53 protein-coding genes and 2 pseudogenes (1 of these 55 running past the window's edge) are annotated in these 57,671 nt (G+C 53.5%); 18 read left to right on the plus strand and 37 right to left on the minus strand.

Going from position 1 to position 57,671, the window contains the following annotated elements:
• Positions 1-85: 85 nt before the first annotated feature.
• The 7 genes from ACJJJA_RS16490 to ACJJJA_RS16520 all read right to left on the minus strand — a co-directional run bounded on the left by ACJJJA_RS16490 (position 86) and on the right by ACJJJA_RS16520 (position 7,224).
• Positions 86-481 carry a MerR family transcriptional regulator gene (locus ACJJJA_RS16490; protein ID WP_444884197.1) on the minus strand — a complete coding sequence of 132 codons (396 nt, stop codon included), beginning with the start codon at positions 479-481 and terminating at the stop codon, positions 86-88.
• 37 nt (positions 482-518) lie between these two features.
• Positions 519-968, minus strand: coding sequence for a hypothetical protein (locus ACJJJA_RS16495; protein WP_444884196.1), 450 nt, complete (start codon positions 966-968; stop codon positions 519-521).
• Between the two features lie 33 nt (positions 969-1,001).
• Positions 1,002-1,622 carry a LysE family translocator gene (locus tag ACJJJA_RS16500; protein WP_444902798.1) on the minus strand — a complete coding sequence of 207 codons (621 nt, stop codon included), beginning with the start codon at positions 1,620-1,622 and terminating at the stop codon, positions 1,002-1,004.
• Positions 1,623-1,631: 9 nt separating this feature from the next.
• The gene (locus ACJJJA_RS16505; protein WP_444884194.1) at positions 1,632-2,543 is read right to left on the minus strand and encodes a DMT family transporter; all 912 of its coding nucleotides are present in this window, start codon (positions 2,541-2,543) and stop codon (positions 1,632-1,634) included.
• A gap of 77 nt (positions 2,544-2,620) precedes the next feature.
• Positions 2,621-4,348: a single-stranded-DNA-specific exonuclease RecJ gene (gene recJ / locus ACJJJA_RS16510; protein ID WP_444884193.1), complete on the minus strand. Its 1,728-nt coding sequence runs from the start codon at positions 4,346-4,348 to the stop codon at positions 2,621-2,623.
• Positions 4,349-4,397: 49 nt separating this feature from the next.
• Positions 4,398-5,810 carry a threonine synthase gene (gene thrC / locus ACJJJA_RS16515; protein WP_444900211.1) on the minus strand — a complete coding sequence of 471 codons (1,413 nt, stop codon included), beginning with the start codon at positions 5,808-5,810 and terminating at the stop codon, positions 4,398-4,400.
• Positions 5,811-5,901: 91 nt separating this feature from the next.
• Positions 5,902-7,224 carry a homoserine dehydrogenase gene (locus ACJJJA_RS16520; protein ID WP_444905257.1) on the minus strand — a complete coding sequence of 441 codons (1,323 nt, stop codon included), beginning with the start codon at positions 7,222-7,224 and terminating at the stop codon, positions 5,902-5,904.
• Between the two features lie 384 nt (positions 7,225-7,608).
• On the opposite strand from ACJJJA_RS16520, the gene ACJJJA_RS16525 reads away from it, so the two are divergent.
• The 3 genes from ACJJJA_RS16525 (at position 7,609) to aspA (ending at position 11,185) form a co-directional block, all read left to right on the plus strand.
• Entirely contained in the window at positions 7,609-8,616 is a 1,008-nt protein-coding gene (locus ACJJJA_RS16525) for an asparaginase (protein ID WP_444902799.1), read from the plus strand.
• 161 nt (positions 8,617-8,777) lie between these two features.
• Positions 8,778-9,590 (plus strand): helix-turn-helix domain-containing protein, encoded by an 813-nt coding sequence (locus ACJJJA_RS16530; RefSeq protein WP_252082633.1) that lies wholly within the window; start codon positions 8,778-8,780, stop codon positions 9,588-9,590.
• Between the two features lie 128 nt (positions 9,591-9,718).
• Entirely contained in the window at positions 9,719-11,185 is a 1,467-nt protein-coding gene (gene aspA, locus ACJJJA_RS16535; protein WP_444884190.1) for an aspartate ammonia-lyase, read from the plus strand.
• 45 nt (positions 11,186-11,230) lie between these two features.
• On the opposite strand, the gene ACJJJA_RS16540 is transcribed toward aspA, so the two are convergent.
• From ACJJJA_RS16540 to ffh, 6 genes are all read right to left on the minus strand, one after another.
• A complete protein-coding gene (locus ACJJJA_RS16540; RefSeq protein WP_252082637.1) occupies positions 11,231-11,983 on the minus strand; it encodes a DsbC family protein in 753 nt (250 codons plus the stop codon).
• Between the two features lie 349 nt (positions 11,984-12,332).
• Complete coding sequence (gene rplS / locus ACJJJA_RS16545; RefSeq protein WP_286037023.1) at positions 12,333-12,689, minus strand: 50S ribosomal protein L19; 357 nt, start codon at positions 12,687-12,689, stop codon at positions 12,333-12,335.
• Between the two features lie 74 nt (positions 12,690-12,763).
• Positions 12,764-13,528 carry a tRNA (guanosine(37)-N1)-methyltransferase TrmD gene (gene trmD, locus ACJJJA_RS16550; protein WP_444902800.1) on the minus strand — a complete coding sequence of 255 codons (765 nt, stop codon included), beginning with the start codon at positions 13,526-13,528 and terminating at the stop codon, positions 12,764-12,766.
• Positions 13,529-13,539: 11 nt separating this feature from the next.
• Positions 13,540-14,079 carry a ribosome maturation factor RimM gene (rimM, locus tag ACJJJA_RS16555; protein ID WP_444886821.1) on the minus strand — a complete coding sequence of 180 codons (540 nt, stop codon included), beginning with the start codon at positions 14,077-14,079 and terminating at the stop codon, positions 13,540-13,542.
• A 22-nt stretch (positions 14,080-14,101) separates the two neighbouring features.
• Positions 14,102-14,341 carry a 30S ribosomal protein S16 gene (gene rpsP, locus ACJJJA_RS16560; RefSeq protein WP_226648429.1) on the minus strand — a complete coding sequence of 80 codons (240 nt, stop codon included), beginning with the start codon at positions 14,339-14,341 and terminating at the stop codon, positions 14,102-14,104.
• 155 nt (positions 14,342-14,496) lie between these two features.
• Positions 14,497-15,915, minus strand: coding sequence for a signal recognition particle protein (gene ffh / locus ACJJJA_RS16565; RefSeq protein WP_252082643.1), 1,419 nt, complete (start codon positions 15,913-15,915; stop codon positions 14,497-14,499).
• Positions 15,916-16,120: 205 nt separating this feature from the next.
• On the opposite strand from ffh, the gene ACJJJA_RS16570 reads away from it, so the two are divergent.
• Together ACJJJA_RS16570 and ACJJJA_RS16575 are read left to right on the plus strand one after the other, a co-directional pair.
• Positions 16,121-16,921: a cytochrome C assembly family protein gene (locus ACJJJA_RS16570; protein WP_444884187.1), complete on the plus strand. Its 801-nt coding sequence runs from the start codon at positions 16,121-16,123 to the stop codon at positions 16,919-16,921.
• Positions 16,922-17,140: 219 nt separating this feature from the next.
• On the plus strand, positions 17,141-18,415 hold the full coding sequence (locus ACJJJA_RS16575; RefSeq protein WP_444884186.1) for an HlyC/CorC family transporter: 1,275 nt from the start codon (positions 17,141-17,143) through the stop codon (positions 18,413-18,415).
• 23 nt (positions 18,416-18,438) lie between these two features.
• On the opposite strand, the gene rnhB is transcribed toward ACJJJA_RS16575, so the two are convergent.
• The 16 genes and pseudogenes from rnhB to rpsB form a co-directional block, all read right to left on the minus strand.
• Positions 18,439-19,056: a ribonuclease HII gene (rnhB, locus tag ACJJJA_RS16580; protein WP_444902801.1), complete on the minus strand. Its 618-nt coding sequence runs from the start codon at positions 19,054-19,056 to the stop codon at positions 18,439-18,441.
• A gap of 16 nt (positions 19,057-19,072) precedes the next feature.
• A complete protein-coding gene (lpxB, locus tag ACJJJA_RS16585) occupies positions 19,073-20,221 on the minus strand; it encodes a lipid-A-disaccharide synthase (RefSeq protein WP_444902802.1) in 1,149 nt (382 codons plus the stop codon).
• Between the two features lie 114 nt (positions 20,222-20,335).
• Positions 20,336-21,115: an acyl-ACP--UDP-N-acetylglucosamine O-acyltransferase gene (lpxA, locus tag ACJJJA_RS16590; RefSeq protein WP_444884183.1), complete on the minus strand. Its 780-nt coding sequence runs from the start codon at positions 21,113-21,115 to the stop codon at positions 20,336-20,338.
• A gap of 115 nt (positions 21,116-21,230) precedes the next feature.
• The gene (gene fabZ / locus ACJJJA_RS16595) at positions 21,231-21,668 is read right to left on the minus strand and encodes a 3-hydroxyacyl-ACP dehydratase FabZ (RefSeq protein ID WP_444886822.1); all 438 of its coding nucleotides are present in this window, start codon (positions 21,666-21,668) and stop codon (positions 21,231-21,233) included.
• Between the two features lie 85 nt (positions 21,669-21,753).
• Positions 21,754-22,809 (minus strand): UDP-3-O-(3-hydroxymyristoyl)glucosamine N-acyltransferase, encoded by a 1,056-nt coding sequence (lpxD, locus tag ACJJJA_RS16600; protein WP_444902803.1) that lies wholly within the window; start codon positions 22,807-22,809, stop codon positions 21,754-21,756.
• 12 nt (positions 22,810-22,821) lie between these two features.
• Positions 22,822-23,337 carry an OmpH/Skp family outer membrane protein gene (locus tag ACJJJA_RS16605; protein WP_252082654.1) on the minus strand — a complete coding sequence of 172 codons (516 nt, stop codon included), beginning with the start codon at positions 23,335-23,337 and terminating at the stop codon, positions 22,822-22,824.
• Positions 23,338-23,407: 70 nt separating this feature from the next.
• Positions 23,408-25,960 carry an outer membrane protein assembly factor BamA gene (gene bamA, locus ACJJJA_RS16610; protein ID WP_444886824.1) on the minus strand — a complete coding sequence of 851 codons (2,553 nt, stop codon included), beginning with the start codon at positions 25,958-25,960 and terminating at the stop codon, positions 23,408-23,410.
• A 63-nt stretch (positions 25,961-26,023) separates the two neighbouring features.
• Positions 26,024-27,301 (minus strand): annotated as a pseudogene (gene bamA / locus ACJJJA_RS16615) (outer membrane protein assembly factor BamA); the annotation flags it as partial.
• A gap of 112 nt (positions 27,302-27,413) precedes the next feature.
• Positions 27,414-28,769, minus strand: a complete 1,356-nt coding sequence (gene rseP / locus ACJJJA_RS16620) for an RIP metalloprotease RseP (RefSeq protein ID WP_444884181.1) — start codon at positions 28,767-28,769, stop codon at positions 27,414-27,416.
• Positions 28,770-28,827: 58 nt separating this feature from the next.
• Positions 28,828-30,012: a 1-deoxy-D-xylulose-5-phosphate reductoisomerase gene (gene ispC, locus ACJJJA_RS16625; protein WP_444886825.1), complete on the minus strand. Its 1,185-nt coding sequence runs from the start codon at positions 30,010-30,012 to the stop codon at positions 28,828-28,830.
• Between the two features lie 108 nt (positions 30,013-30,120).
• Positions 30,121-30,966 carry a phosphatidate cytidylyltransferase gene (locus tag ACJJJA_RS16630; RefSeq protein WP_252082663.1) on the minus strand — a complete coding sequence of 282 codons (846 nt, stop codon included), beginning with the start codon at positions 30,964-30,966 and terminating at the stop codon, positions 30,121-30,123.
• 127 nt (positions 30,967-31,093) lie between these two features.
• Positions 31,094-31,849, minus strand: a complete 756-nt coding sequence (gene uppS / locus ACJJJA_RS16635) for a polyprenyl diphosphate synthase (protein ID WP_444886826.1) — start codon at positions 31,847-31,849, stop codon at positions 31,094-31,096.
• On the minus strand, positions 31,849-32,406 hold the full coding sequence (gene frr, locus ACJJJA_RS16640; RefSeq protein WP_444886827.1) for a ribosome recycling factor: 558 nt from the start codon (positions 32,404-32,406) through the stop codon (positions 31,849-31,851). Before frr ends, uppS begins: the two co-directional genes overlap by 1 nt.
• Positions 32,403-33,140, minus strand: coding sequence for a UMP kinase (gene pyrH, locus ACJJJA_RS16645; RefSeq protein ID WP_152452478.1), 738 nt, complete (start codon positions 33,138-33,140; stop codon positions 32,403-32,405). The genes frr and pyrH overlap by 4 nt, the downstream gene beginning before the upstream one ends.
• A 162-nt stretch (positions 33,141-33,302) precedes the next feature.
• Complete coding sequence (gene tsf, locus ACJJJA_RS16650) at positions 33,303-34,166, minus strand: translation elongation factor Ts (RefSeq protein WP_444900197.1); 864 nt, start codon at positions 34,164-34,166, stop codon at positions 33,303-33,305.
• 113 nt (positions 34,167-34,279) lie between these two features.
• Entirely contained in the window at positions 34,280-35,026 is a 747-nt protein-coding gene (gene rpsB / locus ACJJJA_RS16655) for a 30S ribosomal protein S2 (RefSeq protein WP_252082670.1), read from the minus strand.
• A 287-nt stretch (positions 35,027-35,313) separates the two neighbouring features.
• Here rpsB and map point away from each other — a divergent pair, with 287 nt between their 5' ends.
• From map to ACJJJA_RS16700, 9 genes are all read left to right on the plus strand, one after another.
• Positions 35,314-36,084: a type I methionyl aminopeptidase gene (gene map / locus ACJJJA_RS16660; protein ID WP_252082672.1), complete on the plus strand. Its 771-nt coding sequence runs from the start codon at positions 35,314-35,316 to the stop codon at positions 36,082-36,084.
• Between the two features lie 79 nt (positions 36,085-36,163).
• Positions 36,164-38,869 (plus strand): [protein-PII] uridylyltransferase, encoded by a 2,706-nt coding sequence (locus ACJJJA_RS16665; protein ID WP_444902804.1) that lies wholly within the window; start codon positions 36,164-36,166, stop codon positions 38,867-38,869.
• 30 nt (positions 38,870-38,899) lie between these two features.
• Positions 38,900-40,078 carry a succinyldiaminopimelate transaminase gene (dapC, locus tag ACJJJA_RS16670; RefSeq protein WP_444902805.1) on the plus strand — a complete coding sequence of 393 codons (1,179 nt, stop codon included), beginning with the start codon at positions 38,900-38,902 and terminating at the stop codon, positions 40,076-40,078.
• 57 nt (positions 40,079-40,135) lie between these two features.
• The gene (gene nth / locus ACJJJA_RS16675; RefSeq protein WP_252082677.1) at positions 40,136-40,804 is read left to right on the plus strand and encodes an endonuclease III; all 669 of its coding nucleotides are present in this window, start codon (positions 40,136-40,138) and stop codon (positions 40,802-40,804) included.
• Between the two features lie 2 nt (positions 40,805-40,806).
• The gene (locus ACJJJA_RS16680; protein ID WP_444902806.1) at positions 40,807-41,160 is read left to right on the plus strand and encodes an ArsC family reductase; all 354 of its coding nucleotides are present in this window, start codon (positions 40,807-40,809) and stop codon (positions 41,158-41,160) included.
• 9 nt (positions 41,161-41,169) lie between these two features.
• Complete coding sequence (gene dapD, locus ACJJJA_RS16685) at positions 41,170-42,201, plus strand: 2,3,4,5-tetrahydropyridine-2,6-dicarboxylate N-succinyltransferase (RefSeq protein WP_252082679.1); 1,032 nt, start codon at positions 41,170-41,172, stop codon at positions 42,199-42,201.
• A gap of 90 nt (positions 42,202-42,291) precedes the next feature.
• Positions 42,292-43,425, plus strand: a complete 1,134-nt coding sequence (gene dapE / locus ACJJJA_RS16690; protein WP_444902807.1) for a succinyl-diaminopimelate desuccinylase — start codon at positions 42,292-42,294, stop codon at positions 43,423-43,425.
• Between the two features lie 138 nt (positions 43,426-43,563).
• Positions 43,564-45,618, plus strand: coding sequence for an alpha/beta hydrolase family protein (locus ACJJJA_RS16695; RefSeq protein ID WP_444902808.1), 2,055 nt, complete (start codon positions 43,564-43,566; stop codon positions 45,616-45,618).
• A 113-nt stretch (positions 45,619-45,731) separates the two neighbouring features.
• Positions 45,732-47,690: an alpha/beta hydrolase family protein gene (locus ACJJJA_RS16700; protein ID WP_444902809.1), complete on the plus strand. Its 1,959-nt coding sequence runs from the start codon at positions 45,732-45,734 to the stop codon at positions 47,688-47,690.
• 73 nt (positions 47,691-47,763) lie between these two features.
• Here ACJJJA_RS16700 and ACJJJA_RS16705 read toward each other — a convergent pair whose 3' ends face one another.
• From ACJJJA_RS16705 to ACJJJA_RS16715, 3 genes are all read right to left on the minus strand, one after another.
• Positions 47,764-48,141 (minus strand): hypothetical protein, encoded by a 378-nt coding sequence (locus ACJJJA_RS16705; protein WP_444902810.1) that lies wholly within the window; start codon positions 48,139-48,141, stop codon positions 47,764-47,766.
• Positions 48,142-48,147: 6 nt separating this feature from the next.
• The gene (locus ACJJJA_RS16710) at positions 48,148-48,699 is read right to left on the minus strand and encodes a flavodoxin (protein ID WP_444905258.1); all 552 of its coding nucleotides are present in this window, start codon (positions 48,697-48,699) and stop codon (positions 48,148-48,150) included.
• Positions 48,700-48,914: 215 nt separating this feature from the next.
• Positions 48,915-49,382 carry a Spy/CpxP family protein refolding chaperone gene (locus ACJJJA_RS16715; protein ID WP_444902811.1) on the minus strand — a complete coding sequence of 156 codons (468 nt, stop codon included), beginning with the start codon at positions 49,380-49,382 and terminating at the stop codon, positions 48,915-48,917.
• Positions 49,383-49,550: 168 nt separating this feature from the next.
• Between ACJJJA_RS16715 and ACJJJA_RS16720 the strand changes: the two genes are divergently transcribed.
• From ACJJJA_RS16720 to ACJJJA_RS16730, 3 genes are all read left to right on the plus strand, one after another.
• Positions 49,551-50,255, plus strand: coding sequence for a response regulator (locus tag ACJJJA_RS16720; protein WP_444902812.1), 705 nt, complete (start codon positions 49,551-49,553; stop codon positions 50,253-50,255).
• Between the two features lie 11 nt (positions 50,256-50,266).
• Positions 50,267-51,643 (plus strand): ATP-binding protein, encoded by a 1,377-nt coding sequence (locus tag ACJJJA_RS16725; protein WP_444902813.1) that lies wholly within the window; start codon positions 50,267-50,269, stop codon positions 51,641-51,643.
• Positions 51,644-51,733: 90 nt separating this feature from the next.
• Entirely contained in the window at positions 51,734-52,441 is a 708-nt protein-coding gene (locus ACJJJA_RS16730; protein WP_252082693.1) for an SRPBCC family protein, read from the plus strand.
• Positions 52,442-52,511: 70 nt separating this feature from the next.
• Here the strand turns inward: ACJJJA_RS16730 and rluB are convergent, their stop codons facing one another.
• From rluB to ACJJJA_RS16755, 5 genes and pseudogenes are all read right to left on the minus strand, one after another.
• Positions 52,512-53,369, minus strand: a complete 858-nt coding sequence (rluB, locus tag ACJJJA_RS16735; RefSeq protein ID WP_444902814.1) for a 23S rRNA pseudouridine(2605) synthase RluB — start codon at positions 53,367-53,369, stop codon at positions 52,512-52,514.
• Entirely contained in the window at positions 53,366-54,544 is a 1,179-nt protein-coding gene (gene scpB / locus ACJJJA_RS16740) for an SMC-Scp complex subunit ScpB (RefSeq protein WP_444902815.1), read from the minus strand. The genes rluB and scpB overlap by 4 nt, the downstream gene beginning before the upstream one ends.
• A 178-nt stretch (positions 54,545-54,722) precedes the next feature.
• Positions 54,723-55,583: pseudogene (locus tag ACJJJA_RS16745) on the minus strand (segregation and condensation protein A); the annotation flags it as partial.
• Between the two features lie 93 nt (positions 55,584-55,676).
• Positions 55,677-56,300, minus strand: coding sequence for an L-threonylcarbamoyladenylate synthase (locus tag ACJJJA_RS16750; protein ID WP_252082697.1), 624 nt, complete (start codon positions 56,298-56,300; stop codon positions 55,677-55,679).
• Between the two features lie 116 nt (positions 56,301-56,416).
• Complete coding sequence (locus ACJJJA_RS16755; RefSeq protein WP_444902816.1) at positions 56,417-57,391, minus strand: PHP domain-containing protein; 975 nt, start codon at positions 57,389-57,391, stop codon at positions 56,417-56,419.
• A 192-nt stretch (positions 57,392-57,583) separates the two neighbouring features.
• Between ACJJJA_RS16755 and ACJJJA_RS16760 the strand changes: the two genes are divergently transcribed.
• Positions 57,584-57,671, plus strand: partial view of a VC0807 family protein gene (locus ACJJJA_RS16760; protein WP_252082700.1) — the start only. The gene runs 638 nt beyond the window's last position; 88 of the gene's 726 nt are visible here — the first part of the coding sequence; its start codon is at positions 57,584-57,586; the stop codon falls past the right edge of the window.

A 57,671-nucleotide genomic window follows, 5' to 3' on the forward strand; every position in this document is an offset into this window, starting at 1 on the left:
GGACAAAATAAAAAGCGGCGCGCATTCTACCGCAGCGCGCGGGGGTCCTTCCAGTCAGCCAGCCGCTGTAAATTGCGCAAAATCCCTATTTGCAGAACTGACCGGATAACTTCTGCAAAATCGCGCAGTCCGGTGAGTCATCACCGGCACAACTGTCGATAAACGAATGTAGGGTTTCACGCATTGCCAACATATCGCGCAACTGGGTTTCTAGCATGGAGAGTTTTTCGTGCACCAACTGCTTGGTTTCACGGCTGTGTCGCTCGGGATTACCCTTAAGCCCCAACAGAGTGCGTACCTCCTCTATGGAGAAGCCGCAGGCGCGAGCGCGCTGGATAAAGCGCAAGGTCTCCAGATTGTCCTCGGTGTAATGGCGGTAGCCATTGGCCTTGCGCGCGGGAGTCACCAAACCGATCGATTCATAGTGGCGCAGGGCCTTACTACTGAGCCCCGAATGCTGTGCCGCCTGAGAAATATTCACTGCCAACTCCCAACCTATTGACCACTAGAGTTTACCCTTAAGCGCTGTTATCCCGGCACTGGGAAAATTGATACTGCATCTTTTCGGCGGGGTCGTAACCCAGCTCCAGGGCGGCATCCAGAGCATCCATACTGATCAAGTGCAACAATATATCCCCTGTGGGCGCACCACAGACAGCCGGAAACATTCGATCTGTGCGCACACCGCAGCGGGATTCCTGCACCATCAAACCATTTTCCCGTAACTTGGCCTGACTCTGCTGTAAAGTCATGCCACCGCCCTCACACTGCTTGCGGCCACTCTTGCGATAGACCCAAACCAGTTCGCCCGACCTAGTTGCGGGAGGGTTGGACGTCACCTCTGGCTGACTGGAGCCCGGGGTATTCTCTACCTGATTTTCCATAGCCTTTTCCTCCTTGGCTCCACCGCAGGCCGCCATAGCCAGTAAAGTCAGCACCAGCAAAGCAGACAATTTTATTTTCACCATCACACTTCCTCCATAAAGCAATGGCCACCCAGCTTAAGACAGCGCCAGCCAGGCTCCCACCAGTAACATCAAAGTACCGGAAATACGGTTAATTAAACGTACATTTTCAGCGCGTTCCAGCAGGCGACTGAGGGCCTGACCACCCCCAGCGTAAATCAGCAAACACAAGGTTTCCAGCAACAGTATGGTGGCGATCAACATAGAAAGCTGCGGTGCCAAGGGCTTGCTTTGGTTGATAAAGGGCGGCAACAGAGCAATAAAGAAGGCCCACCCCTTAGGATTTGCAACCGCAGTAATAAACCCCTGAACCATCAGCGCTTTTGCGGAGGGCCGGGCGCGCCCCTGTGCCGCATCAAGAGAAGCCAGCTGCCCCCGGGAACGCCACATCTGTATACCCATCCAGGCGAGGTAGGCGCCACCGCAGTATTTAAATAGCTGAAATACAGTGGGATACTGCACCATTAGCACCGCCGCACCGAGCACCGTAGCCAAGGCCACCAGCGCTACTCCTACCAGCTCGCCAACCATCATCCACAGGGTGTGGCGCACCCCCACCGTAATACCAAGGCTTAGGGCCAGCATCATGCACAGTCCCGGGGTTACCGAGGCAAAAAAACTGGCGGGGACAAAAAGCGCGAGTACAGACAATTCCATTGTATTTTCCTAGTGATGGGTACCACTGTGGTTCCCATAATGGCTTACCAGCATCCCAGCCAGCATCAGGCCACAGCCAATCAATTCTGTGGTGTTAAGCATCTCATTAAGGAATAACCAGCCTGCCGCTAGAGCAAACACCGCCTCCAGGCTCATAATCACCGTGGCGTGGGATGGTGCCGCATGGCGCTGAGCCAACAACTGGAAAGTAAATGCCAGCGCAGTGGAGAAAATCATCATGTAGGCGATCGGCCAGGCCGCATCCACAGCGGACTGTATCGTTGCCTGCTCGGTGAAGAGGGATGCCAGGGCCGACAACAGACCACAGACCAGAAACTGGATACAGGCCAGACGCAGTGCATCGTAGCGTTTCACCAAGCGATCCGCAGAGAGCACCTGGATGGCGAAGACAAAAGCACTGGCAAACACCATCAGGTCGCCAACTAACTGAGATTCTTCACTGAAGTCCGCCAGCCAGTAGAGGCCAAATAAAGCCAGACCAATACCGCCCCAAGTCCAGCGATTGGTTTTATGCCCGAGGGACAAACCGATAACCGGCACCAACAGGAGGTAAAACCCGGTGATAAAACCAGCGCGGCCAGCAGTGGTGTAGAGCAGGCTGATCTGTTGCAGCGCCGCACCTAGGAACAACCAAAAACCGAGTAGAGCACCGCCGGGTAAACAGGCTCTCCAGCGGTGGCTAACGGTATGTCCGTTCGCCTCGCCAGGTTGGGCATCTCTGCGCGAAGATAGCCAATAAACGATAGGCACTAAAATAAGGCCGCCGAGGATAAAGCGCCAGGCATTGAACGCCAACGGCTCAATATCTGCCATGGCGATCTTTTGTGGCACAAAGGCGACGCCCCAGAAAAGAGCGGCTAATAACAGCAGGACTTCGGCCTGGACTTGTTTACGTTTCACTACTTTTTACTTCCAACCACTTTTTATTACTGTTGTGAACAAGCTCCAAGCAATTCACAACTTTCCGAAAGGTGCTCCTATATAGCCTCCAGCAGGCTCACCATTAATTGCAGGGATTCGCGCCCACGAAATTCATTGACGTCTAACTTGTAAGCCAGGCGCACTCGCTCGGTGGGCTGCGGCCACTGGTCTGTATCTATATTAAAAGCAATGGCATCAAGGGCCAGCTGTGGCGCCTGCGGCGGAGCGACCACCATTTTCAGGTGCCGCTCGCCGACAATGCGTTGCTGAAGCAATAGAAACTCGCCATCGAAGACCGGCTCGGGAAACGCCTGCCCCCAGGGGGCACAGGCACGCAACAGGGCCGCGGTTTGCAGGGTGTAGTCTGCAATATCCAATTCACCATCGGAATCGATCACGGCCTGCAATTGATTCTCATCCAGGCGCTTGCGCACCACTCGTTCAAACTCCGCCCGGAAAGCATCGAGGTTTTGTGCAGGCAGACTCAACCCTGCGGCCATGGCATGACCGCCGAATTTACTGATCAGCTCAGGATTGGCTGCGGCCACATCGCTCAGGGCATCGCGGATATGCAAGCCGGGTATGGAACGTGCCGAGCCTTTTACCAGGCCGTTATCCCCTTCGGCAAAGGCAATTACCGGGCGGTGGAATTTCTCCTTGATACGACTGGCAAGAATACCCACCACCCCTTGATGCCAATTGGCATCGTAGAGACACAGGCTCCAGGGAATTTCCCCCTCCAGCTGCAGTTCTTCCAACGCCGCTAGAGCTTCCCGCTGCATACCCTGCTCTATGGCCTTGCGGTCCCGGTTGAGCATATCCAGCTCCCCCGCCAACTCACGAGCTTCACTGGGATCGCGGGTCAGGAGGCAGCGGATGCCTGTGCCAATATCATCCAGGCGCCCGGCCGCATTGATACGTGGCCCCAGGATAAAACCAATATCGGTGGTGGAAAGCCTGCGTTGGTCTCGCCCGGCCACCTCTAATAAAGCGGAAATACCGGGTCGGCAGCGCCCGGAACGAATACGGGCGATACCCTGGTGCACCAGAATGCGGTTGTTGTGATCCAGCGGCACCAGGTCAGCGACAGTGCCGAGCGCCACCAAATCGAGATATTCAGCCATATTCGGCGGAGCGATACCGCTCTGCGCAAACCAACCGCATTCCTGCAGGGCACTGCGTAGACGACTCAACAGGTAAAAGATAACTCCCACACCGGCGAGATTCTTACTGGGGAAATCACAGTTCGGCTGGTTCGGGTTCACAATGGCATCGGCATCCGGCAGCTCACTGCCGGGCAGGTGGTGATCGGTTACGATCACTGTCATGCCTGCGGCCTTGGCCGCCGCCACCCCATCAATGCTGCTGATGCCGTTATCCACAGTGATCAGCATATCCGGGGCGTAATCCTTGGCCACCTCTACGATTTCCGGGGTGAGGCCGTAACCAAAATCAAAGCGGTTCGGCACCAGGAAGTCCACGCCCGGCGCACCCATGGCCCCCAGTGCCAGCACGGCGAGCGTGCTGCTGGTGGCACCATCGGCATCGAAGTCACCGACGATCAAGATTTTTTGCTGCGCCCGCACGGCTTCCACCAGCAGTGTCACCGCTGTATCCAGCCCCCGCATCGACTGGGGTTGCTGCAGCTTGGCGAGACTGTGGTCCAGGGCCTCCTCGCTGACGATACCGCGACCTAGCAGTACCCTCTGCAAAATTTTGGGGGTTTCAGAAGCAAAACGGCCAGTGGAAAAATCCACTGGCCGCCGCTGAATTGTTGTATTCATTCTCTCTCAGCTATTTTTAATCCGGCCGCCAAGTCCCTCGCTGCGCCAGCTAGTGCCCTTCGGACAGCATGGTCGCCATATAGTCGTGCACCTGGGACAAGTCGTTGGGCAGCACCTTGAATCGCTCTTCGCGTTGCCAGAGGTCCTGCATATGGGCCGGCAGGGGAATTTCGGTTTGTGGCAGTGCCTGCGCCACAGCATCGGGGAATTTTGCCGGGTGTGCGGTGGATAAGCAAACCATTGGCTGCTCGGCGGAGCGGCGCACCCTTCTTGCGGCCTCGACACCAATAGCGGTATGGGGATCGAGCAAATAGCCGGTCGCCAGGTACTGCTCACGAATCACCTCAATAGTACGCGCATCGTCGACCCTATAGCTGGAAAATGTCTTTTGGGCCTGCGCCAGGGCCGATTCGCTCAAGTGCATAGGTACACTTCGATCTGCCAGCAACTCCGCCACTGCGGCACCATCGCGGCCGTAGAGATCAAACAGCAGGCGCTCAAAATTGCTCGACACCATGATATCCATGCTGGGCGACAGGCTGTGTATCAGCGGTTTGGGCGTGTGATCGTTATCGCTGATGCAGCGGTGCAGGATATCGTTGGCATTGGTAGCGATCACCAACTGGTCGATTGGCAAACCCATCTGCTTTGCCAGGTAACCGGCAAAAATATCGCCAAAATTGCCGGTGGGCACGGAGAAATTTACCGTCTTATCTGGTGCGCCCAGTCGCAAGGCCGCGTAAAAGTAGTAGACAATCTGCGCCATAATGCGCGCCCAATTAATGGAGTTCACCGCCACTAAACGACGCCCATCGGGCAAAAAGGACTGGTTGGCGAAGCTGGCCTTCACCATATTCTGGCAATCGTCAAAATTACCTTCCATGGCGATATTGAACACATTGTCTGACAACACTGTGGTCATCTGCCGGCGCTGTACTTCTGAGACCCGATTGTGGGGATGCAAAATAAAAATATCGATATTGTCGCAGTGGCGGCAGCCTTCAATTGCCGCCGAACCGGTATCCCCCGAAGTCGCCCCCATCACCACCACGCGCTCACCACGCTTTTTCAGCAGGTGGTCGAACAACTGACCGAGAAACTGCAGGGCAAAATCTTTAAAGGCCAGAGTCGGGCCGTGGAAAAGCTCCAGAATCCACTCGTTGGTATCGGTCTGCACCAAAGGCGCTACCGCCCTGTGACGAAACTGCCCCTGCCCCAAACCATAAGAGCGCTCGATAATATTGCGCAGCTCCCGCTCACTAAGATCCTCTCCCACAAACGGCCGGATAATTTCAAAAGCCAACCGCTGGTAATCCATACCTGCCATAGCCGCAATATCCTTGCTGGAAAAGTGCGGCAGTGACTCGGGCACATAGAGACCGCCATCGCTGGCGAGCCCGGTGAGGACAGTATCGGCAAAAGAGAGAGACGGCGCGCGGCCGCGGGTGCTGACAAATTTCACGGTGTTGTTTCGCTCTTGGATCTCGTAGGCAATAAAGAAAACTGGCGCCTATTCATAGAGAAAGGCACCATCTAGCAATAGGGGAGAGGGCTTAACCGAGGCTCTCCACGCGAATACGCACCACTTTCCCTTCAACCGTATCCAGGGCCTCAATTTGTGTAACCGCTTCGCGCAGGCAGGCCTCCCTGGCACGGCTGGTGAGAATCACCACTGGGACCAACTCTTCCCCATCGACCGGCTCGTGCTGGATCAGGGCCTCAATGCTGATGCCCTGATCGCTACAAATAGTTGCCACCTTGGACATAACACCCGGCTTATCATGAGCGGAAATACGCAGGTAATAGCTGGTGACCACCTCTTCCTCCGGCAACACCAGGGTATCGCCCTGCTCTGCCAAGGCCACCCCGGCAGCCGGTACCCGCTGATCCGGCTTGGCATCCAGGGTGCGCGCCACATCGACAATATCGGCAATCACTGCCGAGGCTGTAGCTTCGGCACCGGCGCCTGCGCCGTAATACAGCGTTGGCCCCACCGCATCGCCGTTGACCAACACCGCATTCATCACACCATTTACATTGGCGATCAGGCGACGCTGTGGAATCAGGGTTGGATGTACCCGCAGTTCCACCCCCTGCTCTGTGCGGCGTGCGATGCCCAGATGTTTAATGCGATAGCCGAGTTCATCGGCATAGCGGATATCCTCCGGACAAATGCGGCTGATACCCTCGGTATATACCTTGTCGAAGGCAAGCGGGATAGTGAAAGCCAGGGAGGCCATAATTACCAGCTTGTGCGCAGCATCGATGCCTTCTACATCGAAGGTCGGGTCTGCTTCTGCATATCCCAGAGCCTGTGCCTGAACCAGAGCCTCATCAAAACTGCGCCCCTTCTCGCGCATTTCAGTGAGGATATAATTTCCTGTGCCATTAATAATGCCGGCGAGCCATTCGATGCGGTTGCCCACCAGGCCTTCGCGCAGGGATTTAATAATAGGGATGCCGCCGGCCACGGCCGCTTCATAGGCAATGGTGACGCCCTTTTGTGCGGCCAGTTCAAACAGCTCATTACCGTGCTCGGCGATCAGTGCCTTGTTCGCGGTCACCACATGCTTGCCGTTTTCAATTGCCACCAAGACCAGCTCGCGCGCTACCGTGGTGCCGCCAATCAGCTCCACCAAAATGTCGACATTGGGGTTGTTGGCGACATCGAAGATATCGCGGGTAACATCCAGCCCACTGGTATCGCAATCGGGGTTGTCGCGGCGGGCCCCGACCTGCTCAATCACTACCGAACGGCCACAACGCGCGGCCACTTCGTTTCCATTGCGCGCCAGGACATTGATTGTTCCGCTGCCCACCGTGCCCAAACCGCAAACACCAATACGCACTGCACGCTGCGGCTCTACCGCAGGCATCTGATCCGCCGCCTCTGCGACGTCTTCAATTGTTGCGCTCACAAATTCCCTCCGCGCGTAGGCCCCCGGTAATGCACCCCAACCTAAAATGCCACACCAGGAGAAGACGCAATAAAAACAAATAAAATTAACAAAATATCGACAACCTTACCGAGCTGAAAGCAAAAAAGTCAATAAAATTGCGCCAGCCAAACTCCACCCTCAACGATGGGGTAAACGAAACTTTTGTCACCCAAAAGAACTCCTTGAAATAGGAGCCATCCTCAGTAGATGCTATAAGTGCATCTACTAGCATCAGGTACCAGCAACCTGCGAAATTGCATCCACCGCGCCTTTTCCAAAAAATGGGCGCACTGAAAAACGGACTCAGATAGCGGTCGAGTGATGAAAAAAACCCTTATCCTTTATACTGGCGGAACCCTGGGAATGCGCCGCAGTGAATCCGGCTATGTGCCGGACGCCGATCTTGAAGATGCCCTGCAGCGCCTGCTACAGGATGTGATCGGCCAACTGCCGAGCTATGATTTCCAGGCCCTCGACCCGCTCCTCGACAGCGCCAATATGCAGCCCCAGGACTGGTACCGCATCGCCGCCCTGATACGCGACAACTATAGCCACTACACAGGCTTTGTTGTGCTGCACGGCACCGATACTATGGCTTATACCGCCTCCGCGCTGTCCTTCGCCCTGCAGGGACTGGCCAAACCGGTAGTGGTAACCGGCTCTCAGATCCCCTTGCGGGAAATGCGCAGCGACGCCTATAACAATTTAATCGCCGCCTTGCTATTGAGCGGTTCAGATAGTATCGGTGAGGTCTGCCTCTACTTTAACGGCAAGCTGTTGCGTGGCAACCGTGCGGTAAAAGTTAGCTCCGGCTCACTGGATGCCTTCTCCAGTCCCAATTATCCGAGCCTCGGCGAAGTGGGCATCCAGGTGCATATCGATCCTAATGCTTTATTGATGCACGGAGACACACCGCAGTTTGAAATCCCCGATAACACCGATGGCAGCGTTGTATTAGTGAAACTATTCCCCGGAATTACTCCGCTGTTTCTCAGTAAAGTTATTGAAGCACGCCCACGCGGTATAGTGATTGAAACCTACGGTACCGGCAATGCCCCCACCGACAATCAGGCATTTACCGAGCAGCTTACCAGAGCTACAGAGCTGGGAATTATTTGTGTGGCGGTATCACAATGCCTGGAAAACCATGTGGATCTCGGCAAGTACGCTGCCGGCTCCGCACTACTGCGCGCCGGTGTGATCGGTGGCCTGGATATGACCAGCGAAGCCTGCTATGCCAAATTGAATCACCTGTTAGCCATGAACCACACAAACAGTGAAGTTAAAGACTTAATGGAAACCCCGCTATGCGGGGAATGCACCCCCTAACAAAATCAAACGGGATTTATTGAGCAATGCGCAGAAAAAATTCTGCTAGCTTATCGTTGCAGATATAAATCCCGACGGCTTTTTATCGGGCGACCAAATGTGGCCAGGTATTGGTTTAGAGGAAAATACTGGGCATTTAGACCAGAAGCAGATACTCCTTGATGAGCAATAATTTTTCACAAAACTTACGCCTGCTGTGCAGTTTCTATCGCTCCATCGCCGAAGTGTGTCGGCGCATGGGTGTGAACCGAGCACAATTTAACAAATACCTCAGCGGCAATACTCAGCCCTCACAGTACACTCTCAGTAAAATCTGCCACTTCTTTGGTGTTGAACCCCATGAAATTTTGATGCCCGCCGAACAGTTTGAGCAAATTGTTCGGGTGCGCCGCACCGCTACGACTGTCGAATCCTCCCGCCCCTACTCTATGGATATTGACTTGCTAATGCGGGAGTCACAAGGGCGCGCTGATAAATACCTGGGCTTTTACTTTGAATATCACTACTCGATGACTTTTCCCGATCATATTATTCGCAGCCTGCTGCATATCGAGTCCGATGGGGAAGGATATTACTTCCAGCGCTTCGAGCGCATGCGCTATCCAGATAGGGAGGAGTGGTACAAGTCCCGCTACAAAGGCATGCTGCTTTTTCTCTCTGAGCGTATATTTTTGATTGGCTACGAAGCGCTGACACGCAACGAAATCGCCCAGACAATCCTCTATCCCACCTATAAAAGCCGAGTGAGTTATTTATCCGGCCTCAAGCTGGGCGCCTCTGCCAGTGACCGGCGCGAACCCGTATGTACAAAAGTATTGCTGGAATCTCTCGGACGTAATATCAGCATCAAAAACGCATTAAAACTGTGTGGGGTATTTGGCCCGGATTCCGATGAGATCAATCGCAGTATTCGCGAAAATATCCGAGCCTCAAACACTGAAGGTCCACAGAGTTTTTTTGCCACTCCACTTTAAGCATGAATTTCTATTAAAGGCCCAACCAAGAGGCCCAAATGATAACAACCACGGGCACCCCGTAACCCAGGTTAATTCTGGTTATTGGTGCACTTGCCCTTATGCAGATGAAGAGAAAGCAGAAGTCCATGACAAACGATTTCCACACCCTAAAACCCATGCCGGTATTCACTACCAGTAGTGAATACCGCACCGAAAAAGACTTGCTCGGAGAGCGCGAAGTACCGGCCGATGTCTATTTTGGCATTCAAACCCTGCGCGCCCTGGAAAACTTCCAAATTACTGGTATCACCCTCAACCACTTCCCTAATTTGGTCAAAGCGCTGGCCATGGTGAAGAAGGCTGCGGCTCATGCCAACTGCGAACTCGGCTACCTGGAAAAGAACCTGGAAGCGGCAATTGCCAAAGCCTGCGATGAAATTATTGAAGGCAAGCTGCACGATCAATTCCTGGTAGACATGATTCAAGGCGGTGCCGGCACCTCCACCAATATGAACGCCAATGAAGTAATTGCCAATCGCGCGCTGGAATTGCTCGGCCACAATAAGGGTGAATACAAAAACGCTCACCCCAACAACCATGTAAACCTATCGCAATCCACCAACGATGTTTACCCCTCCTCCATCAACCTAGCAGTCCTGCTCAGCTACAACGACCTGGTGCAGTCTATGGAGGAGCTGTGTATCGAATTTGATGGCAAAGCCAAGGAATTTGCACAGGTTATTAAAATGGGCCGCACCCAGCTACAGGATGCAGTACCCATGACCCTGGGGCAGGAGTTTGCCGCTTTTGCTGCAACCATTCGTGAAGATGTCGCTCGGGTTAAAGAGCTAGTAGCCCTGTTTAAAGAAATCAATATGGGCGGCACCGCAATCGGTACAGGTATTAATACCGACCCGCAATATCGTCAACTGGTTGTATCGGCACTGTCTGAAATTTCCAGCATCGACTTTGTCTGCGCGGAAAATCTAGTAGAGGCCACTTCTGATATGGGTGCCTTCGTCATGTTTTCCGGGGTAATGAAACGTATCGCAGTAAAAATTTCAAAGATCTGCAGCGACCTACGCCTTCTCTCCAGCGGCCCTCGCGCAGGTCTCAATGAAATCAATCTGCCACCGATGCAGCCAGGCTCCTCCATTATGCCTGGTAAGGTAAATCCAGTAATTCCCGAGGTGGTCAACCAGGTGGCCTACCAAGTAATCGGTAACGACCTGACAATCACCTTGGCAGCGGAATCGGGCCAGCTGCAGTTAAATGTCATGGAACCAGTTATCGCCTTCAACTTGCTACAGTCTATGCGCTTAATGACCCAAGCTATGCATACCTTGGCTCAACGCTGTGTCAATGGCATCAGCGCGAATGAAGAGCATTGCCGGCAGTTGGTAGAAAACAGTATCGGCCTGATCACCGCGGTAAATCCGTTTATCGGCTACGAAAATGCCACTCGTATTGCCCAGCAAGCATTGATGACGGGCGCGAGCGTCAAGCAGTTGATTTTGGATGAGGGGTTACTAAGTGAGGAAGAGTTAAATGATATTCTCGCTCCAGAGAATATGACTCAGCCACGTAAAGTAGCATTGAAGAGCCCGACTTAGATAAAAAAGCGGCCGCTTTAGAGAGGCCGCTTTCTTCCGCTGATCTTAAATACCCAGCTCTTTAATTAGAGTGGCTGGAGGCAGATAACCGGGCACAACCCTGCCATCCTCCATCACAATAGTGGGCGTGCCGCGTACATCGATCACCTCGTTACCCAATTTATATTGGGCGGCAACCGGGTTGTTATTGCAGACCTGCAAAGGCACGTTTTCGCGGTTCTTCAATGCGGTGAGCGTTTTATTGGTGTCATCGGCACACCAGGCAGTAGCGAGCTTGCGATAACCCAGAGATTGCAGGCCTCCGCGCGGGAATGCCAAATATCTTACTTCGATCCCGCGCTTGTTCAGCTCAGGAACATCCTGGTGCAACTTGCGGCAATAGCCACAGTCGACATCGGTGAAAACATAGATACGCGCTTTGGTCTCGCCTTTGGGCGAGAAGACGATCATATCGTCGATGCTTTGGGTTTCCATCACCTTGGCCCGGCGAGTTGCTCGGCGCCCCTCAGAGAGGTTCGCAAAGCCTCCGCCAGTCTTAGCCTGGAACAGGTCCCCCAGAATAAAATGGTTGCCATCGGCTGAGACAAACAGAGTACTGCTACCACCGTCAAGCTCTACTTCGTAGAGCCCCTCGATCGGGGTCTCACGCACTTCACCATAAGTAGGCTTGGGGTTACTTGCCTCAAGGCGGGCTTTGATTGTCTTCGCAACGTTTGCGTCGACCTCTGCAAGGGCCGCTGGGCCAAGCAGACCGAGCAGCACTCCAGCGAGCGCCAGCGGCTTCTTGATAAGCATCATTACCGATTGCTCCTTAAATTCTCAATGAGGTTCGACTCAAACGTCGGCCTTCAGTTCCAGCCAGTATGGCAGCTATATGCCATTTCAGATCCACATGGCGCGTTTTAACATATTCAGGCACTGGACACTACGTACAAACTCCCAAGTTGTGCGCTGATCTAAAGGATACAGGGGTAGATAGCGTAGCTGTCGGGGACAAAGGGAGAAGCGTGAGGCCAGAAGTTCAAATGCACTTCCATGGCAATTCAGCCTTTCGGGCTTGGCACATGACTGGCCATAAAGGGAAGACTACGGATACAAAAAAGCCGGAGAATAACCCCGGCTTTTCTGCGAGCTGTATGAGAGGTGCTTAGTTAAGCTTCTCTTTAATACGTGCGGCTTTACCAGTCAGGCTGCGCAGGTAGTAGAGTTTAGCCTGGCGTACGTCACCACGACGCTTAACCTTGATGCTGTCAACCAGCGGGCTGTGAGTCTGGAAAGTACGCTCAACACCAACACCGTGGGAGATTTTACGCACGGTAAAGGAGGAGTTCAGGCCGCGGTTGCGCTTGCCGATTACCACACCTTCGAACGCCTGCAGACGCTCGCGGTTACCTTCTTTTACTTTCACTTGAACGATTACAGTGTCGCCCGGCGCGAAGGGAGGTACTTCGCTCTTCAGCTGTTCCTGCTCCAGCTGCTGGATAATTTTGTTAGTCATTTGGATTTGCTCCCAAATAGAGTTTATGTAGCTTCTCAGCTAGTTCACCGAACTACTCCCGCCTCCCGGCGAATCCGGCATCAAGTTTTATCGGATTTCCGCTCCTGTTGAATTTCTTCCAACAGTTGCTTCTGCTCCTTGTTCAGCTCCAGCCCATCCAAAAGGTCGGGTCGACGCTGCTGTGTGCGCGCCAGTGCCTGCTTCAGGCGCCAGCGGCGTATTCTTTCGTGGTTGCCCGAGAGCAACACTTCCGGTACCGCCACACCCCGGTACTGTTCGGGCCGGGTATAGTGGGGACAGTCGAGCAAACCCGAGGAGAATGAATCCTCAACCGCCGACTGGTCGTGCCCTAGCGCGCCGGGAATCAGCCGTGTAATGGTATCCACCAACACCATAGCAGCCAGTTCACCACCACTTAGGACATAGTCACCAATGGACCACTCCTCGTCGATCACTGATTCGACGATACGCTCATCTACCCCTTCGTAGCGCCCGGCCAGCAAAACCAGATTGCCAGCGCCAGAGAGGTTTTCGACCCCGCGCTGATCCAGTTGCTGTCCCTGCGGAGACAGGTAGATAGTGCGTACAGCTTCGCCCTCTTCCCCAGCCCAGGCGCGCGCGGCCTGCAGGGACTGATAAAGGGGTTCAGCCATCATCACCATTCCGGGACCACCGCCATAAGGGCGATCATCCACAGTGCGATGCTTGTCACTGGTGAAATCCCGAGGGTTCCAGCAGCGCACTTCCAACAGGCCATCTTTGACGGCCCGACCGCTGACACCATACTCGGTCAATGCAGCAAACATCTCCGGAAAAATGCTTACCAGAGCGATTTTTTTAGTCATCGCTCAGCGCCTTAAAAAGCTGGGTCCCAGTCGACGGTTATTACACCGGCTTCCAGGTCAATATTGGTTATAAACTGATCCGGCAGATAGGGAATCAAGCGCTCGCGCTTATCCGCTCCACCGCGCACCACCATTACATCGTTGGCGCCAGTTTCCATCATGCGGGCGACGATACCAAAGTCGTGATCTTCGCCATCGAAATGGCTGACAACCTTTAATCCCTCGAGCTGGTGCCAGTAATACTCACCCCGCTCAAGCTCAGGCATCAGTTCACGAGCTACAGCTATATCGCGCTGGCAAAGTCGAGCCGCCAAATCGCGGTCATCAATGCCTTTCACATGTACTATTAAGCCCTTACCGTGACGCTTACCAGCGTCAATTTCGAGAGCTTCCCAACCTTTCGGCCCCTGCAAGCGCCAATTAGGGAACTGCAGGATGTTGTCCATCGGCTCGGTATAGGAGTGAACCTTGACCCAGCCGCGCACACCATAAACGGTAGTAACGCGCCCAACCGTGACCAACTCTTCGGAAGGTTTTCCGTTATCTGTCACAGGAGCACCACTTACGCGCAAATTAAGCAGATTCTTTCAGCAGCTTGCTGACGCGATCAGAAACCTGAGCACCGTGACCCAGCCAGTAGTCAACACGCTCACGATCAATGCGCAGACGCTCTTCCTGGCCACGGGCAACCGGGTTGAAGAAGCCAACACGCTCAATGAATCGACCGTCGCGAGACTTGCGGCTGTCGGTTACGGTCAGGTGATAGAACGGGCGTTTTTTAGCACCGCCACGAGCCAAACGAATGGTTACCATGTAACTTTCCTGTATTTTTTAACACTTGGCGACAGCAATAAGCTGTCACCCAAACATCTCTGCCGGCAGCTCACCCGGCTGAAAGGCGGCGTATTCTAATGTACCGCCAGAGATTTGTATAGCGATTCCTAGGGCCCTCAGAGCCCCGAAAACCCTTACTTTTTCTTGAATCCGGGGGGCAGGCCACCGGGCATACCGCCCATTCCGCCGAGACCTCCGGGCAGACCACCACCCCCGGTCATTCCACCGAGGCCGCGCATCATCTTGCCCATACCGCCGCCCTTGAGCTTTTTCATCATCTTGCCCATCTGCTTATGCTGTTTAAGCAAGCGATTGAGATCTTGCAGCTGGGTGCCGGAGCCGGCGACGATACGGCGCTTGCGCGAACCGTTAAGAAGGTCAGGATTGCGGCGTTCGGCCGGCGTCATGGAGGAAATCAGGGCGTCCATACGCTTAAATTCTTTACCCATGTCGGCCTGTTGTGCGGCCTGCGCCACACCACCCATGCCGGGCATTTTCTCCAGCAGGGAGCCAAAGCCACCCATGTTTTGCATTTGCTGCAACTGGTCGCGCAAGTCTTCCAGGTCAAAGCCTTTACCTTTCTGGACCTTCTTAACCAGCTTTTCGGCTTTCTCTTTATCGATCTTCTGCTCTGCTTCTTCAATCAGAGACAGAATGTCGCCCATACCCAGGATACGGGAGGCGATACGGTCCGGGTGGAAGGTTTCCAGGGCGTCGGTCTTTTCACCAACACCGATAAACTTGATCGGCTTGCCAGTAACATGGCGCACAGAGAGTGCCGCACCACCGCGTGCATCACCATCTGCCTTAGTCAGAATAACCCCGGTCAGTGGCAGGGCCTCATTGAAGGCGCTGGCGGTATTTACCGCATCCTGACCGATCATTGCGTCGATAACAAACAGGGTTTCTGCGGGATCCAACTCACTGTGCAGCTCGCGGATTTCATCCATCAGCTGACTGTCGATATGCAGACGACCCGCGGTATCGACAATCAGTACATCGGCAAATTGCTTGCGCGCCGCATCCACTGCACCCTTGGCAATATCCAGGGGCTTCTGATCAGGAGTTGAAGCATGAAACAGCGCGCCCACTTCACCTGCCAGAGTTTCCAGCTGCTTGATGGCTGCAGGGCGATACACGTCCGCACTCACCACCATAACTTTCTTCTTTTCCCGCTCCTGCAGGTACTTGGCTAGCTTGGCAACACTGGTGGTTTTACCGGCCCCCTGAAGGCCCGCCATCAAAATCACAGCGGGAGGCTGAACTGCAAGATTGAGCGGCTCTGCAGCAGCACCCATCACCTTAACCAGCTCATCCTGAACAATCTTGACGAACTGCTGCCCCGGGTTCAGGGCCTTGCTAACCTTCTGCCCAACAGCGGCTGTGCGCACTTGCTGCACAAAGGCCTTCACGACTGGCAGAGCGACATCCGCCTCAAGCAGCGCTTTGCGCACTTCACGCAGGGTATCGCGGATATTGTCATCGGTCAGACGGGCCTTGCCGGTGACTTTTTTTAGGGCCGCCGATAAGCGGTCACTCAGGTTATCGAACATAAATTCGTCTCGATTTCTCCGATTGCGGACAGGACCCCGGTGCGGAGGGCCGCGAAATTTTTTTGGGGAGTATATCCAACTCCCACTCTGAGGCGCGGCAGTATAGCTCAGGTCCCGTCACAGCCGAAATATCACCAGATCTTCCCTGTTAAAGCGTGCTGTGACACACTCCTCCTCCACTGCTTAGAAGATACGGATCTAACCAATGGCGGCATTCGCCCACTGGACGGCCATCGCGCTATATATAGCTACCACCATTGTCGCGGCCAGGGCCCTTGCCCGCGCCCAACAGCCCGATCGTAAACTGCTCCTGGGCCTGCTCGCCGGAGCCCTGGCCACCCACGCAATATCCCTTGCGCAGACACTGTTTTCCTCAGCAGGCTATCGCTTTGATCTGTTAGCAATGCTGTCATTAATCACCTGGGTGGTGAACTTATTGCTGCTTATCCTAGCGGTGAATCGACCACTAACCTTGTTGATACTGATTTTTGCCCCGTTAGGAGCACTCACCGAACTGACCGCGTCCCACACCTGGGGAGGCGTTGCACCACACCAACAGTTATCTTCTGGGATTGCCATACACGCGCTGCTATCAATCTCCGCCTACTCCCTACTTACTCTTGCAACCCTACAGGCCATCTACCTTTATTACCTGAACCAGCAGCTACACAACCATCGGCCAGTGGGTGCCATGCGCCTGCTCCCCCCCCTGCAAAGCATGGAGTCATTACTCTTTGGGTTAATTGCTTTCGGCCAATTACTGTTAACTGCCTCCCTGATTACCGGATTTATCTTTGTGGGTAACCTTTTTGAGCAGGGCCCCCTACACAAGACAGTGCTCTCCCTGCTCGCCTGGGTGCTTTACAGTATTCTTCTTTGGGGGCATTGGCAGTGGGGTTGGCGCGGTAACACTGCCGTGCGTTGGACTCTGTGTGCCTTTGCTGCACTAATGCTGGCCTACTTTGGTAGTAAGTTGGTTATTGAGGTTATCCTTCAGCGCGGCTAAGAATACTAAAGAGGAGCCGTTTAAAGTCGAGTATAAGCAAACGGCACTGACATTCGCTCACAGGTGCCATTTTCAGGGTGGAGACCAAACACCCCTTGATCTCCTCAACCGCCCCTATAGCCTTTACCGGGTTTATTTAGGTTTATAAGTGACCGGAAAACTTGCGGAGGTAGCCGTTCTGTTTCAATATCTCCGCTCAGAAATAAAAAGAGTTCTCCCTTGAACGAGATGCCCCCGGGCCTGCTGTTTAGCCTGCTTGCCCTGCTGATTGTGATATCGGCTTTCTTTTCCAGCTCCGAAACCAGCATGATGGCGCTGAACCGCTACCGCCTGCGCCACCAGGCCAAGAGCGGTCACCGCGGCGCCAAGCGGGCCATGGAACTGCTTGCCCGGCCGGACAAGCTGATCGGCGTTATCCTGATTGGCAATAATCTGGTCAATATCCTGGCCTCAGTAATTGCCGGTGCTGTCTTTACTCAACTGTACGGCGATGCCGGCCTCTTCTACGCTACCGGCGCTCTCACAATCGTTATTCTTATTTTTGCGGAAGTCACCCCAAAAACCATTGCCGCTCTTCACCCGGAGAGAGTGGCATTTCCTGCATCGCTAATTTTACGCCCACTGCAATGGCTTCTGACACCGTTTGTATTACTCGTCGGTAGCATATCCAATGGACTTGCGCGCCTGGTAGGCGTTGAAGCAACTGCTGGCAACGAGGCAGAACACCTAGCGCCCGAGGAACTTAGAACAGTGGTGTTCGAATCTGGCGCCCTGCTTCCCAGCAAGCACAAAGGCATGCTTCTCAATGTGCTGGACCTGGACCAGGCCACAGTGGAAGACATTATGATCCCGCGCAACGAGGTCATGGGAATCGACCTGGAAAACAGCGCCGATCAGATTCTCCAACAACTGGCAGAGAGTACTTACACCCGCCTGCCGGTATACCGGGGAGATATCAATCAGGTAGTGGGTATTTTGCACCTGCGTCGCGCCGCACAGATACTGCGAGACGGCCCAGACAAACTCACAGCTGAACGTCTCAAGTCCTTTACCGGTGAACCTTACTTTGTACCCGAGGCCACCCCACTGCCCACCCTGCTAATGAACTTCCAGAAAACCAAGCGCCGCATGGGCTTGGTTGTGGATGAATATGGGGAGGTGATGGGGATAGTAACTCTAGAAGATCTACTGGAGGAAATTGTCGGCGACTTCACCGCGAGCCCAGTTCCCAGCGACGATGAGGAAATTGTCGCCATGGAAAGCGGCTGGTATATGATCGAGGGTGGAACCTCTATCCGGGATATCAACCGCACGCTAAATTGGGACCTAACCACCGACGGACCAAAGACCTTCAACGGTCTCCTTATGGAGCACCTTGAAAGCATCCCAGATGGCAATATCAGTTTATTTATCCTCAATAATTACCAAGTGGAAATTGAAGAGGTTTCCGACAAAATGATTATCAGAGCCAGGATCAAAAAAATTGAGCGCTAGTCAAGCGCTCTACAACCTTGAGCTTAAGCAATATCCTCTAAGAGTTTCCTTACCGGGGTAAAACTCACCCGATGCAGAGCGCTGGGACCCAATTCTTCCAAGGCCTGCATATGAGCTTTAGTGGGGTAACCTTTGTGGCCGGCCAGTCCATAACCTGGATAGCGTGCATCCAACTCCACCATCTCTCGATCACGGGTCACTTTGGCCAAAATTGAGGCCGCAGCAATGGCGGCAACGCGACCATCCCCCTTAATCACAGTATCGCAGGGATAAGACCAGTCCGGTCTTTTATTACCATCTACTAACACAAACTCAGGCTGTAGTGGCAACTGCTCCACTGCACGGCGCATTGCCAATAAACTCGCCTGCAGAATATTGATCTGATCAATTTCTTCGACGGTTGCACGGGCAATAGAAAAACTCAACGCACGCTCACAAATCTCCTCAAAGAGCGACTCTCGTTTTTTCTCACTAAGTTTTTTGGAGTCGGCCAGCCCCAAAATGGGCTCTGCTGGATCGAGAATTACTGCAGCCGCCACTACATCTCCAGCCAGTGGGCCACGGCCAACTTCATCGACTCCAGCGAGAAGATCACCTTTATAAGGACAGATGTACGGAGGTAATTCTTTTTTAACACTCATGGTTTATAAAACCCGATTACTTCAAAAGAGCACAGATAGCATCGGCTGCCCGCTCAGAGGCATTCCGACGCAATTGCTGGTGAAGATCATCAAATTCGCGCTGCAGCTGATCACCCAGTAGTGGATCTTCAAAATAGCGCATCAACGCCGCTCCGAGATTCTCCGGGGTCGCATCACTCTGCAGGATTTCCGGCACCAACTCCCTTTGTGCCAGCAAGTTGGGCAGAGAAACCCAGGGCGTGTGCAGCATACGAGAGACGATAGCGTAAGTAATTTTGCCCAGTTTATAGGCAACCACCATAGGCTTTTTCAGTAGCATGGTTTCTAACGTTGCCGTTCCTGAAGCAATTAACACAGCATCCGACACACTGAGCGCCTTGTGTGAATCTCCCTCTAATATCGTGACAGGCAGTTCCGGAAAATCCTTTAGCTGCTCCCGCAATTCGGCTAAACGCTGCTCATTTGCTGCCGGCAATACAAATTTGAGATCGGGATGGCGCTGGTAACACCAGCGAGCCGTCTGCAAAAATAGTGGCCCAAGCAAACGCACTTCCCCACCTCGGCTACCCGGTAACAGCGCAATAACACGGTCATCAACTGTGAGACCCAGCTCTTTGCGCTCTGCAACACTGCTAACCTGCAAAGGAATATCATCCGCTAACGGATGCCCCACAAAAGTCACCGGCACGTGGTTTTCACGATAAAAAGCAGCCTCAAAAGGCAGCAAGGTGAGCATATGGTCAATAGCACGAGCAATCTTTTTTATTCGCCCCTGCCGCCACGCCCACACTGAAGGGCTGACATAATGCACAGTGCGAACCCCTTCGGCCTTGAGGGACTCCTCCAAAGACAAGTTAAAATCTGGTGAGTCGATACCGATAAAAAGGTCCGGCGGATTTTCAGTGAAGTGCTCGCGCAGAGTGCGGCGAATTTTTAATAATTCTGGCAGTCGTTTTAGCGGCTCAACCAATCCCATCACCGAGAGGCGCTCCATTGGAAAAAGGGATTTCGCCCCCAAAGCCTGCATACGCGGACCAGCAATCCCTTCAAACTGAATTCCCGGGAGGCGCTTTTGCAGGGAGTCAATAAGACCTGCACCGAGGATATCTCCAGAGGCCTCACCGACAACAATACCAATACGAACCGGCTTATTATTTTCTGACACGCCTAACAATTCCCCCAAAGTGGAAATGGCTCAATTTTCATAGATACCGATTAAGATATGAAAAGACTAAATTAGGAAGTGCACAATAACAGCACTTCCCGCAAATGGCTGTGCTTAGCGGACAATTCCGCGAGAGGAGGTCTGCAGGGAATCAATCCAAGGCTGAATTACAGGGGACTGCTCTCGCAGTTCCGTAAGGGCCTGGACAGCCTCTTGCAGAGTAAGGCCACGCCGGTAGACCGTTTTGTATGCCTTGTTGATTAGAGAGATGTCCTCGCGGGAAAAACCTCTACGACGCAACCCCTCCGCATTAATAGTCTTGGCCTCTGCCGGATTCCCAGCCACCATGACATAAGCTGGCACATCTTTGCCGATCGCTGCGCCCATCCCTAGGAAAGCGTGCTCACCAATGGTGCAATGCTGATGTACAAGACTGTACCCGCTGAGGATTGCCCAATCTTTTACTATTACGTGGCCGGCGAGCCCCACATTATTAACGAGAATGGTGTGATTACCGACAACACTATCATGACCGATATGGGCATAGGCCATAATCAGGTTATCACTGCCGATAGTGGTTTCCCCACGATCCTGCACAGTGCCCCGGTGGATGGTTACGCCCTCACGAATAACATTGTTATCGCCAATTACCAGGGTGGTCTGCTCGCCTTGATATTTTTTGTCCGGCGTATCTTGACCTATCGAGGCAAACTGGTAAATACGGTTATTTTTTCCGAGCTTAGTGGGCCCACTCAATACAACATGTGAAGCAATTTCACAGCCATCACCGAGTTCCACATCGGCGCCAACTATGGAATAGGCTCCGATACTCACCCCGGAACCGATAACCGCCGTCGGATCGATAATAGCTGTGGGGTGGATATTTGTCTGCATTCTGGAATCTACTCCTCAGGTAGCGACACTTCGGACACTACAACTTCAAATAAACAACAACTGGAAGAGTTATCAAAAGCACCTTAGCAGCCACGTCAAGTGACGAATAAGCGCATTAAACCTGCTTCACCGCACACAGAAGATCTGCAGAGGCCGCAAGCTCACCATCGACACTCGCTTTACAGGAAAACTTCCAGATATTACGGCGCACTGAAACTGCTTCGGACATCAGGTCCAGCCTGTCCCCAGGGACCACCTGACGCTTAAAACGCGCCTTGTCGACACCGCCAAACAGGTACAGGTAGCCATCCTCGGGCTTCTTGCCAAATGTTTTGAAGCCAAGAATTCCTGAAACCTGGGCCATAGCCTCAACGATCATAACACCGGGGAAAATCGGCATCTGTGGAAAGTGACCGTTAAACAGCTCCTCATTAATAGAGATATTTTTATACCCCTTAATAAACTTCCCTTCCTCGAGTTCAACGACACGATCGACCAATAAAAACGGATAGCGATGTGGCAGGTACTCGCGAATCTCAGTTACATCCATCATTCCAAATGCCCCCAGAAACCACTTCGGGGCGTTAAACGCCCCGAAAACATCAAATCAAAATTGTTTTTCTTAAAGCAGCTGTGAGCTATTTATCCCGATCGAGGGACAGGGCTTTAAGTTGCTTCTCCAAATCTTTCACCCTTCGTGCCACCTTATCCAACTGCCCGAAGCGCACCGCGTTGCGACGCCAGGACTGACTATCGGCAAAGGGTAAAGCGCCGGAGTAAATTCCCGGCTTGTCGATGGATTTGGTCACAAAAGTATTAGCGGTAACTTGGCAGCCATCGGCAATGGTTACATGCCCGGCAATACGGGAGCTGCCACCCAAAGCACAGTGCTTACCGATTACTGCGCTGCCCGCAATTCCTGTGCATGCAGCAATGGCTGAGTAGTCACCAATCTGCACATTGTGCGCGATTTGGACCAAATTGTCGATCTTGACACCACGACCAATCACAGTGTCACCAAGTGCCCCACGATCCACACAAGTATTGGCGCCTATTTCAACCTCGTCGCCAACCTGCACGCCACCCAGCTGGTAAATCTTAATCCATTCACGCTGATGCAGCGCAAAACCAAAGCCGTCTGCACCAATAACCGCATGACTGTGGATGATAACATCGCGCCCGACCTGACAACCGTGATGCAGTATTGCACCCGCATAAAGGCAGCTCCCTTCTCCAAGGGTACTGCCCTCTCCCACAAAGCAGTTGGCGCCAACCGATGCCCGAGGTCCAATTTTCGCAAACGCCTCTATCACCGCACCAGCTGCAATAGAGGCACTAGAGGCCACTTCTGCGTCTGGATGAACTACAGCGCTCGGGTGAATACCCGCCTCAATCGTTGGAGCCGTATTGAACAAAGCACTCGCCCTGGCAAAAGCCAAGTAAGGGTTATCCACACAAAGTGCGCTAACAGGTGTCTCCTCAACAAACTCGGCAGTCACCAATACAGCGCCCGCTGACGTGGTCTTGAGGAAGCGGCGATAATTAGGGTTTGCCAGGAAGGTCAACTGCTCGGGCCCAGCATCTTGCAAAGTGCTAAGACCAGAAATTACATATTCTGCGTCTACCCCGGGGGCCAGACGCAGCTCAGCACCCAGAGCATTTGCAAGCTGGGTTAACGACAAATTGTCACTCATACAGACTATCGATTACTTATCAGCATTCATACGCTTTACGACAGCCTCAGTCAGATTGACCGAAGGATTTGCAAAGTAAGCGGTAGAGGCATCCAACACTAAGTCCAGGTTTTGCTCTTTAATGATCGCTTCCAGCGCTGTTTTAGCCTTGGGCCCCAGAGAAGTTTGAATTTCCTGGCCTACCTGGGCCTCCATTGCGCGCAGTTTTTTAACAGTAGTTTCAAAGTCTGAACGCTTGAAGTTCATCTTACGCTGATATTCTGTTTTCTGCTCATCGGACCAGGTAACGCTGTTTTTCTGCGCATCTTCTGCCATTTTTTGCAATTCTGAACGAATAGACTCGGCACTACTTTGCAGCTTGGAGTACTCGGAACTGGTCTTCAATGAATTGACCTTGGTCTTGGCCACATCGGTGCTCATAATCGCAGCCTGCAGGTTAAATACCGCAACCTTGGTCTGCGCCATGGCGGCGCCAGACAGGGTTATACCAGCCAGCAGGATTGCGAAAATCTTTACATTCTTAAGCACTTTAGTCTCTCCAATTGGTTTTATTTTTTATGCGCAGCAGCTGCACTCAATCCATTTATATTCGATAAAGTTAAAAGCTATTACCCAGGGTAAACTGGAACACTTCCGTCTCATCATCCTCGTTTTCCTTCAAGGCTTTAGCCAAACTGAAAGTCAATGGTCCAAAACCGGTAACCCATGTCAAGCCAATGCCCGCGGAAACATTCATTTTACCGAAGTCCACATCGTAACAGTTGATCTGGGTTTCATCACAACTAGTATCAAAGACGTTACCTGCATCAACAAAGAAGGCAGACTGCAGAGAGCGCTGATCTTTGATAAACGGCAGCGGGAAAATAACCTCGGCACTACCTTCTACTAAGATATTGCCACCAAAGGGGTCGGCATCCCCATTCTGACGGATATCCAGGTTTCCATTTTCATCTGTCTGATAACAGTACTCCGTGATGATCTCACCATCAGTCGCACAGGGGAGACGAGTATAAAACTCGGCCGGAGTTGAACGGGGACCCAGTGTATTACGCTTGAAACCGCGCACAGAGCCAAAACCACCGGCATAGAAATTTTCAAAGAAAGGCAGTTGATCGAGATCGCCGTAGCCATCCCCGTAACCCAGGCGCGTACGCAGACGTAGCGTCAAGCTCTTCGTTAGGGGGCGGAAATACTGACCAGTATAAATAAATTTGTAGTATTCAAGATCACTGCCGGGCACGGTAAATTCCGCGGAGAAATTCTGGGATGCCCCGCGAGTCGCCAATATACCGCGGTTCAAAGTGGAGCGGGCATAAGAAGCAGTCAAAGCCAAGTTATTAAACGCATCACCGTAACGATCGATAAAACCATCTGCTGAAGTATTAAACTGATTCTGATCAATCATCATTGCAAGATCATTGGCCACTCCATCATTGAGATCTGCAACAATCGTCTCAGCATTAGTGAGTGTCACCCCCTCAAGAGAGGTGTCATCCAAAAGAGATGGGCTGGATTGGATTTCCTGTACAGAACCACTCGAGGCCGAGAGCTCCAAATGACTGAAATTAACATTCAGCCCCACACGGGAAATTTCTGAAACCGGGTAGCCGAAGCTAACACCACCACCATAACTAGTCGTGTTGTAGTCCGACAGGTTGACCTCAGAGTAGTCATTTTCCCTATAAAAAACGTTAAACCCGCGGCTCACACCGTCAGGCGTAAAGTAAGGGTCAAGATAGGAAAAGTTCAGTGCGGTCTGGTAGGTAGACACGTTTAAACCAATACCTACCTGCTTGCCGGTACCCAGCCAGTTATTTTCCTGGATATTACCGCCGAGTACCAAGCCGCTACTCTGTGCCCAGCCGATAGTGCCACCAATAGAGCCTGAAGGTTGCTCCTCTACGGTATATTCCACATCGATCTGGTCGGAAGTACCAGGCACCTCTGCAGTTTCTACTTCCACCTCTTTAAAGTAACCAAGGCGTTCCAGGCGCACCTTGGATTGCTCAATTCTTGCGGAGGAGGCCGAGGCAGATTCCATCTGACGCATTTCACGACGCAACACCTCATCGGCAGTACGAGTGTTACCACGGAAATTGATTCGGCGCACATAGGCGCGCTTACCCGGGTTGATAAAGAAGGTAATTTTTACCGTATTCTCTTCTTTATCGGGTTCGGGAATGCCATTCACCTCGGCAAAGGTATAACCTTCATTGCCCAGACGCTTGGTAATATAGTCAGACGTGGTGGTCATCCGAATCTGGGAGAAAGTCTGCCCTTCACGCACCAACAGTAAGCGCTTGATTTCCTCTTCCGAAACCACCGGGTCGCCGGCGAGATCCACCTCACTGACGGTGTAAACATTCCCCTCTCTCACATTGACTGTGATAAAAACACTCTGCTTGTCTGGGCTCAGGGAAACCTGAGTGGATTCTATTTGAAAATCCAGATAGCCGCGGTCGAGATAGTAGGACTCTAGGCGCTCCAGGTCACCAGTGAGTTTCTCACGGGAATATTTGTCATCGCTGCGCAGCCAGGACAACCAACCTGTGGTCTGCAGCTCGAAAATTTCTGCCAATTCTTCGTCGGAAAATGCCTCGTTACCCACAACATTGATGTGCTTGATAGCCGCAACCGAGCCCTCGTCGACGATAACCCGCAGCTCGACCTGGTTGCGTGGCAATTCTTTCACTTCGGTCTTAACACTTGCACCATAGCGCCCCTGTGCCACATATTGGCGCTCAAGCTCCTGGGCGAGCCCCTCCAGAGTTGCACGTTTAAAGATCTGCCCCTCGGATAAACCGTTATCCTTCATACCCTTGAGCAAATCTTCGGTGGCGATGGCCTTATTACCGCTGATCTCAATCTTGGAAATTGCTGGACGCTCGCGAACAGTGACCACCAGAACACCATTTTCACGGCCGATTTGGATATCTTCAAAGTAGCCGGTGCGGAACAGTGCCCGGGTAGCGCTCTGGATTTCCACGGATTCAATTTCATCACCCACTCGCACGGGAAGGGCAGAGAAGACTGTACCGGCAGAGACGCGTTGCAATCCTTCCACGCGAATATCATTGACCACGAACGACTGCGCTATTGCACTTAAAGGCAACATCAGGCCGAGGGAGGCCGCTTTGAGGAAATCTTTCATCTACTAATTCCGAGTGTTTTTATTCGCAATCCAGGAGTTACAGCGCTTTATTCAGCGCCCAGCTCCCCCGGAACCTGAGGGTTGCCCCTCTACCTTGTAATCGACATCAACCCGTTCTGAGTTCCCGGGTACCTTGACCGTTTCAACTTTCACCACCTTCAAGTAACCAAGTCGCTCAAGGCGAACTTTAGATTGCTCAATAAGAGCCGAAGAAGCTAAAGCGGACTCCATTTGGCGCAACTCTCGCCGCAAAACTTCATCTGCCGTGCGAGTGTTTCCACGAAAAGTAATACGCCTAACGTAGGTGCGCTTGCCAGGGTCAATAAAGAAAGTGATTTTTACCGTGTTCTCTTCTTTATTGGCTTCTGGAATACCGTTTACTTCGGCAAAAGCGTAACCCTTATTGCCCAAACGCTTGGAAATATAGTCTGAAGTCGTTGTCATCCTGACCTGGGAGAACGTCTGCCCTTCACGCACTAGCAGCAAGCGCTTAATTTCTTCCTCTGGAACGACTGGGTCTCCAGCAAGTTCTACTTCACTAACAGTGTAAACATCACCCTCAATCACGTTAACAGTGATGAAAACACTCTTCTTGTCCGGCCCAAGAGATACTTGGGTAGAGTCGATCTGGAAGTCGAGATATCCGCGATCGAGATAATAAGATTCAAGACGCTCCAGGTCACCAGTGAGCTTCTCACGGGAGTACTTATCATCACTGCGCAACCAAGAGAGCCAGCCAGTGGTTTTAAGCTCAAAAATTTCTCCGAGCTCTTGATCTGAAAAGACGCGATTCCCTACGATGTTGATATGTTTAATCGCAGCAACGGTCCCTTCCTCGACAATAACCTTCAATTCAACCTGATTGCGTGGTAACTCTTTAACTTCTGCTTGGACGCTAGCGCCATAGCGCCCCTGTGCCACATACTGGCGCTCAAACTCCTGGGTCAACCCTTTGAGGGTCGAGCGCTTTAAAATCTGTCCCTCGGCCAGACCGTAATCCTTCAGCGCCTTTAGCAGATCTTCCGAGGCAATCGCCTTGTTTCCTGATATATCTATCTTAGATATGGCTGGCCGCTCTCTCACGTTAACAACTAGAACGCTACTTTCACGACCGATCTGAATATCCTCAAAATAACCGGTTTGAAACAGTTCTCGGGTCGCCCCCTGAATATCCGCAAGCTCAATTTCATCGCCAACACGCACCGGAAGAGCTGAAAAAACGGTGCCTGCAGAAACACGCTGCAAACCTTCTACACGAATATCGCTGAGAACGAATGACTGAGCTAAAGCGCTGAGAGGCAGCACCAAGCCCAGGGATATCGCTAACAGCCAATATTTCATACTAATTCCGAACCGCTTCTGATAAGAGCAGAGGTTCCCAAGGTAACCGGCACCATGCTCACTCTAAAAATCTATTCACTCCAAACGCCATAGGAAAATGCACTCCAGGAGGCTACAAACGTAAAATATCGTTATAAAGAGCCAACCCCATAATACAAAGCACTAAGGCCATACCTACTTGTAAACCGATCACCTGCACTCTCTCAGACACAGGAGAACCCTTGACCGCCTCAATACCGTAGTAGAGAAGGTGACCACCATCGAGTACCGGAATGGGTAACAGATTGAGTACACCGAGACTGATACTAAGCAGAGCTAAAAGCGACAGGAAAGACTGCCACCCCCTCTCTGCGGAAGTACCCGCCACTTTAGCAATGGTGATGGGGCCACTCAAGTTTTTGGTCGAAAGTTGACCAAAAATCAATTTCTTCAAGCTGTTCAGAGTGAACAGTGTTTTGTCCCAAGTCTCTTGCACCCCCTGAGAAAGAGCGCCAGCTACACCGTAGTGGAAAACTCGTACGCGATCCTCGGGCCAGCGCTCGGTGACGGGCTGTACGCCGATCTGGCCGACACGCTCACCACTGTCGAGCGTCACCTGCGCCGGCGTAACCGGCAGGGTCAACCGTTGCCCCTGTCGTTCAACTTCCACCTGAAGGGGCTCGCCTGCACGAGCGCGCACATACTGACTCCACTCTTCCCAACCGGAAAAAATTCGCCCGTCGGTAGCCACAATCTTATCGCCCGCACGCAGCCCCGCTGCACTAGCAGCGCTACCCTCCACAACCTTATGCAACGTCATACTAATGGGCGGCGTCCAGAGACCGAGGCCAATCTCCCCCAATGGGTCAGGGACTTCCTGGCCTGCGAGCCAACGGTCGATATCAGCCGCCATATGATATTCGAGGTTAGAGTCCGGGTAGCGCACTGAGAATTCTATAGAGCCACTGTCCCCCAAACGGTTAGCCAAGCGCCAGTTGAGGGCTTGCCAAGTGGGTGTAGCTTCGCCATCCACCGCGATAATTTCCTGCCCGGACTCCAATCCCGCAGCTTCAGCAATACTTCCAGGCTTGACGGAATCTACGACAGGCACCGGACCCGCCGTGCCCCCCATAAAGACAATCCAAAACAGTACAATTGCCAACAGGAAGTTAGCTGCGGGACCCGCTGCAGCAATCGCCATACGCGCCCAAACACTCTTTCGGTTAAATGCCTGATTCAGCTCGTGAGCGGCGACAGGCCCCTCCCGCTCATCTAGCATTTTTACATAGCCACCAAGGGGAATTGCTGAGATAGCAAACTCAGTGCCGTGCCGGTCATAGCGAGAGAAAAGGCGGCGGCCAAAGCCGACAGAAAAGCGCAGCACCTTGACCCCACAGAGCCGCGCTACGAGAAAGTGTCCAAACTCGTGGAAGGAAACCAGTATACCGAGGGCTACCAAGGCCCAGATTACCGTCTGAATCAGATCCATACTCAGTTACAGTCTCTTTTCATGCGCAAACACCGGCATTATATGCCCAGCAGCAAAATTAAAGGGCCCCAACAGCTTGTTGGGCCAGCTCCCGCGCATTGAGATCAATGGCTTCGACTACGTCCAGCCCTGTCAGTTCAACGGTGGGAGTGCTATTCATTACTTTTTCTATAGCCGCAGCAATACTAGTAAATGCCAACCGTCCTTGTAAAAACGCCTCTACAGCCACCTCATTGGCCGCATTCAATACCGTGGGAGCACTGCCGCCGGCATTCATAGCTTCGCGTGCCAGACGCAGGCAGGGGAATCGCTGATAATTTGGCGCTTCAAAATCCAGGCGGCCCTGCGCTATCAGGTCGAGTGCAGGAACCCCAGCATCTATGCGGATGGGAAAGGCCAGTGCGTGAGCGATGGGGGTGCGCATATCTGGATTACCCATCTGTGCCAACAGGGAGCCATCCCGATATTGCACCATGGAATGCACAATACTCTGTGGGTGCACGACCACTTCTATTTGCTCTGGGCTGGCGCTGAACAAATAACAGGCCTCAATAAACTCCAACCCCTTATTCATCATGGTGGCCGAATCTACTGAAATTTTCCGTCCCATCGACCAATTGGGGTGTGCGCAAGCTTCCTCGGGGGTCACTCGATGTAAATCACCGGCTAGGCGTGTGCGGAAAGGGCCGCCGGAACCGGTTAGCAAGATTTTTTCCACTCCCGCCCCCTCCAAGCTGCCAAACGGCTGGGGCAGACACTGGAAAATGGCATTGTGCTCGCTGTCAATTGGCAGTAATTGGGCACCTCCTGCCCGCAAAGCTTGCAGGAAAACTGGGCCGGCCATCACCAGAGCCTCTTTATTCGCAAGCAACACTTTCTTCCCAGCTTCAACTGCTGCTAAAGTTGGACGCAGCCCAGCTGCACCGACAATTGCCGCCATAACCACATCCACTTCATTCGCAGAAGCAACTTGGCATAGCCCTTCCAAACCCCAAAGGACTTCAGTAGAAACTTCCTCCCCCAGCATACTGCGCAATTGATCGGCCCCCTCTTCACCAGCCACCACCGCAAAGCGAGGGTTATATTGACGACACTGCTGGGCCAGCTCAGCGATACGCTCGCGAGCTGTCAGGGCATAGATGGTATAGCGCTGGGGGTGGCGGGAAAGCACATCGAGTGTGCTTACACCAATAGAGCCCGTAGAACCTAGGACAGTGACGACTTGTGGAGATTGCCTTTGCATAAGTGCTCGACTTACCTACGAAACTTCTTGTAACTCGACCAAAGCACCGACAGACAATAGCGGCGCAGGTCACAAGTACTGGATATAAATTGAAGTGTGGCGTACCCGTTATAAGTACTTAGGCAGCTCACTAGCGAGGGCCGCCATGGTGAAAACCGGTAAAGCCGCAGTGAGACTATCCAGCCGATCCATAACACCGCCATGCCCTGGCAGAATATGACTACTGTCTTTGATACCCCGGTGCCGCTTGAACATACTCTCCAGCAGGTCGCCAATGACTGAGGCAAGCGCAGTTACCAGTACACCAAAAGAGAACAGCACAGTATTTTTCAGAGGAAGATCAAACAGATAGGAAGTAACCAGTGCGAGTATCAAGCAGGCTCCCAAACCGCCAAAAAAACCCTCCCAGGATTTGCCGGGACTCACTTCGCGGGCCAACTTGCGCTTTCCGAACTTGCGCCCGACAAAATAAGCGCCCACATCGGCAGCGACAACAATAGCGACGACATACAATACCAGCCAGGCCCCGTGATCGAGCCCACGCAAAACCACCAGCGACAACCAGCTGGGCACCAGAACCACTAGCCCAATCAGTCCACGTACCCAACGATTGCCCCACAGCGAGGCACTGGCGGGGTAGCTCTGGACCCAGTGAAAAGCAAGCGCCCACCAACCGCAGGCTACTGCCAGGATTTGACGGGCCCGATCAATATCCGGGGATCCGAAATCCATGGAAAAAACATATTCCGCGGTGAATACCAGGGTTCCGCCCAGTGCGGCGAGAAAGACAAAACGCAGTGCGCGATTGAGGTTGGAAAGATTGGCCCACTCCCAACCACCGAGCAAAATCACGGCTACGAAAATCAGTGTGTACCATTGAATTGGTAGCAGGAACAAAACTCCAGCGAAAAGTACCAGCAATACCAGCGCAGTAATTATTCTTTGTTTAAGCACCGAAAACCCCTTTCATCTGGACCTACACTCAGCCTACTATCGCACAGCAAGCCTGAACGCCCCGGTGTAATATTCCTAAAAATTATTCGCGGACAAAAAAATGGCCGCGCATTTGGCCCGATCCCCGTCAGGCCTGCACAGCCGTGCCATCACCTTCAGCGCGCCCACCGAATCGCCGGTCGCGCTGTTGAAATGCTTTTATCGCCTCATCAAGGGCGCTTTCATCAAAATCCGGCCAGAGCGTATCGGTAAAAAATAACTCGCTATAGGCGGCCTGCCAGAGAATAAAGTTACTAATACGCTGCTCGCCACTGGATCTTATCAATAGATCCACCGATGGCAAATCCGCGAGCTGTATATGGCTTTCAACCGCATCCTCATCAATGGAGTCGAGGGACCGCTGGCCATTGACCACCTCTTCGGCAAGCTGCTTTGCCGCCTGGGCAATATCCCAGCGACCGCCATAGTCCGCAGCAATAACCAGGTCGCCCTGAGTACAGCCTCGGGTAATCTCTTCCGCTTCCGCAATGGCGCGCTGCAAGCGAGGCGAAAAACGATCCCTGCGCCCTACCACTCTCAGGCGCACGCCTTCATCACGCATACGCCTAGCTTCTTTGCGCAGATAGGAGTGAAACAGCGTCATTAGCAGCTCCACTTCCTTAGGAGGGCGCTGCCAATTTTCGCTGGAAAAAGCGAACAATGTCAGCACCTCTACACCGCGACTCCTACACGCAGACAGGAGATCGCGTATGCGCTCAACTCCAGCCTTGTGCCCAGCCGAGGGCGAGAGCCCTCTGCGGGCGGCCCAGCGCCCATTACCATCCATAATAATGGCGATATGTCGGGGGACTGGGGAGCTCAAGCTGGTACCACTATTACCCATTAAATTTCCATCAGATCTTTTTCTTTAGCTGTGAGCGCCTTATCGACATCCGCTACAAACTGATCTGTAATTTTCTGAACATCATCACCTGCACGACGCTCATCGTCCTCGGAGATCTCCTTATCCTTGACCAAAGATTTCACCTCAGCCAGCGCATCGCGACGAATATTTCGGATAGACACACGCGCAGTCTCAGCCTCACCGCGAGCCTGACGAATAAAGTTCTTGCGAGTCTCTTCGGTCAGCATAGGCATCGGTATACGAATAACCGCACCCGCTGTGCTTGGGTTGAGGCCCAGATCCGATTTCATAATCGCCTTTTCGATGTCTGGAACCAGGTTTTTCTCCCAGGGAGTCACCGATAAGGTGCGCGCATCCTCAACTGTGACATTGGCAACCTGAGATAGTGGAGTATCTGAACCGTAATAGGAAACATGAATACCGTCGAGAATACTCGGATGCGCACGGCCGGTGCGAATTTTATTGAAATTATTGGCCAGTGCGTCGAGCGCCTTGCTCATGCGAGTCTTAGCGTCTTTTTTGATATCTTCAATCACGATTTCACTTCCTCTTCGATTAGCGTGCCTTCCTCGCCGCCCACGACAATATTGAGCAGCGCACCGGTTTTATCCATACGGAACACCCGAACGGGCATATTGTGCTCGCGGCAGAGGCAGATCGCAGTCAAATCCATCACGCCAAGTTTTTTATCGAGCACTTCGTCATAAGTCAGCTGGTCATAGCGGGTTGCGGTAGGGTCCAGTACCGGATCAGCCGAGTAAACACCGTCTACCTTGGTGGCTTTTAGCACCAACTCAGCCTCAATTTCAATACCGCGCAGGCAGGCTGCAGAATCTGTGGTAAAAAATGGGTTGCCGGTACCCGCAGCAAAAATCAGTACCTCACCGCGCTCCAAGTAGCGAATGGCCGCGCGGCGGTCATAGTGGTCCACAATTCCGCTCATCTGAATAGAGGACATGACCCGCGAGGAGATATTGGACCTTTCCAGCGCATCTCGCAGGGCCAGGGCATTCATTACCGTAGCCAGCATTCCCATATGATCGCCGGTCACGCGATCGAGTCCAGCTGCACTCAGGGCCGCGCCGCGAAACAAATTGCCGCCGCCCACAACTAATCCAACCTGAACGCCGATACCTACCAGCTGGCCAATCTCCAGGGCCATTTTGTCCAGCACTTTAGGGCTGATACCAAAACCCTGATCACCCATCAGCTCTTCGCCGCTGAGTTTCAACAGAATTCTTTTATATTTGCGGTCTTTAATACCGGGCATTCTTCGGTCCTCTCAAATGTACCTGTTTAGTGGCCAAGTATTGCCGCCGAACATTACAACACTTTCAGTCATTTACACAGAGGGGTGCCCCGCTGTAAGCACATAGGCTCCAGCGAAGGCACCCCACCGCGAGTGAGCGCACAGGGCACCCACTATTATCAATTAAGAAGAGGACTTAACCTGTGCGGCCACTTCTGCAGCGAAGTCCACCTCTTCTTTCTCGATACCTTCGCCCACTTCAAAACGAACGAAAGAAGTTACGTCAGCGCCGGCATCTTTAACCAGCTTGCCAATGCTCACGTCAGGATTCTTAACGAAAGGCTGCTCGACCAAGCTGTTCTCTTTCAGGAACTTCTTGATACGGCCACCCATCATTTTCTCAACGATCTCAGCGGGCTTGCCTTCCATATCCGGCTGCGCCTTGATGATGTCCTTCTCTTTTTCCAGAACATCAGCAGGCATATCTTCAGGCTTATTCACCTGGGGATTTACCGCGGTTACGTGCATAGCAACGTCTTTCGCCAGCTCAACCTCACCAGCGCTCAGAGCTACCAGGGCGGCGATACGATTATTGGAGTGTACGTAGGCACCTACAACCGGAGCCTCAACCAGCTGGATTCGACGCACGCCGATGTTCTCACCGATTTTCTGAACCAGTGCTTCGCGAGCAGTTTCCAGATCACCTTCCATCAGGGCGGCTACGTCCTGCTGTCGCTCAGCAAATGCCTTATCGACAACCTTGGCAACAAAAGCCTGGAAGTTTTCATCGCGGGCAACGAAGTCAGTCTCAGAGTTCACTTCAACCAACACACCGTAGCTGCCGTCCTCGGCTACTTTTGCAGCGACAACGCCGTCTGCAGCGGTGCGGCCAGCTTTTTTAGCAGCCTTCAGGCCGGAGGCTTTGCGCAGGTCTTCGATCGCTTTCTCGATATCGCCATCCGCTGCGGTAAGTGCTTTCTTACACTCCATCATCGGCAGGCCAGTACGCTCGCGCAGTTCTTTTACCATTGACGCGGTAATCGCCATGATTTTTTCCTCGGGGTTCTGTCACTAAAAATTAGAAAAAAGGGGCCGTAATTCGGGCCCCTTTTTAAGTTCGCAATGTAACGCTACTCCGTCACACCACTTAGCCCTGCAAATTACTCTGCAGCAGCTTCGTCATCGCTAGCTTCGACGTACTCGTCTTTGTTCACCGCGCTGCCAGCTTCCGCTGCACCGGCGAGCACCGCGTCAGCTGCAACAGTGGTGTACAGCTTGATTGCACGGATAGCGTCGTCGTTACCGGGAATTACATAGTCAACACCAGCGGGATCGCTATTGGTATCGACAACACCGATTACCGGAATACCAAGCTTGTTAGCTTCCTGGATGGCGATGCGCTCGTGCTCAACGTCGATTACGAAAATCGCGTCGGGCAGGCCGCCCATGTCTTTGATACCACCGATGGAGCGGTCAAGCTTTTCCATCATACGGGTGCGCATCAGAGCTTCTTTTTTGGTCAGCTTTTCGAAAGTGCCATCTTGAGACTGGGCTTCCAGCTCACGGAAACGCTTGATGGACGCGCGGATGGTTTTGTAGTTGGTGAGCATACCGCCCAGCCAGCGATTGCTGACGAAGGGCTGGCCACAGCGCTCAGCCTGCTCTTTGATAGATTTCTGTGCAGCACGCTTGGTGCCAACGAACAGAATCTTTTTCTTTTGAGCAGCCATCCCCTTGATCACCTGCAGGGCTTCGTTGAAGGCCGGTACAGTGTGCTCCAGGTTGATGATGTGAATCTTGTTGCGGGCACCAAAGATGAATTGACCCATCTTCGGGTTCCAGTAGCGGGTCTGGTGGCCAAAGTGAACACCAGCCTGCAGCATATCGCGCATGCTTACTTGCGGCATAATAAACCTCTATATATACGGGTTAGTCCTCCACACATCCCATGCGTCAACCCCTATCGAGGCACCCAGACACATGTGTCGATGCGTGTGCGGCATTTTTACCCCGGAAGCATTCCGGAGCGGCGCGCTTTATACCACAATCGCACAGCTGAGTGAAGGACACGGACAAATATGGTGCGAATGAGTGCGCCGATTCGCTCGCTGAATAGTGTCAAGCCCTGACGCTATGCCCCACCACCGGCAATCCGCTACAATGCCCGCCTTCACAGATAGACTTAAGGACACGCATGACCTCAGCCATAAAGACGCCGGAACAAATTGCCAAAATGCGCACCGCGGGCCGCCTCGCCGCAGAGGTCCTGGAAATGATTGGCGAATATGTGGTCCCTGGTGTCACAACGGAAGAACTGGACCGCCGCTGCCACGACCATATTGTCAATGTGCAGAAAGCCATTCCCGCCTGCCTCGGCTATCGAGGCTTCCCAAAGTCCATTTGCACCTCGGTCAATGAAGTGGTCTGCCACGGAATACCCTCTGAAAGCAAAGTCCTCAAAAAGGGCGACATCATTAATATTGACGTCACCGTGATCAAGGATGGATGGTACGGCGACACCAGCAAGATGTTCTTTGTCGGCAAGCCCGCTGCACACGCCGAGCGACTGGTGCGCGTAACCCAAGAATGCATGTACAAGGCTATTGAGATAGTGCGCCCGGGTACCAGCCTCGGTGATATTGGCCATGTGATCCAGCAGCATGCCGAAAAGAATTACTACTCCGTCGTACGCGACTTCTGCGGTCACGGTATCGGCGATGTCTTCCACGAAGAACCTCAGATATTGCACTACGGCCAGCCCGGAACTGGCGAAGTTTTGCAGGAGGGCATGACCTTCACTATTGAGCCGATGATCAATGCCGGCAAAGCCGCAACCCGCGTTCTCGGCGACGGCTGGACGGCAGTCACCAAGGACCGCCGTCTATCGGCGCAGTGGGAGCACACCATGGTGGTCACCAGCAACGGGGTTGAGGTACTGACCGCACGCGGTGAGGAAAAGTTTTAATCGCAAACTCTCCCCGCTCCAATTAAAGATGCACAGTCCCGCTGCCGCGCGGCGGGACACCTCCAAACGGACTTCTGTCATGCAGCCGGCCAATATCCCTTACTTCGAGCGCCCCCTGTTCTTCTTCGATCAAACCCGCTTTCGCCGGGACTTGGCTTCCCGTGAAAAACCGCCCTTGCAAGTATTTAAAGATGCGATTGGCGCTGCCGAGCACCAGATGGCTGAACGTTTTCGCGAAGGGGAAGATGTGGCCACCCTCGTGCATGAGCGCGCCTTATTCATCGACTGCCTGTTGCACTACGCCTGGCATCAGTACAGCTGGAGACCGGGCGCCAGCTTGCTGGCCGTCGGAGGCTATGGGCGCGGGGAGCTACACCCCCATTCCGATATCGACCTGCTGATCCTCACCGAAGAACGGGCCGATGATGAAACAGTCGACAACATAGAGCGCCTCATTACTTTCCTCTGGGATTTGGGCTTGGAGATCGGTCACTCAGTGCGCAACGTAAAAGAGTGCCTGGCGCTGGCCGCCGAGGACATCACCGTCATCACCAATCTCACCGAGTCCCGTACTGTGGTGGGTGATAGCAAACCCGGCGAACGGCTTGCGGCCGGGATGGAGGGGGGCAAGCTCTGGTCCACCGAGGACTTCTTCAAAGCCAAGCTGGCGGAACAGGATGAGCGCCACAACCGCCAGCAGGCGGCAGAGTACATTCTCGAACCCAATATCAAAAACGCACCCGGCGGGCTGCGCGATATCCAGACTATCTCTTGGGTAGCGAAGTACTTCTTCCGGGTGCGCACACTCAGACAGTTGCAGGGCAAAGCCTTTTTCACTGAGGAAGAATTCGCCATCCTGCAGTCCGGCGAAAGCTTCCTTTGGCGTGTGCGCTACGGCCTTCACCTGCTTGCCGGACGCGCCGAGGAGCGACTGCTGTTCGACTACCAGAGGGAGCTAGCCAAACAATTTGGCTATGAAGACAGCGACACCCAACTGGCAGTTGAGCAATTTATGCACAACTACTATCGCATCGTAATGGCCCTACGCGAGCTTAACGATGTACTGCTGCAGTATTTGGGCGAGGTGATCCAACAAGGGGGTGAACAGGCTATCACCCCCATCAATGAGCGCTTCCAACTGCGCGGCGGCGCGATTGAAGCCGCCTATCCGCAGGTGTTTAATCAGCACCCCTCTGCGCTATTGGAAATCTTTGTATTGATGGCCAGGCACCCGCAGATTACCCGGGTGCGTGCCTCAACTATCCGCCTGATCCGGGAACACCGCCACTTGATCGATGAGCGCTTTCGCGCGGACTCCGCCAACAGCGAGCTGTTTATGGAACTGCTGCTTTCTGCGCGCGGACTCTCCACACAGCTGTCGCGCATGACCCGCTACGGTATTCTCGGGCGCTACCTGCCAGAATTCGGCCGCGTTACCGGGCAAATGCAGCACGATCTCTTCCATATCTACACTGTGGACGCCCACACCCTGCAGGTGGTACGCAATATGCGCAGTTTTCGCGGCCCCGAAGCACGGGAGAAATTCCCGATCGCCGCGGAGATCCTCGAGCGGTTGCGCCAGCCGGAGCTGCTGTATATTGCCGGTCTCTACCACGATATCGCAAAAGGTCGCGGCGGCGACCACTCGAAGCTGGGCGTGGTGGACGCCGCCGAATTCTGCCAGCGCCACCAACTGCCGGCACGCGACCGCCGCCTGGTGTGCTGGCTGGTGGAAAAGCATCTATTGATGAGCCAGGTATCTCAAAAACAGGACATCAGCGACCCGGAGGTGGTGCATGCCTTCGCCCGCGAGGTGGGCGACCGCGAACACCTGGATTACCTCTACGCCCTCACAGTAGCCGATATCAACGCCACCAACCCAGAGCTTTGGAACAGCTGGCGCGCCAGCCTGATGCGCCAACTCTACCAGGCCACCCAACACGCCCTGCGCCGCGGTTTGGAGAATCCCGTCGATCGGGAGGAAATCATCGAGGAGACCCGCAGCCTGGCACTGGAAAAGCTGAACACCCTCGGTCTACCAGAGGCCTCCATAGAAAATATCTGGGCGCAAATGGGCGAGGACTACTTTGTACGCGAGAGCGCCGACAACATCGTTTGGCACACCGCGGCCATCCATGAGCTGCACAGCAACAGCCCGCTGCTGCCGAGCGACACCCTGGTACTAACGCGCAACTCGGGCCCCGGTGAGCACGATGGCGCCACCCAGGTTTTCGTCTATACCCCCGACCGCGCCAATGTGTTCGCCGCCGCAGTCACCGGACTCGATATGCTCAACCTGAACGTGCACGACGCGCGCCTTTACAGTTCGGCTTCAGGTTACACCCTGGATACTTTTTATGTACTGGATGAATCTGGACAGCCCCTGCTCGACGAACCCCAGCGCCTGCAGCAAATTCGCGAAACCCTACAAGAGGAGCTGGAACTGGTGGAGGATTACTCCAAGGTGATCCAACGTCGCACCCCGAGGCGCCTAAAGATGTTTTCACTGGAGAGCCGCGCGCACCTATCCACAGAACCGGGAGATCAGTACAGCACGCTGGAAATCACCAGTGCTGATAGACCGGGCCTGCTGGCCCTGATTGCACGCACCTTTGTCACACACGATCTGCGCCTGCACAATGCCAAGATCTCCACTCTCGGGGAGCGCGTGGAGGATATTTTCCATATCACCGACGCCGAGGGGCGCGCGCTCTGCAATGCCGAGACCAACCACGCTTTGGAGCAGGCCATTTGCCGGGAGCTGGATGACCACACAGCGCCGTAATATCACCAATGACGAGCAGATAAGAACGCCATGAATCCAAACCTGGACAAGCTGCAGCCCTACCCTTTTTCCAAGTTACAAGCACTGAAAGCGGGCCTGCAGCCGGCGAACAAACCCCATATCGCCCTCTCCATCGGCGAACCGAAACACGAGCCGCCCAAATTCGTACAGAGAGCGCTAGTCGCGCACCTGGATAAAATCTCCGCCTACCCGCTCACCATAGGCCTTGAACCCCTGCGCCAGGCAATTGCCGATTGGCTGTGCGCCCGTTACCAACTCAAACAGGTGAGTGCCAATTCCCAGGTGCTGCCAGTAAACGGCACCCGCGAAGCGTTATTCGCCTTCGCACAGGCCACGGTCACGCCGGGTAGTAAAGTACTGATGCCCAACCCCTTCTACCAGATTTACGAGGGAGCGGCCCTGCTCGCCGGCGCCGAGCCGCACTTTATCAACTGCCTCGCTGACAATAGTTTCAAACCGGACTTCAACTCAGTGCCCGAATCGGTATGGCAGCAGTGTGAACTGCTCTACCTGTGTTCACCGGGCAATCCCACCGGTGCCCTGCTAGAGATTGACGATTTGCAATTACTCATCGAACTTGCAGACCGCTACGACTTCACCATCGCCTCGGATGAGTGCTACTCGGAACTCTATTTCGATGAGAGCGCGCCGCCGGCCGGGCTGCTGCAAGCCTGCGAGCAAATGGGCCGCAGCGACTATCGCCGCTGTGTGGTTTTTCACAGCCTGTCGAAGCGCTCCAATTTGGCCGGGCTGCGCTCCGGGTTTGTTGCCGGCGACGCTCAGCTGCTGGAGAAATTCCTGCTCTATCGCACCTACCACGGCTGCGCAATGCCACTGCCCAACCAATACGCCTCTATTACCGCCTGGCAAGATGAAGAGCACGTACACGAAAATCGCGCACTCTACCGACAAAAGTTCGACGCGGTGCTCGATATTCTCGACGGCTGCTTAGAAGTACAAAAACCACAGGCCAGCTTTTACCTGTGGCCGCGAGTCGGCAACGGGGAGGAGTTCGCCAGAGAGCTATACCGCCAGCAAAATATCACGGTTTTGCCAGGCTCTTTCCTCGCCCGCAATAGCGAGGGAGTAAATCCAGGCAGCGAGTATGTACGCATGGCCCTGGTGGCCACATTGGAAGAATGCATAGAGGCTGCAGAGCGCATCAAGGAATTTTGCCGGCAAACCTGACAGACGAACTAATCCAACAGACACCGTAACCCAGGAGCCCCCCAGGCACAGACGAGAATGGCAGTAAAAAATTTACTCAAGCAAGAGCGCGTGGATTTTATTCTACAGCGCCTGGAAGAACTCTATCCGCAGACCCCGATTCCGCTCGATCACAAAGACTCCTACACCTTGTTAGTCGCCGTACTACTCTCGGCGCAGTGTACCGATGAGCGCGTAAACCAGATCACCCCCGCCCTCTGGCAGTTGGCCGACAACCCGGAGGATATGGCTCTAGTACCCGTGGAGGATATTCAAGCGGTTATCCGCCCCTGCGGTTTATCACCGCAAAAATCCAAAGCCATCAGCAAGCTGTCACAAATTCTCGTCAACGAATACCACAGTAAAGTGCCGGAAAATATGGCCGCCCTGGAAACCCTGCCCGGCGTCGGCCACAAGACCGCAAGTGTGGTAATGTCCCAGGCATTTGGTCACCCGGCCTTCCCTGTGGACACCCATATTCACCGCCTGGCGCAGCGCTGGGGACTCACCAGCGGTAAAAATGTCACCCAGACCGAGAAAGATCTAAAAAGGCTATTCCCCAGAGAAAAGTGGAATAAATTGCACCTGCAGATTATTTTTTATGGCCGCGAGTACTGCTCGGCACGCGGCTGCGACGGCACAGTCTGCGAAATCTGCACCACCTGCTATCCCAACCGCAAAAACCCCAAGAAAACCAAAAAGGCGTAACTGTGATTACTCTGTACGGCATTAAAAACTGCGACACCGTAAAAAAAGCCCGCAAATGGCTGGAAAAGAATGGGGTCGACTATCAGTTTCACGATTTCCGTGAAGACGGCATGGACAATGTGCCCCTAAAAGCCTGGCTGAATAAATTTGGCTGGCAGGAAGTGCTGAATCGCCGCTCCACCAGTTGGCGCGCCCTGAGCGAAGCACAGAAAAACGCAATGGACAACGCCAGCGCTTTGACCCTGGCCATCGAGACCCCCACCCTGATCAAGCGTCCAGTGACCACCTCAGACGGCACTACTCGCTTTGGCTTTAAAGAGCAAGAATTCGCCGCGCTTACCGGCCAAGCTAACTAGGAGAAAAATATGAGCGATATCTACAGCATTGGATTCGGCGTTGGCACCTGTAATAGCAAGGGCGACTGGCTTGAAGTCTTCTATCCAAAACCGCTGTTCAAACCCAGTGCAGAAATAGCCAAAGCGGTGACCGAGACCCTACATATCGAAAGCGGCAACCACAGCCTGCCTCTCGACGCGACCCTGCTCCACAGCCTCACTGAAAAACTGCACAGTGCCGGGGCGGGCGAACAGGCGGAGATCCTACAGCAGTTCGCCAACAGCCACCGACCTCTGGTAGTGGCCGTACTTTCCAGCGACGAGGCGCCACAGACAGTACCTGAAGCCTATTTAAAATTACATTTGCTTTCCCACCGGCTGGTGAAACCTCACGAAACGAATCTCGAAGGTATCTTCGGCAAACTGGTCAATGTGGCCTGGACCAATCAGGGCGCGATCGACCTGGAAGAACTGCCACAGCGCCAACTGGAAGCGCGCCTGAACGGAGAGCACTTGGAAGTTGCCTGTGTCGACAAATTTCCCAAGATGACCAACTACGTGGTGCCCACGGGCGTGCGTATCGCCCACACCGCGCGTGTGCGTCTCGGCGCCTATCTCGGTGAGGGCACCACGATCATGCATGAGGGCTTCGTCAACTTTAACGCGGGCACCGAGGGACCGGGCATGATCGAAGGCCGCATCTCGGCCGGCGTTTTTGTCGGTGCTGGCTCCGATCTGGGTGGCAGCAGCTCCACCATGGGTACTCTCTCCGGCGGCGGAAACATAGTGATTTCCGTGGGCGACAACTGCCTGCTAGGTGCCAACGCCGGTATCGGCATCCCCCTGGGGGATCGCTGCACCGTGGAAGCGGGTTTATATATCACCGCTGGGACCAAAGTGGCCCTACTGGACGACAGCGGCAAACTGGTCGAATACATCAAAGCACGCGAATTGGCCGGAAAGTCCGACCTCCTGTTCCGCAGAAATTCCACCAATGGCGCCGTTGAATGTTTAACGAATAAGAGTGCCATTGAGTTGAATGCAGCTCTGCACAGCAATTAAAACCTGACCCTGCGGGGCCCCGGCCCCGCCCGCTCTCCATCTGCATAAATTCCGATAACAACGCACCTGATCAACTAAAAGGATTATTCCGTGACCCCCACACTGCAACTGGCCTTTGAGCTTATCCGCCGTCGCTCCGTAACCCCCGAGGACGCAGGCTGTATGGATCAGATGATTGAGCGGCTGGAAAAAATTGGGTTCAAGGTGACAAAGTTGCGCCGTGGCGATACCGATAATTTTTGGGCGGTGCGCAACGGGCAAAGCAAAGGCCCTCTACTTGCCTTTGCCGGTCACACCGATGTCGTGCCGAGCGGGCCGGAGGAAAACTGGAGCAGCCCCCCCTTCGAACCCGAAATCCGCGATGGCTTTCTGTATGGTCGCGGCGCGGCCGATATGAAGGGTTCACTGGCAGCAATGGTGGTGGCCTGCGAGGAGTTTATCCAGCAACACTCTGATCACAGAGGTCGCATCGCCTTTTTGATCACCAGCGACGAAGAGGGGCCGGCAATCAACGGCACAGTCAAAGTCGTTGAGTGGCTTGAGGAGCAGGGAGAAAAAATAGACTGCTGTATTGTCGGTGAGCCCTCCAGCAGCGAGCGCGTCGGCGATATTATCAAGAATGGAAGACGCGGCTCCCTGGGCCTTGAATTAAAAGTCTTCGGTGTACAGGGACATGTGGCCTATCCACATCTGGCGGAAAACCCAATTCATAATTTGGCCCCAGCTCTCGCTGAACTGGCCGCAGAAGAGTGGGATCAGGGCAACCAATTTTTCCCAGCCACCAGCTTCCAAGTTTCCAACATCAACGGAGGTACAGGAGCAACCAATGTGATTCCCGGTGAGATGGATCTGCTCTGTAACTGGCGCTTTTCTACAGAATCCACCGCCGAAGAACTGGAGGCCCGTGCCCGAGCAATCCTGGATAAGTACAACTTAAAATATGAAGCGAACTTTAATTTGTCCGGGCACCCCTTCCTCACTGCCGAGGGTCCACTGGTCCACGCTGCAGAGCAAGCGATTCAAAAAATCACAGGAAAGGAAACAGAATTATCGACGGCCGGAGGCACTTCCGATGGCCGCTTTATCGCTCCAACAGGAGCGCAGGTAGTGGAACTGGGGCCGGTCAATGCCACTATTCACAAAGTTAATGAGAGAGTCAAAGCCGACGATTTGGATATACTTCAGGAAATCTATCGGGAAGTACTTAGGGAGCTTCTAACCTGAGCTTACTGCCTCAGACGATAATTATTTATTAATTGCACGGACTATCCCACTAAATACACGGATCGGCTTATTCGCCTCCTAACCAACTGCCTCTGCGGTATGCTCCTTCCGATAACAAAATGGAGGAGCCCGCAGATCATGAACAGACTATTGAAAATAGCCGCGGCGATATTAATCGCCAGTCCTGCCCTCGCTGAAGAGCAACCCACTAACTTCAGCTATGAGGATGTATTCAATCTCGAGTATGCCAGCGACCCTCAGTTCAGTAACGACGGAAAGAGTATTTACTACGTCCGCAACTCCATGAACAAAATGGCGGACAACAAGCGGGCAAACCTGTGGCGCATCAGTGCCGACGGCAAGGACCACCGCCCACTGACCTCAGGAGATTACTCTGATTATTCGCCGCGCCTATCCCCGGACGGTAAAACAATTGCCTTTATCAGTTCCCGCAGCGGCAGCCCCCAGATACACCTATTGTGGCTCGACAACGGCCAAAATCTGCAGATCTCCCACCTGCCAAAATCCCCTTCAAATATTCAGTGGTCACGAGACAGCAAACAAATTGCCTTCACCATGTTTGTGCCCGAGAGCAAACCGCTCCCGGTTGAACTACCCGGTGCCCCCGAGGGCGCCGAGTGGGCAAAACCACCCCAGTTTATCGACCGCAGTATTTATCGAGCGGACGGCATGGGTTATCTCAAGCAGGGGCACACCCAGGTATTTGTCATCCCCCGTGAGGGCGGCACGCCGCGTCAGCTTACCAGCGGTGAGTTCGATCACGGCAGTAGTCTCGCCTGGAGTAAAAACAACGACGCTATTTACTTTTCTGCAAACCGCCACCCCGATCACGAAATCGAATTGATGAACTCTGAAATTTATAGAGTCAATCTCAAGGATCGCGACATCGAGCAGATCACCGAAAGATTCGGGCCCGATCACCATCCGCAGATTTCCCCCGATGGTAAAAAGCTTGCCTACCTGGGATTCGAGGATCAACGGCTCGGGTACCAACAACACAGCCTGCGTATCATCGATCTCGACAGCGGCAAGTCCCGCAAAGTCCAAACCGCTAAAGACCGCAGCATCTCCAGCTTCGACTGGCTCGGCGACAGCAAACGTATCGCTTACAGCTACGACGATCAGGGCTCCACAAAAATTGCCATTAAAAAAATTGGTGGCAGTGATACTGTAGTCGCCAGTGATGCTGGCGGTCTATCGCTTGGGCGGCCCTACTCGGGCACTCACTTTGCCACATCCAAACGCGGAGCTATTGCTTACACGCAAACCAATCCGCAACATCCGGCAGAGCTGGCTTTGGCTCACAACGGCAAAGTAAAAGCGCTGACCAGCCTCAATAACGATGTGATGCCGCTGCGCAATATGGCCCGCGTGGAGGAGATCAATTACAAGTCCAGTTTTGATGGCCGCGATATACAAGGCTGGGTCGCCTACCCGCCCAATTTCGACCCGAAGAAAAAATATCCCCTGCTGTTGGAAATTCACGGCGGGCCCTTCTCTAACTATGGCCCCCGGTTTGCCGCCGAGGTGCAACTTTTTGCCGCCGCCGGCTATGTAGTTCTCTACACAAACCCACGGGGCTCCACCAGCTACGGGCATGAATTTGCCAACCTGATTCATCACAATTACCCGAGCCAGGATTACGACGATTTAATGGCCGGCGTCGATGCAGTAATCGACCAAGGTTATATCGATGAGGGACAATTATTCGTTACCGGCGGCAGCGGCGGCGGCACCCTAACGGCCTGGATTATAGGCAAAACTGACCGATTCCGCGCAGCAGTAGTTGCCAAACCGGTAATCAACTGGGAGAGCTTCGTTTTAACTGCAGATTACTCCAGGTTCTTTACCAAATACTGGTTCTCAGGCATGCCCTGGGAAAAGCCGGAGGAATATCGTCGCCGCTCACCGCTGACTTATGTGGGCAATGTCACTACGCCAACCATGCTGCTTACCGGAGAGGAGGACTACCGCACACCGATGTCCGAAACAGAGCAGTTTTACCAGGCACTGAAGTTGAACGATGTGGAAGCTGCAATGGTACGAATTCCAGGCGCCTCTCATAGTATTGCCGCAAGACCCAGCCAGATGATTGCGAAAACGGCTTCTATTTTGTACTGGTTTGATCAGCATAAGTCTGAGCGGGAGAGTGAGGACTTAGTAAGTAACTAAATTGTACTTCCTGTATTTTTAGCTACGGGCGGGATCCAAGAGTCCGCCCGACTAGTTTCTTTAGCTAACATCGTAGCGCATAATTAGTTTGCTGAAAAACAAGGACAGTACTAATGCACAAGTTAATTGTATTTTTAGTTTTCTTTTGGACTTCTCAGGCCTTTGGTACTCAAGTGCCTCTTTCAGATTTGGTACGCCATACAAATATCCAAGAAATAAAAATATCACCTGCTGGTACTCACATTGCGGTCAAAAGACTGCACAAAGGCAAGAGAGTACTTGTTTTCATGTCGCTCAACCCACTTGACATAACCGGTGTTTTGAATTTATGGGGAGATATGGAAGTAGGAAATTTCTACTGGGCGAATGATGAAAGAGTTGTTGCAGAGATATGGTCTCGTAGAGGTGCGCTAGAAAGTCCAGTGTCCTATGGTAATCTTTGGGCTATCAATTACGATGGAAAACGCGGGAAAAATATATTTGGATACTTAGCAGGTGAAAGACAGCTGGGAACTCGCATCCCTAAAGCTAAATCAACAAATGCTCACGCCACGATAATAGACCCCCTTCCTCACAAAAAGAATGAAATCCTAGTATCCACTACCCCTTGGGTAAGGGATCGGGAAACTGCGGGAGAAGTTCTGAGGATTAACATTTACAGTGGTGTAAAGAAAAAAGTCGCCGGGCTTCCGCAGGCCTCTGGAAGAGCCTACACAGATAGAAGAGGTAATCTGTCTTTTGCTACAGGAACAGATAAAAACAATAATTATCAGCTCTACAAGAAAGCAGAGGATGGCTGGACTAGAATAGAAGATAAAACTCTAGCCCAGGGTAGACCGGTTGGAATAGACCATGACAACAATGAATTTTACTTTGTGATTGACCGCCCCCAGAAAACAGAGCAACTAGTAAAACTCAATCCAGAAACAAACAACCTAACTAATGTATTTAGTCATGAAATCACTGACATTAACGGCATTATTTATAGCCCTGACAAAAAGCCAATAGGTGTATACCTACACCCTACCTACCCTACCGAACATTTTTTTGATGAAGGCAATAGCTTTGCAGCTTATTTTCGCGGCATCAAGAAAGCTTTCGAAGGGTATAGGGTCAGGTTTACCAGTTTCACCTCGGATGGCACCAAAGGAATCTTAGAGGTTTACGGTGACCGGCTTCCTGGGGATTACTTTTTAGTTAACATAAAAACAAAAAAGATTGATTTTATTGCCTCTTCCTCTAAATGGTTAGATCCACTTGAATTAAACCCCATGCTGGCTGACTTCTTCATTTCAGAAGATGAATTCCGGATAGGCACTTATCTAACCTTTCCTAAAAACTCAAAAGAGAAACTCCCAATGGTAGTTATACCACATGGAGGCCCCCATTCTCGTGATTATTGGAAATACAACCAGAAAGCTCAGATACTTTCCCAGAATGGCTACTTAGTCCTTCAGGTTAACTTTCGCGGTTCAACAGGCTACGGCGACCACTTTTATACTGCTGGAGAACGAGAGTGGGGAGGAAAAATTCAAAAGGACATAGCCGACGCCGTTCACTGGGCTATAGAAAAAGGTTATGCAGACCCAGAGAGAGTTTGCATTTACGGTGCCAGCTTTGGGGGCTACTCCGCCCTAATGAATCCGATCAGATACCCAGGCTTGTATAAGTGTGCCGCAGGCTATGTGGGTGTTTATAATCTGGAGATGATGTACAAGAAGGGGGACATCAAGCGTCGCGATAGGGGACTAGCCTACCTTAAAAGGGAGCTGAGTAAAGATAAGAACTTCCTTAAGGAAAACTCCCCAATCCACAATACTGACAAACTCAATATTCCCTTATTTATCATACATGGCAGGCTTGACGAACGAGCCCCCATTGAACATGCCGAGGAGCTATTAGAAAAACTTGAAAAAGAAGGGAAGCCTGCAAAAAGCCTTATTGTCGCCAATGAAGGGCACGGGTTTTATAGCGAGGAAAACAATATGAGACTTTATACAGAACTGCTAGCTTTTCTTGATAAGCATATCGGTGTTGGGTCAGTAGAAAAACAGCCAGCTGTAAATCAGTAATAAGCTAATACCACCCCAGACTTTCCAGCACCAGTTGAGCTATCAACTGGTGCTTTCACAAAGAAACGATCTTTTAATGAAGCTGCCCTGGAGTTTCTGAGAGTTCCTCGACGAGACTCACTGGCTCGTCTAAGCCATGTGACAGTACAAAATAATAAATGACCTGCATCTGCCCGTGGATTTCTGTCATCAGATCGAAGTTAAACTCTCCCCTTTCCCCTGGGCCCACTTGTACAGAAGCAATATGTGAGGGCTCGATAAAAAATTCCGCTACCGGGCGTTTGCCGCGCATCACTTGTACAAGCAGTGTGCGGGTATCCTCCTCTGCAAAGCGCCAGTAGTAGTCATCATCATCGTAAACGACGCTCTCCGGGGTGCCGGCCCGAAGTATGCAGTTGGGATGCTCGGCCAACCAGGGCCAGAACTCATTAAAGGAGATCGTCTGTGGCATGAAGATTTAGTCATCCAGCTCGACGACACTGGCGGCACCGCCAGCGAGAGTAAACTCATCAGCGATTTGTTTGCACCAGAGGTTGAGACGCTCGGCAGTCATTTCTTCCTGCTGGTCTTCATCAATAGCGAGGCCCATAAATTTGCCCTCGCCCTCGATCTCCGCTTTAGAGGCCTCAAACTCATAGCCTTCGGTCGACCACAAACCAACAATGGCCGCCCCTCGACCGACAATCACATCATGTAGCATGCCCATCGCATCCAGGAAGTAATCGCCGTAACCGAACTGGTCGCCCAGGCCAAACAGGGCCACCGTCTTGCCGCTGAAGTCGATTTCCTGCACATCCTCCCAGAACTCCTCCCAGTCGGATTGTATCTGGCCGAAATCCCAGGTGGGAATACCAAAAATCAGCTGCTCGTAGTTGGCAATGTCCAACTGTGTGACATCGGCTATATCAAACAGGTCCACCCGCTCCTCACCCAGGCGGGCGCGGATGCGCAGGGCTACAGATTCGGTATTGCCTTCGTCACTGCCATAAAACAAGCCGATTTTGCTCACAGTCATTCCTCTTCGCCCAATCCGGGCCACACTAGATACCTATTGGCGGGGCGGCGTATTCTCCCAGCAAAGGCAGGGCACGGCAAGCTGACCAAGTCTGTACCTCCGCACAAAAAAGCCCCCATAATTGTGGGGGCAAAGGGTTATGAACCGACCGGGCCTCTGGGGAAGGGGGCGCCCGGTGGATCGCACAAGGAGTCTGCGATTTGGGGATATCAGCTCTCTGTAGCGCGGCGCTCAAGGCGTTCTTCACGCCACTTCATGCGGCGCTCTTTGCGTTGCTCTTTCATCTTTTCAAATTTTGCTTTCTGCTCATCCGTGAGGATCGCTTCGAACTGCTGGCGCAGTTGGAAGTGGTTCTGCATTTTTTGCACCTGCAACTTGCCCAATTCGGTCCCGAGCTGGTCTAGGGTGCCCTGGTCTGCACCGCTCTCCAGGGCGGTATGGATTTGCTTGCGCAGCTCTTGTAACTGCTGGCGCTGGGCATTCCTGCTTTCGCTATTGCTGTCTCTGTTAGCCTTCAACTGCGCTTTCTGGCCCTCAGTCAGTTCCAGCTTGCGCGCCATATGTTCAAATCCGCGCTTGTGATGGCCGTCCTCAGCGCCAAACGCCATAGTAGCTACAGGGGCAGCCATTACTCCGGCCAGGGCCAGGCTACTCAGCACCAGTTTCCAGTTTTTCATCACTCCGTCCTCACGTTTGTATTCAGTGATTTCATAGTAAGTCGGGCCTGTGTAAACAGGGGCAAACCGCAGTAAACATTTGTTAAGAACGGTAAAAAGCCTGCAGAGCTGTGATAACTAGCGCCAACGCTTTGCATATAATGGCCCCACAGCAATTGAGAGAACATCATGAGCCGCATCCTTCTAATCGACGACGACACAGAATTAACCGATCTGCTGAGGGAGTACCTCACCGGAGAGGGCTTTGATGTAACTGCCGCCAACGACGGTGGCCGCGGATTGGAGTTGGCCCAGAGCCAGCCCTTTGATGCCCTGGTGTTAGATGTGATGCTACCGGTGCACAATGGCTTTGATGTACTGCGCAAGCTGCGCGAGGAGGCTTCTTCCACCAGTCGCTCCCTGCCAGTCATCATGTTGACCGCCAAAGGGGACACCGTAGACCGAATCGTGGGCCTGGAAATGGGTGCCGACGACTACTTACCCAAACCCTGTAATCCCCGCGAGTTGGCGGCGCGCCTGCGCGCAATCTTGCGTCGCGGTAGAGTTGAGGTAGAAAATGACGACGACAGCCTTAGCAGCGGCCCGTTACGCCTGCTACCAACCGAGCATCAGGCCTATTGGAGTGACCAGGTCCTATCCCTGACAGGGGCCGAATTTTCTGTGCTCAAGGTGTTAGTTCAAAGCGCTGGGGATGTAGTGGGCAAAGAGGTACTCACCGAGAATGCCCTGGGGCGTAAACTGATGCCCTACGACCGCTCCATCGATGTACATGTCAGCAACATTCGCAAGAAGCTCGCGGACAAAGGCGCCAGCCGCGACCTGATTATCAATATCCGCGGCGCCGGTTATATGCTCACCCAGGCCAAGCAGTAGGTAGTATCAAAATGCGCAGCCTCTTCTGGAAAATGTTTTTTGGCGCATGGATCACCGCCATGGTGATGGTGGTTGCCGCCATTTACATTACCCATTTTGGCGAATTTGGTGACCCCCGCCAGGAGGAGCGCTGGGAGGGGCCCGCACTGTTTCGAGAAGTCATGCGCAATATGCGTATCGCCCGCCGCCATGGGCCCGAGCAGTTTCAGCACTGGCTGGAGCGCGCACCCAAAAAGGTCAAGCGGCGGGTGTACGCAATAGATAGCGAAGGCAACGACCTGCTGGGGAGACCACTGCCACAGAACATGGCACCGCTGATCAATAGTCTCGACTACCGCAATCGCGAGGCCCATATGCTAGTGGATAACAAACCTACCGTTGGCTTCTTCCTGCCACTGCGCACAGGAGACCCTCTGCGTATTGCCCTGGTTGCCGGAGATAGTAAAGAGGGGCTGCTACTGCGATTCCTTTGGCGCAACTTCTGGCCCATGCTGCTGCTCTCTATGATTGCCTCGGGCGTCGCCTGTTACTGGCTGGCCAGCTACCTGAGCCGACCTTTAGAACAACTGCGCGCCGCCACCAAGCGTGTCGCCGCCGGAGGATTGGATTACCGGGTCGCCCCCAGCCTGCGCACCCGCAACGATGAATTGACCGACTTGGCACTGGACTTCGACTCCATGACCGCCCAGCTTCAGGAGTCCATGTCCGAACAGCGCCGCCTGATTAAAGATGTGTCCCACGAATTGCGCTCGCCCCTGGCGCGACTGCAGGTAGCCCTCGCGATCGCCCGCCAGAAGCAAGTTGTAGGGCTCGATACTGAACTGGATAAAATCGGCAAAGCGGCGGACTATCTCGAAGATATTATCGCCGACGTTCTCTCCTTGCCGGTCAGCAACCAGGAGCAGCGCCCACTGGATGACGTAGTAGAGCTCAACAGTTTACTCTCAGCGCTGATCGACGACCTGCAGATCGAAGCGACGGATAAACATCTCGGCTTTGATATGAGCGTCAGTGGCGAAGAACTGCTAGTCGCTACTCGCGGCAGCTCCCTGACCGCAGCGCTAGAGAATATCTTGCGCAATGCGATCAAATACAGCCCCAGCCACGGACTGGTGCGGGTACTGGTGCAGGAGTCCACAGACAATTGCAGCATCTCTGTAATCGACTCTGGCTCCGGTGTGGAAGAATCCGACCTAGAAGCCATATTCCGCCCCTTCTACCGCACGGACAGCGCCCGCACTCGCGAGAGTGGTGGTTTTGGCCTGGGACTGGCTATCGCCCAGCGCACGATATTGCATCACGGTGGCAGCATTACCGCGCGCAATCACCCCGGTGCCGGCCTCTGTGTCGAGATCAAGCTGCCACTTATCCATCTCAGCGACGATTAAACTGCAGAGGAGCTGCTATAACCTTGACTAGTGCCGGCTATTCGCCGGCAATCGGGGTCAGCGATCCCGAAAATAGCAAAGGGCCCCGCTATGCGCTGGATACTCTATATCTTCGTATTTCTGATACTACTGCTCCTAGCCGGTTATCTGTTTCCCCGTGAAGTCTCCTTGGAGCGCAGTATCTACATCGACAAACCACCCCAAACCATATTCCCCTACGTCAACGACTATCGAAAATTCAACAGCTGGTCCCCCTGGCGGCATATAGATCCCGCCATGGAATATAAATACAGCGGTCCAGAAACGGGGGTGGGGGCAACCATGAGTTGGCATGGCGAAAACTCCAATGAGGGCAGCGGAACCCAGACCATCATCGCCAGCACGCCGGACTCAACAGTACTCAACAAGCTTAATTTTGGTGACGGCAGTGAAGCCTCCGCGGAGTTCAGGTTAATGCCCCAAAACGGCGGCACCCAGGTTGTCTGGAGCTTTAATACCGATACCGGTGGCGGCCCAAGGGAGCGCTGGATGGGGCTGGCCATCAAAAAAATGGTGGGGGAGTCCTACGAACAAGGACTGGCAAAGCTCAAGCAACTGATGGAGTCCAGTACCAAAACCGAGGGAGCCAATAAGGAGGAGACTAATGACACCAGTAATTCGGTGTCCGATATTCCCTCCGATGTCGACGACGCCATGGGTGGTGGCCCTCAGGGCGTACAGTCTGAGATGCAGAATCAACAGCAAGAAGAGGCTGGAGAAACTCCTGAAAATGAAGAGCAAAAGGAGAACCAACCGTAGGCTAAAGCTAGCACCCAAGCACGAAAAAGCCCGCAGAATGCGGGCTTTTTCGTAAAAAAACGTAACCGTATCAGGACTTATTACGACGCTGCGCCGGTACCGGTGACTTACGCAGTTTGCGCCTCTGGCGTTCCAGGTTCTGTTTTTCCCCCTGGGTTAGCGGTCGCTGGCCCAGCTTGGGCAGACCGGCGGTGATACACAGGTCGTCAATTTCCCTGGGCTCCATCTCAATCCACTGGCCCACGCGCACGTGGGATGGAATAAATACACTGCCATAGCGCACCCGCTTCAGGCGGCTCACGCGCACCCCCTGGGACTCCCACAAACGGCGCACCTCGCGATTGCGTCCCTCCATCACCACGCAATAAAACCAGCGGTTTCTACCCTCGCCGCCGCTTTCGACAATATCGGTAAAGCGCGCGGAGCCGTCATCCAATAGCACCCCTTTAAGCAGGCGTCGCTTCATTTCCTCATCCACATCTCCCTGGATGCGCACAAGGTATTCGCGATCGATCACCGATGAGGGGTGCATCAACTTGTTGGCCAGCTCGCCACTATTGGTAAACAGCAGCAGACCACTGGTGTTGAAATCCAGGCGGCCAACGGATATCCAGCGGCCGGTTTTCAGCCGGGGCAGGCGATCGTAAACCGTGGGGCGCCCTTCCGGATCGTGGCGCGAGCAAATTTCGCCGACAGGTTTGTTGTACAGTATTACCCGGCAGCGGTTTTCCCCGCTGGAGGGCAAGCCCTGGCCATCAAATTCAATATGATCCGCACTGGTCACCCGTTCTCCGAGTTCCGCTACTTTTCCGTTAACGGTCACGCGACCCGCATCGATCGCGCGCTCCATCTCACGCCGCGACCCCAGGCCGCTGCGCGCTAATACTTTTTGCAATTTTTCGCCTGCTGGCGAGGTGCCATCACTCATGGGGTGGTGTTTTCCGCTTGCACTACTTCTTGGGAATCTTCATCGACATCGCTACTTCCCGGCTCCTCTTGATCGGTTGCAGCCTCAGTGTCGATATCACCAAACAGGCTGCTTTTGGGCAGTGTTGCCGCGATAGGGGCTTGTGGCTCCCCAGCGTCGTCGTCCTGTTCAATTTCGCTTTCATGTTCTTTTTCCGGAGTTGACCCCTCCTCGGCGTCAACACTCAAAGGCTCAGAAGCCTCTGGGCTTTCAGACTGCGTCTGCGCCAACTCCCATTCATCTTCCGGCGCCTCATCCTTGATCTCTTCTTGCGCCTCTGTGGATAACTCAGCTACTGCCACATCATCACTTTCGGCAGCTTCGGTCTCTATCTCGGGCTGCTCGCCATCGGTCTCTAGCTGTATATTGGCCTCCGCAGCGATTTCCTCAAGCGCTGCAGCGATCCGGGCGTCCTCCTCAGCATCGGTATCCGTTTCCGCATCTTCAGATTCCTGCTGCTCCTCACTTTCCAGTGCGCCGGCCTCCTCTTCCGTTTCCACACTCGCCTGCTCGCCCTCTGAAAGCTCCTCTCCCTCAGCGGCGAGTGCAGCCGCGATTTCCTCGGGGGGGAGCCCCTCTGATTCGAGAATCTTATTCAAGCTCTCGATATCACGGATTTCAGCCAAAGTGGGCAAGTCATCCAGGGAGGACAGATTGAAATAATCTAGGAAATCCCTGGTAGTCGCGTAGAGGGAGGGCTTGCCGGGCACATCGCGGTGACCAACCACCTTGATCCAACCTCTATCCAACAGGGTTCTCACTATCTGAGAGCTGACCGCAACCCCGCGGATCTCCTCAATATCCCCACGGGTGACCGGCTGACGGTAGGCAATAATCGCCAATGTTTCCAGAGTTGCGCGGGAATACCTTTGCGCTTTTTCCTCCCATAGGCGGTTCACCCAGGGGGCCAGATCTTCCGGCACCTGGAAGCGCCAACCACTGGCAACTTTTTTCAGCTCAAAACCGCGTCCGGCACAACTCTCGGCAATCTCACCGAGCACATCCCGTAGGGTTGTGGCGGAGGGGCGCTCCTCCTCGTCCAACAAGGACAACAATTTTTCCTCACTGAGGGGCTGAGCCGAAGCTAACAAGGCACCCTCCAGGATTCTGCGCAGTAATTCCGGAGCGATTGTCATCTTATTGTTCCAACTCTTCTTCTCTGGGCTCCACCTGCCCTTCAGAATGTGACTCCTGATCACTCAAGTCTTGACTCAAGGTACTCTCGGCATCGGAAAACTGGGGTGTTTCCCCCGGCTCTTCTGCGTAGGAGTCATCTGTACTTTCGTCAAGTTCATCATCACCGGCTTCATTGCCCTGGCTAGCTGCGCGCACATGAATGGGCCCAAAAGCTTCATTTTGTACCAGCTCGACCAGAGACTCCTTGACCAGCTCCATCACCGCCAGGAAAGTCACCACCACGCCAAGGCGCCCCTCTTCTGCGGTGAACAGACTCACGAATGGCACAAACTGGCCGTGGCGGATCTGATCCAGCACCTGAGTCATACGCTCGCGGGTAGAGAGCTTTTCGCGTTCCACTTGGTGGCTCTCAAACATATCGGCGCGGCGCAACACATCCGCCAGCGCAACCAATACCTCCTTGAGATCCACCTCTGGGTCGGGCCGGGTAATATTACGGTCCGGTCCTTCGGCACTGGCCTGATGGATATCGCGGCCCATGCGCGGTATTTCATCGAGATCCTCGGCGGCAGTTTTGAAGCGCTCGTATTCCTGCAGACGGCGAATCAGTGCAGCGCGAGGGTCCTCACCCTCTTCTTCTTCCGCTGCTGGCGGGCGCGGCAACAGCATGCGCGACTTGATCTCGGCGAGCATTGCCGCCATCACCAAGTATTCCGCCGCCAACTCAAAACGCATCGACGTCATCATCTCCACATAAGCCATATACTGGCGGGTGATGTCCGAGACGTTAATTTCCAAAATATCCAGGTTCTGGCGGCGGATTAAGTAAAGCAGCAGATCCAGTGGGCCTTCGAAGGCTTCCAGGATAACTTCCAGAGCATCTGGTGGAATAAAGAGATCTGGGGGCAGGTCGGTAAATGCCTCCCCCAACACGAGTGCGAGAGGGCCTTCGCCCTCTTCGCTCTCCTCGGAGAGCGGGTTTTCCGTGGGCGAATCAGCAGGGGCGGCAGATTCGGTAGCTGCAACATCGGCGAGCACCTGTTCCTCCACCTCGGCTATTAGTTCTTCACTGGACACCCTGCCCCACCCTCAAAATCGCAAACGGCCGATTATACACCAGTGAGGCACTAATCAGCCCAGTATTTCATCTGTGGCGCCACAGCCCTGGCGAATTAGCTCGGGCTCATCGCCTGTCAGGTCAATTACCGTAGTCGCTTCCATTCCACAAAAGCCACCATCGATCACCAGCTCCACCTGGTGCTCAAGGGTGTCGCGAATATCATAGGGGTCGGTCAGCGGCTGCGTATCGCCAGGCATAATCAGGCTGCAGCTCATCAACGGCTCACCCACCGCCTCAATCAACTCCAAAGCAATGGGGTTGTCGGGCACGCGAATGCCAATGGTTTTGCGCTTGGGGTGGATTAGACGGCGAGGCACCTCTGCGGTGGCCGGCATAATAAAGGTATAGGAGCCCGGGGTGTGGTTCTTTAGCAGGCGGAACATCTGGTTATCCACCTTGGCGTAAGTGGCTAACTCGGAAAGATCGCGACACATCAGGGTAAAGTTGTGATTTTTATCCAGCTGACGCAGAGCGCGAATCCGCTCAACCGCTAGCTTCTCCCCTAATCGGCAGCCTATCGCGTAGGCAGAATCAGTGGGATAAACAATCACCCCACCACTAGTCACTATATCTGCGGCCTGACTGATCAGCCGCCCTTGAGGATTGTCCGGATGAATTTGAAAGAACTGCGCCACAAAGCCCCCAAGCTTTAATCAATTGAAACCTCTTGCGGCGGGCTCTGATACCCGCCGGGGATTAGGGTTCGACCAATGCCGACTCCCCCTCTGGTGTGATGTGAAAATTCACACTGTCAGGCAGATACTGCTTCCCCGGGTCGATCCCGGTGCAGAGTGTGCCACAGATTCCACACCGGCTCGACGTCTTCGGGTAAACGCACACAGCCCAGCTCCCTCCAGGGCTGCTCCGGCTGGTGGAAATCACTCCCCAAAGAGCTCAACAATGGAGCTTTGCAGGAATCGCCAACGGCCAACGCCATGAGGGTGCGCAGTTCTCTGGTCTGCGTGGGGTTCTGCCGACCGCAGAGCAGCTCTATAGCATTCCCGCCACTGCGGTAGAACTCTGTCAGCAGACGCAGTAATTGGGTTCGAGTGAGACTGTACTTGAGAGGGTGTGCCAACACTGCCGAGCCGCCAGCAGACTGAATGGTTTCTACAGTCTCTTGCAATTGTGGCCACTCCACGCGCACATCGCCGATCTTGCCGGCGCCCAGATAGCGCTTGAATGCCCGCGCTGTGTCCTCAACGTGCCCGGCTTGCACCAGCCAACGGGCGAAGTGCGGCCGCCCCAGTACGGAATCACCGGCAATCGCACGCCCCCCCTGCAAAGCGCCCTGAAAACCGCGCTTCTCTAGACGTTCGGCAATCCGCTCGGCGCGCTCTTGGCGCAATCGCTCGCGCAGGGCAATTGCCTGCCGCAAGCACTCGGCTGCCGGGTCAATATTCAATCCAACTACATGGACGGAGCGCCGCCCCCAAAGGCTGGAGAATTCGATCCCCGTCATCACGGTGATGCCTAATTGGTCACCAACCGCCTGTGCCTCAGCTACACCACCCACCGTATCGTGGTCAGTGAGTGCCATCAGTGTCACACCTTGAGATTTCGCCCTCGACACCAGCTCAGTAGGACTTAAAATACCGTCGGAAGCGGTACTGTGGCAGTGAAGGTCTACAAGGTCTGTATTCAGATCTTCTGGCAGGAAACTCAACAGCAGGCTCTCACTCTCTCTTAAGGGGTTAAAAGTCGCAGTATCTATTATTTGGAACAATCATCCGGTGGCGCTGTCCTACTCGCAACCGGTGTTTTCAAGGATAGGGCCCGGACCATAGGTCTCCCTTGGCGGCCACGAGGAACCGGAGTCTGACAGCAGTATTGTCAGTGGGGAAGCGATTTTCCTTGAGGGCCATTGCAATATGACCTCTCAACCAGCTTCCCGCGGGCATTATCACCGGAATTGAGTATGACCGAAACGAATTCGACCACCCCAGTAGCCCAACAGAAGCCCAAGAAGAAAGAGGGCTTACTCGGCAACCTGCTTCTCAACATCG

Source organism: Microbulbifer mixtoriginis (SeqCode), from assembly GCF_052466865.1.

Coding starts and splice junctions, on each gene's coding strand:
- ACJJJA_RS16705 (WP_444902810.1), bottom strand. CDS start 48,141: ATGCCACAGACGATCTCCTTTAATGAGTTCTGGCCCTGGTTGGCCGAG.
- trmD (WP_444902800.1), bottom strand. CDS start 13,528: ATGACTAAAAAAATCGCTCTGGTAAGCATTTTTCCGGAGATGTTTGCT.
- ACJJJA_RS16530 (WP_252082633.1), top strand. CDS start 8,778: ATGAGCAATAATTTTTCACAAAACTTACGCCTGCTGTGCAGTTTCTAT.
- rluB (WP_444902814.1), bottom strand. CDS start 53,369: ATGAGTGATGGCACCTCGCCAGCAGGCGAAAAATTGCAAAAAGTATTA.
- dapC (WP_444902805.1), top strand. CDS start 38,900: ATGAATCCAAACCTGGACAAGCTGCAGCCCTACCCTTTTTCCAAGTTA.
- bamA (WP_444886824.1), bottom strand. CDS start 25,960: ATGAAAGATTTCCTCAAAGCGGCCTCCCTCGGCCTGATGTTGCCTTTA.
- ACJJJA_RS16540 (WP_252082637.1), bottom strand. CDS start 11,983: ATGATGCTTATCAAGAAGCCGCTGGCGCTCGCTGGAGTGCTGCTCGGT.
- ACJJJA_RS16665 (WP_444902804.1), top strand. CDS start 36,164: ATGCAGCCGGCCAATATCCCTTACTTCGAGCGCCCCCTGTTCTTCTTC.
- rpsB (WP_252082670.1), bottom strand. CDS start 35,026: ATGCCGCAAGTAAGCATGCGCGATATGCTGCAGGCTGGTGTTCACTTT.
- lpxA (WP_444884183.1), bottom strand. CDS start 21,115: ATGCAGACAAATATCCACCCCACAGCTATTATCGATCCGACGGCGGTT.
- pyrH (WP_152452478.1), bottom strand. CDS start 33,140: ATGCCCGGTATTAAAGACCGCAAATATAAAAGAATTCTGTTGAAACTC.
- lpxD (WP_444902803.1), bottom strand. CDS start 22,809: ATGAGTGACAATTTGTCGTTAACCCAGCTTGCAAATGCTCTGGGTGCT.
- ACJJJA_RS16495 (WP_444884196.1), bottom strand. CDS start 968: ATGGTGAAAATAAAATTGTCTGCTTTGCTGGTGCTGACTTTACTGGCT.
- ffh (WP_252082643.1), bottom strand. CDS start 15,915: ATGTTCGATAACCTGAGTGACCGCTTATCGGCGGCCCTAAAAAAAGTC.
- ACJJJA_RS16700 (WP_444902809.1), top strand. CDS start 45,732: ATGCACAAGTTAATTGTATTTTTAGTTTTCTTTTGGACTTCTCAGGCC.
- rpsP (WP_226648429.1), bottom strand. CDS start 14,341: ATGGTAACCATTCGTTTGGCTCGTGGCGGTGCTAAAAAACGCCCGTTC.
- tsf (WP_444900197.1), bottom strand. CDS start 34,166: ATGGCGATTACCGCGTCAATGGTAAAAGAACTGCGCGAGCGTACTGGC.
- ACJJJA_RS16715 (WP_444902811.1), bottom strand. CDS start 49,382: ATGAAAAACTGGAAACTGGTGCTGAGTAGCCTGGCCCTGGCCGGAGTA.
- ACJJJA_RS16500 (WP_444902798.1), bottom strand. CDS start 1,622: ATGGAATTGTCTGTACTCGCGCTTTTTGTCCCCGCCAGTTTTTTTGCC.
- ACJJJA_RS16695 (WP_444902808.1), top strand. CDS start 43,564: ATGAACAGACTATTGAAAATAGCCGCGGCGATATTAATCGCCAGTCCT.
- rnhB (WP_444902801.1), bottom strand. CDS start 19,056: ATGAGTGTTAAAAAAGAATTACCTCCGTACATCTGTCCTTATAAAGGT.
- scpB (WP_444902815.1), bottom strand. CDS start 54,544: ATGACAATCGCTCCGGAATTACTGCGCAGAATCCTGGAGGGTGCCTTG.
- ACJJJA_RS16720 (WP_444902812.1), top strand. CDS start 49,551: ATGAGCCGCATCCTTCTAATCGACGACGACACAGAATTAACCGATCTG.
- map (WP_252082672.1), top strand. CDS start 35,314: ATGACCTCAGCCATAAAGACGCCGGAACAAATTGCCAAAATGCGCACC.
- ACJJJA_RS16730 (WP_252082693.1), top strand. CDS start 51,734: ATGCGCTGGATACTCTATATCTTCGTATTTCTGATACTACTGCTCCTA.
- fabZ (WP_444886822.1), bottom strand. CDS start 21,668: ATGATGGATGTAACTGAGATTCGCGAGTACCTGCCACATCGCTATCCG.
- ACJJJA_RS16520 (WP_444905257.1), bottom strand. CDS start 7,224: ATGCCTGCGGTAGAGCCGCAGCGTGCAGTGCGTATTGGTGTTTGCGGT.
- ACJJJA_RS16725 (WP_444902813.1), top strand. CDS start 50,267: ATGCGCAGCCTCTTCTGGAAAATGTTTTTTGGCGCATGGATCACCGCC.
- dapD (WP_252082679.1), top strand. CDS start 41,170: ATGAGCGATATCTACAGCATTGGATTCGGCGTTGGCACCTGTAATAGC.
- recJ (WP_444884193.1), bottom strand. CDS start 4,348: ATGAATACAACAATTCAGCGGCGGCCAGTGGATTTTTCCACTGGCCGT.
- aspA (WP_444884190.1), top strand. CDS start 9,719: ATGACAAACGATTTCCACACCCTAAAACCCATGCCGGTATTCACTACC.
- ispC (WP_444886825.1), bottom strand. CDS start 30,012: ATGCAAAGGCAATCTCCACAAGTCGTCACTGTCCTAGGTTCTACGGGC.
- uppS (WP_444886826.1), bottom strand. CDS start 31,849: ATGGGTAATAGTGGTACCAGCTTGAGCTCCCCAGTCCCCCGACATATC.
- nth (WP_252082677.1), top strand. CDS start 40,136: ATGGCAGTAAAAAATTTACTCAAGCAAGAGCGCGTGGATTTTATTCTA.
- ACJJJA_RS16525 (WP_444902799.1), top strand. CDS start 7,609: ATGAAAAAAACCCTTATCCTTTATACTGGCGGAACCCTGGGAATGCGC.
- rseP (WP_444884181.1), bottom strand. CDS start 28,769: ATGGATCTGATTCAGACGGTAATCTGGGCCTTGGTAGCCCTCGGTATA.
- ACJJJA_RS16570 (WP_444884187.1), top strand. CDS start 16,121: ATGGCGGCATTCGCCCACTGGACGGCCATCGCGCTATATATAGCTACC.